Raw genomic sequence first — 46,114 nt, 5'->3', positions numbered from 1 at the left:
CGCACACCACCGCGAGGTGTTCCGGCGGGGCGGCATGTGGCTGACCGCCGGCGAGTGGGGCGGCCCCAAGGACGGGGAGACCGTCGAGAAGCGGCAGATCCGCTACCGCACGGTCGGCGACATGTCCTGCACCGGCGCGGTGGACTCCGAGGCCGACACCCTCGAGCAGGTCATCGCCGAGATCGCCGCCTCCCGGCTCACCGAGCGCGGCGCCACGCGTGCCGACGACAGGCTCTCCGAGGCCGCGATGGAAGACCGCAAGCGCGAGGGGTATTTCTAGACATGACGGTTGACACGCTGCGGTTCGCCACCGCCGGTTCGGTCGACGACGGCAAGTCCACCCTCGTCGGGCGGCTGCTGCACGACTCCAAGTCGGTCCTCGCCGACCAGCTGGAGGCCGTGGCGACCGCCTCCCGCAACCGGGGCAGGGACGCCCCCGACCTGGCCCTCCTCACCGACGGTCTGCGGGCCGAGCGCGAGCAGGGCATCACCATCGACGTGGCGTACCGCTACTTCGCCACGCCCCGCCGCCGGTTCATCCTCGCCGACACACCCGGTCATGTGCAGTACACCCGCAACATGGTCACGGGTGCCTCCACCGCCGAGCTGGCGATCATCCTGGTCGACGCCCGCAACGGCGTCGTCGAGCAGACCCGCCGCCATGCGGCGGTGGCCGCGCTGCTGCGGGTCCCGCAGGTCGTCCTCGCCGTCAACAAGATGGACCTCGTGGGCTACGAGCAGGACGTCTTCGAGCGCATCGTCGAGGAGTTCGCGGGCGACGCCGCCGGGCTGGGCCTGCCCGGCTTCACCCCGATCCCGGTCTCGGCGCTCGCCGGCGACAACGTGGTCGAGCGGTCGGCACGGATGGACTGGTACCCGGGTCCGGCGCTGCTGGGGTTCCTGGAGAGCGTGCCCGTCGGTGTCGGCCCGGCCGACGCGCCCGCCCGTTTCCCCGTCCAGTACGTCATCCGGCACGGCGATGTCCGCCACTACGCGGGCCAGTTGGTGTCGGGGTCGCTGCGTGTCGGCGACCGGGTGACGATCTCCCCGTCCGGCGAGACCGCCGAGATCGCGGCCATCGACGCGCTGGGCGAGGACGTGGAGGTGGCGTACGCGCCGCAGTCGGTCGGGGTGTGCCTGACGGACCGGCGGGACGTCTCGCGCGGCGACATGATCACGGCGGGCGCGGACGCGCCGACGCTCACCCGGGACGTGCGGGCGGCCGTGTGCCATCTGGCCGACCGTCCGCTGCGGGTGGGCGACCGGGTGCTGCTGAAGCACACCACCAGGACCGTCAGGGCGATCGTGCGGGATCTCGGCGGCGCGGACGCGCTGTCGGTGAACGACCTGGGCCGGATCACGCTGCGCACCGCCGAGCCGCTCGCGCTGGACGACTACCGGGTCTCGCGCCGCACCGGCGCGTTCATCCTGATCGACCCGGCGGACGGGGCGACGCTCACCGCCGGCATGGCCGAGGTCAACTCGTGAGGGTCAGGCGCGGTTTGGGGGCGTCCGTGCGCCCCGTGCGCGGGGGCCGGCTGCCCGCCCGGTAGGGGGCGGGCCAGTCGGCCCCCGGGCCGGTGTAGCCCTGTTCGGCCGCCGCGTGCAGGGTCCAGTTCGGGTCGTGGAGATGGGGCCGGCCGAGGGCGCAGAGGTCCGTACGGCCCGCCAGGATCAGCGAGTTGACGTCGTCCCAGGAGGAGATCGCGCCGACGGCGATCACCGGGACGCCGGCCTCGTGGCGGATGCGGTCCGCGAACGGCGTCTGGTACGACCGTCCGAAGTCCGGTGCCTCGTCGGCGACGACCTGCCCGGTCGACACGTCGATCGCGTCGGCGCCGTGCGCGGCGAAGGCGCGGGCGATCTCGACGGCGTCCTCGGCCGAGGTCCCGCCGTCGGCCCAGTCGGTGGCGGAGATCCGCACGGTCATCGGCCGCTCGGCCGGCCACATCGCGCGTACGGCGTCGAAGACCTCCAGGGGGAACCGGAGCCGTTTCGCGAGCGAGCCGCCGTAGGCGTCCGTCCGCCGGTTGGTCAGCGGGGAGAGGAAGCCGGACAGCAGGTAGCCGTGGGCGCAGTGCAGTTCGAGCAGATCGAAGCCGGCCCGGCCGGCCCGCCAGGCCGCGGCGGCGAACTGCTCGCGCAGATCGGTGAGCTGGGCGCGCGACAGTTGGCGCGGGGTCTGGCTGCCGGGCTTGTACGGCAGCGGGGAGGCGGCGACGAGTGGCCAGTTGCCCTCGGGCAGCGGCTCGTCCATGCCCTCCCACATCACCTTCGTCGACCCCTTGCGCCCGGAGTGGCCGAGCTGCACGCCGATCGCGGTGCCCGGTGCCCGGGTGTGCACGAAGTCGGTGACGCGCCGCCAGGCGTCGGTCTGGCGGGCGGTGTAGAGGCCGGTGCAGCCGGGGGTGATGCGCCCCTCGGGGGACACGCACACCATCTCGGTCATGACCAGTGCGGCCCCGCCGAGGGCACGGGCGCCCAGGTGGACCAGGTGGAAGTCGCCGGGGACTCCGTCGGTGGCCGAGTACATGTCCATCGGGGAGACGACGACCCGGTTGCGCAGGGTCAGGCCGCGCAGCCGGAACGGGGTGAACATCGGGGGCGTGCCGGGCGGGCAGCCGAACTCCCGTTCCACCGCCTCGGTGAAGTGCGCATCGCGCAGGCGCAGGTTGTCGTGGGTGACGCGGCGGCTGCGGGTGAGCAGGTTGAAGGCGAACCGGCGGGGCCGCTGGCCGACGTAGAGGCCGACGTTCTCGAACCACTCCAGGCTGGCCCGGGCGGCCCGCTGGGTGGAGGCGACCACGGGCCTGCGCTCCTCCTCGTAGGCGCGCAACGCCGTCGGCAGATCGGGCTGTTCCTCCAGGCAGGCGGCCAGGGCGAGGGCGTCCTCGACCGCGAGCTTGGTGCCGGAGCCGATGGAGAAGTGCGCGGTGTGGGCGGCGTCGCCCAGGAGCACGACATTGCCGTGCGACCAGCGCTCGTTGACGACCGTGCGGAAGGTGGTCCACAGGGAGTTGTTCGACTTCAGGGGGCGTCCGCCGAGCGCGTCCGAGAAGATCTTGGCGCAGCGCTCGACGGATGCGCGGGGGTCGGGTTCGTCGAAGCCGGCCGCCTTCCACACCTCCTCGCGCATCTCGACGATCACCGTGGAGGCGCCGAACCGGTTCTGCGGCCCGGAGTGCCTCGTCGAGGGGTGGTGGTCGGGAGACGGGCGGGCGTACGGGTAGCCGTGCAGTTGCATGACGCCGTGCGCGGTCTCGGCGATCTCGAAGCGGAAGGCGTCGAGGGCGAAGTCGGCGGCGAGCCAGATGTAGCGGCAGCGGTGGGGTGTCAGACGGGGGCGGAAGGCGTCGGCGTACGCCTCTCGGGTCGTGCTGTGCACCCCGTCGGCGGCGACGACCAGGTCGTACGTCTCCGAGAGCAGTGCGGGGTGGGGCGCCTCGGTGCGGAACCGCAGGTCGACGCCGAGGGTGCGGCAGCGGTCGTGCAGGATCTGCAGGAGGCGCTTTCTGCCGAGGGCGGCGAAGCCGTGGCCTCCGGCGGTGTGGCGGACGCCCCGGTGGACGATGTCGATGTCGTTCCAGCGGACGAAGTGCCGGCGGAGGGACTCGTGGACGGCCGGGTCGGCGTGTTCTATGCCGCCCAGCGTCTCGTCGGAGAGGACCACCCCGAAGCCGAAGGTGTCGTCGGGGTCGTTGCGTTCCCAGAGGGTGATGTCGCGGGCGGGGTCGAGGCGTTTGAGCAACGCGGCGGCGTACAGGCCGCCGGGGCCTCCGCCGATGATCGCGACGCGCAGGGGGCGGCTCTCCGGCACGGGCGGCCGCGGGTGTGGGTGTGGGGTCCGGCTCGGCACCCTTACCGCCCCCTCCACTTCGGCGCCCGCTTCTCGGTGAAGGCCGCGTGGAACTCCGCGTAGTCCTCGCCGTTCATCAGCAGCGCCTGGGTCGAGGCGTCCAGTTCCACCGACGCCGCAAGGGGCATGTCCAGCTCGGCCGTGAGCAGGGCCTTCGTCTGCGCGTACGCCAGCGCCGGGCCGTCGGCGAGGCGGCGGGCGAGCTTCTGGGCGGCCTCGTCCGCGCTGCCGTCCTCCGCGAGTTCGCTGATCAGGCCGATCCGCTCCGCCTCGGGGGCGCGCACGGGTTCGCCGAGCATGAGCAGCCGGGTCGCGTGGCCGAGGCCGACGACCCGGGGCAGGAGGTAGGCGGCGCCCATGTCGCCGCCGGACAGGCCGACTCGGGTGAAGAGGAACGCGAAGCGGGCGGTGGGGTCGGCGACCCGGAAGTCCGCGGCGAGGGCGAGAACCGCTCCGGCGCCCGCGGCGACGCCGTGCAAGGCCGCGATCACCGGGAACGGGCACTCCCGTACGGCGCGCACGACCTGGCCGGTCATCCGGTTGAAGTCGAGGAGCTGGGCGGTGTCCAGGGCGAGGGTGGCGCCGATGATCTCGTCGACGTCACCGCCGGAGCAGAAGCCGCGCCCCTCCCCGGCCAGGACCAGGGCGCGGACCGACCGCTCCCGGGACAGTTCGGCGAGCAGGTCGCGCAGGTCGGCGTAGGCGCCGAAGGTGAGGGCGTTGAGTTTCGCGGGGCGGGTGAGCGTGACGGTGGCGACCCCGTCGGTGTGCTCGACACGGAGGTGTTCCCAGCGGGCGGTGCGCTTGGCGGATCCGGTGAAGGGACTCATCAGGGCGGCCTCCTCGACGGTCACCCTCGAAGTTATCACCCTTGCGTGACTGTCGTCACGAGGGCGCGATATCCGGCCGTGGGGCAGGGGCGCGCACAGTGTCACCGGTCGTCGATAACGCCGTAACAACGGGATCCGGGGAGCGAGACGAGCCGTTGTCCGGGGTAAGTCACCCGGCAGCGGGGCCGCAGGCCCCGTACGGCGCCCGACAAGCGCACCCGCCGGGGGCCCCGTACCATTCCTGAAGTTGAAGGCAGGACCGCCTGATGTCGATCACGGGACCCTGCGCCATGAACGGACTCGCCTTGCAAGATCGCCCCGCCGACTCGGCCGCCTCCTGGCGGATCGCACTGCCGCACTCCGCCGCGGCCGTGCCGGTGGCCCGTGCACTGGTCCGTACGGCGCTGACCGAGTTGGAGCACGGAGCGGACAGCGACACGGCGGAACTGCTGACGGCCGAGCTGGTCGCGAACGCCGTGGAGCACACCGCCGCCGGGGACGCCCCGATAGAGCTGGTGGTGGAGCTGCGGCCGACCGGCTGCCAGGTCGAGGTGCACGACCACGACCCGATGCCGCCGGGCGACCTCACCCGGCCGTCCGGCGGGGATCCCGACCCCTGGCAGGAGCACGGGCGCGGTCTGCTGCTGATCCGCGCCCTGAGCTCGTCCTGCGGGCACCGCCCCACCGAGAAGGGCAAGGCGGTGTGGTTCCGGCTGGCCGTGGTCCCGCCCCAGTGGCGGCCGCGTCCGGAGTGACCGGGCCGGCCGGGGACTCAGCCGAGGGTGGCGACCAGGACCGCCTTGATCGTGTGCAGTCGGTTCTCCGCCTCGTCGAAGACGACCGAGTGGGCCGACTCGAAGACCTCGTCCGTCACTTCCAGGGACTCCAGGCCGTGGGTCTCGTGGATCTCGCGGCCCACCTTGGTGCCGAGGTCGTGGAAGGCCGGCAGGCAGTGCAGGAACTTGACGTCCGGGTTACCGGTGGCGCGCAGGACATCCATGGTCACCGCGTAGGGGCCGAGGGCGGCGATCCGCTCGTCCCAGACCTCCTTGGGCTCCCCCATGGAGACCCAGACGTCGGTGGCGACGAAGTCGGCGCCGCGGACACCCTCGGCCAGGGACTCGGTGAGTGTGATCCGGGCGCCGGCGGCCGCGGCGAGTTCGCGGGCGCGGTCGACGATCTCCTGGGCGGGCCAGTAGGTCTTCGGGGCGACGATCCGCACGTCCATGCCGAGCAGGGCGCCGGTGACCAGGTAGGAGTTGCCCATGTTGAAGCGGGCGTCGCCGAGGTAGGCGAAGGAGATGTCCGTCAGGGGCTTGCCGGTGTGCTCGGTCATCGTCAGCACGTCGGCGAGCATCTGGGTGGGGTGCCAGTCGTCGGTGAGACCGTTGTAGACGGGCACGCCGGCGTGGGCGGCCAGCTCCTCCACCTTCTGCTGGCTGTCGCCGCGGTACTCGATGCCGTCGTACATCCGGCCCAGCACGCGCGCCGTGTCCTTCACCGACTCCTTGTGGCCGATCTGCGAGCCCGACGGGTCGAGGTAGGTGGTGGAGGCGCCCTGGTCGGCGGCGGCGACCTCGAACGCGCAGCGGGTGCGCGTCGAGGTCTTCTCGAAGATCAGCGCGATGTTCCTGCCCCGCAGGTACTGGGTCTCCGTCCCGGCCTTCTTGGCCGCCTTCAGTTCGGCGGCCAGCTCGATCAGACCGCGGAACTCCTCCCCGGTGAAGTCCAGTTCCTTGAGGAAGTGGCGGCCGGCGAGGGCGGTCGGGACTGTCGCCATGGGGCGCTCCAAGAGATGCGTGCAGAGGTGCAGTGACAGGGACCCTTGGAAGTCTATACGACACTCGGCATTTCTATACAGACACCTGTGCGAGTCAGACGGCCTCCCGCTCGACCGGACAGCTCATGCAGCGGGGCCCGCCCCTCCCCCGGCCCAGCTCGCTGCCCGGGATCTCGATCACCTCGATGCCCTGCTTGCGCAGATGGGTGTTGGTGGTGGCGTTGCGCTCGTAGGCGATGACGACACCCGGCTCGACGGCCAGGACGTTGCATCCGTCGTCCCACTGCTCCCGTTCGGCCGCGTGCACGTCCTGGGTGGCGGTGAGCACCCGGACCTCGCTGAGGCCGAGGGCGGCGGCGATCGCGCGGTGCATGTGCTCCGGCGGATGGTCGGTGACCTTCAGCTCCTTCTCCGCGGCGCCCGGCTCGATGGTGTACGAGCGGAGCATGCCGAGGCCGGCGTACTGGGTGAAGGTGTCTCCGTCGACCATCGTCATGACGGTGTCGAGATGCATGAAGGCGCGCCGCTTCGGCATGTCCAGGGCCACGATGGTCCGCGCCGACCCCGCCGCGAACAGCTTGTGCGCGAGCAGTTCCACGGCCTGCGGAGTGGTCCGCTCGCTCATGCCGATCAGGACGGCGCCGTTGCCGATGACGAGGACGTCGCCGCCCTCGATGGTGGACGGGTAGTCGGCCTGCCCCTCGGACCAGACGTGGAACGTCTCCCCGCGGAACAGGGGGTGGTGCCGGTAGATCGCCTCGAAGTGCACGGTCTCGCGCTGCCGGGCGGGCCAGCGCATGGCGTTGACGGCGACGCCGTCGTAGATCCAGGCGGAGGTGTCACGGGTGAAGAGGTGGTTGGGCAGGGGGGCGAGGAGGAAGTCGTCGAGTTCCATGACGTGGAAGCGCACGGAGGTCGGCTCGGGGTGCGCCTCCAGGAACTCCCGCTTGGTCATGCCGCCGACGAGACTCTCGGCCAGTTCGGCCGCGGAGAGGTCCTCGAAGACGGCCCGGAGGTGGTCGGTGGCCAGCACCCCGTACTCCTTCTCGTCGAAGACGCGGTCCAGGACGAGCGCGCGGGCCGCCGGGGTCTCCAGGGCCTCGACGAGCAGATCGCCGAAGAGGTGGACCTCGACGCCGCGGTCGCGCAGGACGTCGGCGAACCCGTCGTGCTCGGCGCGCGCCCGGCGCACCCACAGCACGTCGTCGAAGAGGAGCGCGTCCTTGTTGCTGGGGGTGAGCCTTTTGAGCTCGAGATCCGGCCGGTGCAGGATGACGCGGCGCAGCCGCCCGGCCTCGGAGTCGACGTGGAATCCCATGCCTCCATCCTGACCATCGGGACCCGTCTTCACCCTCCGCGAGACCGTTTCGCGTCCCCTTGTTTTCGTCCCCTTGACGACAACCGGCACCTTGATTATCGTCGTACTGACGAAAATCGCGAGGGCGAGGGGGATCACCCATGGCCGACATCACCCGGCGGCTGGGCTGGCGCCATCTGCGCGGCGCCCCGACGGCACACATCCGCCACCACCGCTCGGGCACGCTCGTGCACGACGGGACCGGACTCAGCTTCTGGTTCCGCTCGCTGACCGCCGCCCTCTCCGAAGTTCCAGTCGACGACCGCGAGTTGGCCATGACCTTCCATGCCCGTACGGCCGACTTCCAGGACGTCGCCGTGCAGGCGACGGTCACCTACCGGATCAGTGACCCCGCCGTGGCCGCCGCCCGCCTGGACTTCTCCATCGACCCGGACACCGGGGTCTGGCGCGGCGCGCCCCTGGAGCAGCTCGGCACCCTGCTGACCGAGACGGCCCAGCAGCACGCCCTGGACGTCCTCGCCCGCACGCCGCTGGCGGAGGCGCTGGTCGACGGGGTGACGGCGGTGCGGGAGCGGGTCGCGGCGGGGCTGGCGGCGGAGCCGCGCCTGCCCGCCACGGGCATCGAGGTGGTCGCCGTGCGCGTGGTCGCGCTGCGCCCGGAGCCCGAGGTGGAGCGCGCGCTGCGCACGCCGGCCCGCGAGCAGATCCAGCAGGAGGCCGACCGGGCGACGTACGAACGGCGGGCGGTGGCCGTCGAGCGGGAGCGGACCATCGCCGAGAACGAACTGGCCAGCAAGATCGAACTCGCCCGGCGCGAGGAGCAGTTGGTCGAACAGCGCGGCACCAACACCCGCCGCGAGGCGGAGGAGAGCGCGGCCGCGGACAAGGTGCGGGCGGAGGCCGAGGCGACCCGGACCGTCCGGCTGGCGGAGGCCGAGGCCGCGCGCTCGGTGAAGCTGGCGGAGGCCGAGGCGGCCCGGGCCGTGAAGCTGTCCGAGGCGGAGGCGGCCACACAGGTCCGGCTGGCCGACGCCGAGGCGCTGCGCTCGGAGCGGCTGTCCGAGGCGGAGTCGGCGCGCACGGTCAGGCTCGCGGAGGCGGAGGCCGCCCGTTCCGTACGGCTCGCCCGTGCGGAGGCCGAGGCGGCGCGCGAGGTCGGCGAGGCACGGGCCCAGGCCCAGGCGGCCTGGCTGCGGGTCCACGCGGACGTCGACGTGGCGACCCTGCACGCCCTCACCGGAACCCGTCTCGCGGAGAACCTGCCGCACATCGACAGCGTGACCGTCTCGCCGGACGTGCTGACCGGGCTGCTCGCCAAGCTGGGAGCCCGGGAGTGAGCCTCGCCCCACGGGCCGTGCTGGTCCATCGCACCACGGAGTACGAGGAGTTGGTGGCCCGGCACGGCACGCACGGCCAGGCCGCCTTCTTCCTCTCCTCGCGGGGCAGGGACATCGAGGAGGTCGCGGAACGCCACCGCCGTACGAGGCGGGCCCTGGCGGAGGTGACGGCGGCGATTCCCCTGACCTGGCGTCAGACCCGGGTCGAGCGCGCCGACCTGGACCGCTTCCTCTTCGCGCCGGAGGACGTGGTGATCGTCGTCGGACAGGACGGTCTGGTGGCGAACGTCGCCAAGTACCTCGCCGGACAGCCGGTGGTGGGCATCGACACCGACCCCGGCCGCAACCCGGGCGTCCTGGTCCGTCACCGCCCGGGGGACGCCGGGGCGCTCCTGCCCTCGGTGTTCGCGTCCGCCACCGGCGGGTCCGAACTGACCATGGTCGAAGCCGTCGCCGACGACACGCAGCGGCTGCTGGCCCTGAACGAGATCTACCTCGGCGCCGCCGGTCACCAGACCGCCCGCTACCGCCTGGGCCTCGAGGACGACGGGGGTGTCGTCGAGGCCCAGGCATCCTCCGGGGTACTGGTCGGCACCGGCACGGGGGCCACCGGCTGGATCCGCTCGGTCTGGCAGGAACGCGGCGGCGGCCTCCGGCTGCCGGGGCCCACGGAGGAACGGCTGGTGTGGTTCGTACGCGAGGCGTGGCCGTCACCGGCGACGGGGACGGCGTTCGTGGCGGGCGAGCTGGCCGCCGGGGGCCGGCTGACCCTCACGGTCGAGTCCGAGCGGCTCGTCGCCTTCGGGGACGGCATCGAGAGCGACGCCGTGGAGCTGACGTGGGGGCAGACGGTGCGGGTCGGGGTGTGCGGGGAACGGCTGCGACTGGTGGGGTGAACTGCGGTTCCCGCGTCACCGGGGGGACACGGCCGCTGGTGGCGCGGGAACCGGTGCGCGGGAACCGGTGCGCGGGAACCAGCGACACCGGAACCAGTGCGCGGGAACCGGCGACACCGCAACCAGTGCACGAGGACCGGCGACACCGCAACCAGTGCACGGGAACCGGGGGCGAGCCGGAGGGAGGGGCGGGTCCTCCGGCTCGCGCGGGCCGTCGGCCCGGCCGGGGTCACAGCCTCGGGTCCACCGGCTCCGACTCCAGCGCCAGCACGCCGAACACCGCCTCGTGGACCCGCCACAGCGGCTCGCCCTCGGCCAGCCGGTCCAGGGCCTCCAGACCGAGGACGTACTCGCGGATCGCGAGGGAACGCTTGTGGTTCAGGAAGCGTCCGCGCAGACGGGCGAGGTTGTCCGGGCGCGTGTACTCCGGGCCGTAGATGATCCGGAGGTACTCGCGGCCCCGGCACTTGATGCCGGGCTGGACCAGGCGGCCCTGCCCGTCGCGCACGACCGCGCCGAGCGGCTTGACGACCATGCCCTCGCCGCCCCGGCCGGTCATCTCCAGCCACCAGTCGACGCCGGCCCGCACCGACTCGGGGTCGGCGGTGTCGACGTACAGGCGGCGGGTGGTCTGCAGCAGACCGGTGCTGTCGTGCTCCACCAGGCGGTCCAGCAGGGCCAGCTGTCCGTCGTGGGGCAGGCCCGCCAGGCTGCGGCCCTGGACCGCCAGGATCTGGAACGGTGCCAGGCGCACGCCGTCCAGGCCCTCGGTCGACCAGCAGTAGCGCCGGTACGCCTCCGTGAACGCGGCCGCGTCCGAGGCGCGTTCACGCTGCCGGGTCAGGAGGTCCGCGACGTCGACGCCCCTGGCCGCGGCGCCCTCCAGGGCGGCCAGCGCCCCCGGGAAGACGGCCCCGGAGGCGGCGCCCACCGCCGCGTACTGCGAGCGCAGCAGCCCCGACGCCTTCAGCGACCACGGCATCAACTCGGCGTCCAGCAGCAGCCAGTCCGTGTCGAGCTCCGTCCAGATCCCCGCCTCGTCGACGGCCGTCCGTATGCGGCCGAGGATCTCCTCCGTCACCGACGCGTCGTCGAAGAACGGGCGGCCGGTGCGGGTGTACAGCGATCCCGTCGGCCCGTCCACGCCGAAGCGCCTGCGCGCCGCGTCGGCGTCGCGGCACACCAGGGCCACCGCCCGCGAGCCCATGTGCTTCTCCTCGCACACGACCCGCTCGACACCGTCCGCGGCGTACTGCGCGAACGCCTCCGCCGGGTGCTCCAGATAGCCCTCCACCCGGCTGGTCGCCGTCGGGGCCATGGTCGGCGGCAGGTACGGCAGCAGGCGCGGGTCGACCGCGAAACGGCTCATGACCTCCAGGGCCGCGGCCGCGTTCTCCTCGCGGATCGAGATCCGTGCCTGGCCGTCGTAACGGGTCTCGACGATCCGCCGGCCGTGGACGTCCGCCAGGGACAGCGGACGTCCGTCGTGCCCGCCGGGCGCCTCCGACTTCAGCGGCCGCGCCGGCTCGTACCAGACCCGCTCCGCCGGTACGTCGACCAGCTCGCGCTCCGGCCAGCGCAGCGCGGTCAGCTTGCCGCCGAAGACGGCCCCGGTGTCCAGGCAGATGGTGTTGTTCAGCCAGGTGGCCTCCGGGACGGGCGTGTGGCCGTAGACGACGGCCGCCCGGCCCCGGTAGTCCTCCGCCCACGGGTAGCGCACCGGCAGGCCGAACTCGTCGGTCTCGCCCGTGGTGTCGCCGTACAGCGCGTGCGAGCGGACCCGGCCCGAGGTGCGGCCGTGGTACCGCTCCGGCAGACCGGCGTGGCAGACCACCAGCCGGCCGCCGTCGAGGACGTAGTGGCTGACCAGTCCGTCGATGAACGCCCGGACCTCGGCCCGGAACTCCTCGCTCTCGCCCTCCATCTGCTCGATCGTCTCGGCCAGTCCGTGGGTGTGCTGGACCTTGCGGCCCTTGAGGTGACGGCCGTACTTGTTCTCGTGGTTGCCCGGCACGCACAGGGCGTTGCCCGACTCGACCATCGCCATCACGCGCCGCAGCACACCCGGGCTGTCCGGGCCGCGGTCGACGAGGTCGCCGACGAACACCGCCTGCCGGCCCTCCGGGTGGACGCCGTCGGTGTAGCCCAGCTTGCCCAGCAGCGACTCCAGTTCGGCGGCGCAGCCGTGGATGTCGCCGATGATGTCGAAGGGACCGGTGAGGTGGGTCAGGTCGTTGAACCGCTTCTCGGTGACGACGGTGGCGTTCTCCACGTCCTCCACGCCCCGCAGGACGTGCACCTTGCGGAAGCCCTCCCGCTCCAGGTGGCGCAGCGAACGCCGGAGTTCGCGGGTGTGGCGCTGGATGACCCGGCGGGGCATGTCGGCGCGGTCGGTACGGGCCGCGTTGCGCTCGGCGCACACCTCCTCCGGCACGTCGAGCACGATGGCGATGGGCAGCACGTCGTGCTTCCTGGCCAGGTCGACCAGTTGCCGGCGGGAGTCCTGCTGGACGCTGGTCGCGTCGACGACCGTGCGGCGGCCGGCCGCGAGCCGCTTGCCCGCGATGTAGTGCAGGACGTCGAAGGCGTCCCCCGTCGCGCTCTGGTCGTTCTCGTCGTCGGAGACCAGGCCTCGGCAGAAGTCGGAGGAGATGACCTCGGTGGGCTTGAAGTGCTGTCGCGCGAACGTCGACTTGCCGGATCCGGACGCGCCGATCAGCACGACGAGGGACAGGTCGGTGACGGGAAGCACCCGGCCCCCGGTCCGGTTCTGAGTCTGGGTCCCGGTCTGGGTCTCGGTCTCGGTCATGCCGCCTTCGCCTCCTTCTCGTGCGTGGTGTTCGTGGTGGGCGCGCTCAGTTCGAACACGGCCATCTGGGTGGGCGGCCCCACCTCCGGGTCGTCCGGGCCGACGGGACCGAACCGCACCTCGTAGCCGTGCCGTTCGGCCACCGTGGACGCCCAGGCGCGGAACTCCTCGCGGGTCCACTCGAAGCGGTGGTCGCCGTGCCGGACGTGTCCGGCCGGGAGGCTCTCCCAGCGGACGTTGTACTCGACGTTCGGGGTGGTCACCAGGACCGTGCGCGGGCGGGCCGAGCCGAACACCGCGTACTCCAGGGCCGGCAGCCGGGGCAGGTCGAGGTGCTCGATCACCTCGCTGAGCACGGCGGCGTCGTAGCCCCGCAGGCGGGTGTCGGTGTACGCGAGCGAGCCCTGCAGGAGCCGGACGCGCGACGCCTGCCGCTCGCCCATCCGGTCCAGCTTCAGGCGCCGGGCGGCGATGGTGAGCGCGCGCATCGACACGTCGACGCCGACGATCTCGGTGAACCTCGGGTCCTTCAGCAGCGCCTGCACCAACTCGCCCTGGCCGCAGCCGAGGTCGAGCACGCGCGTGGCGCCGGACGCCGTCAGCGCGGCGATGATCGCGTCCCGCCGCTGCACGGCCAGCGGGGTGGGCTTCTCCTCGGTCTCCGCCTCCGCCCCGACCGCGTTGTCGATGTCCTCGACCTCGCTGTCGTCGGTCTCGGCGAGCCGCACCAGCTCCAGGCGCTCCATCGCCTGCCGGGTCAGCGACCAGCGGCGCGAGAGATAACGGCTGGTGATCAGCTTCTGCTCGGGGTGCTGGGGCAGCCAGCCCTCACCCGCGCGCAGCAGCTTGTCGACCTCGTCGGAGGCGACCCAGTAGTGCTTGGCGTCGTCCAGGACCGGCAGCAGCACGTACAGATGGCGCAGTGCCTCGGCGAGGGTCAGCGTCTCCGACTCCAGGACGAGGCGCACGTACCGCGAGTCGCCCCACTCGGGGAACTCGGTGTCGAGGGCCACCGGGTCGGCGGTCACCGTCCAGCCGAGCGGCTCGAAGAGCCGCCTGACGAGACCGGCGCCGCCCCGGGCGGGCAGCGCGGGCACCTCGACGCGCAACGGCCTGGGCTGAGCGGGGAGTTCGGGCTTGGCGGTGCACACGCCCCGCATCGCGCTGGAGAAGACGGCGCTCAGCGCCACGGCGAGCAGCGAGGAGGCCGCGTACGGGCGGTCGTTGACGTACTGGGCGAGCGCCGCGTCGGGAGCGCCGCCGCGGCCCTTTCCCTTGCCGCGCCTGACCAGCGCCACGGCGTCCACCTCCAGCAGCAGCGCCGCCGTGCACCGCTGGGCGTCGGCCTCGGGATAGAGGACGTGCGCCGTGCCGTAGGAGGTGGAGAACGCCTGCGCTCTGTCGGGATGCTTGTGCAACAGGAAGCCCAGATCGGTGGCGGGGCGTTCGGGGGTGCCGGTGGTGGAGATCGTCAGGAACACAGGTCCGAGTATGGGTGCCACTGGGCCCATGCCGGTACTGGATTAGGACAGCAGAAGACCCCTGCCATGTCGGCAGGGGTCCTATAGGACACCGTGAGGGACTACCTGATGTGCCGGTAGAGCGTGGCGCGGGAGACTCGCAAGAGCCTTGGCACTGGCAGTGATGCTCTCCCCCCTGGCCTTACGCGCCTTGGCCACAGTCAGCACGTCCTCAGTTCTGGTCCCTCCTGCGACGCGGCTGGCTCTCCAACGTCGCCTTCAGTAGCCCCGATCACCTCGTCCAGCGCATCCGACGCGGGCTACGGCACATCCACGGAGAGCAGTGACAAAACTTCCGACTTTGCAAAACCTCCCTTCTCCCCTATCTGGTTACTCGCCTCATGACGGGTAGTGCATGTTCATCACGCGGTATGCCTTGACCACCATCTTAGGCATACGGTACAGCGATAGAATCAGGCACTTGTCTCCCTTCTGGTTAATTGCCGGCTCAATGGCCAGGATTTCCACGGTTTTACCGTTACGCAACTTCAGATGGTCACCCGCCTTCAACTTCTTCGCTTGCTTCGTTGCCGGTCTGTAGATGTCGGTCACCTCCTTTCTTCGACGTACTTCAATCTTCCCACTCACCACCGACAAACGGACATGAGTCATTCCGCTTGCGAAGAAGCCTTGAAGGGACAGATGTCCGCCCCGGGGTGTACGTCGTCCGCACCGCCACCCCCTACGAGCCCCTGAGATCCGTCGCACGCCGGGAGCCGCCCGACATTGATGAAAGGAAGCGAACATCCTCGATCTCAAAGAAGTCCATGTACATGACGATCGAGACCTCGAAGTCGAAATGGTCTCGGCTCTCGCGGAGAGGTCTACACGCATCCACCTGTGGCAACTGCATCTGAAGCCTGACGGACCGTCAAAGTCCGCTTGGCCAGGGTGGATTCGCACGATTGTCCGATCAATCAAAGCCGGTCGTGACACACGCCACAAACACCAGTTTCGATTGGGATTTTCGGTCTTTCATACGTCACGATCCTCTGCACTGCCCAGCAGATTCGCAGGGCGGTCCTGGCGGATGCCGAGTCCTGCCGCCGCCCGGATGCCACCGACACACACATCAAGTCGGCAGGAGTGGGGGACCCGAGCACGACGGGTCGCCGGAACGGTCACGCCATGATCGGGACGAGCAGCCCTTGGGGTGAAGCCGCAGCAGCGGCCGGGCAACTTCGCCAGCCCGAATCCGACAGGTCATCCTTCACAGGCATCTGACGAAGGGTTGCGCATGTCTGCGCTTCATGTCGCCCCGTCCAACCCGCAGAGCCGCACGGCTCTGGCGCGTGTGCGAGACGTGATGTTCGGGATCTCGATCTCGTTCAACGTCGGGTTGGTCGCGGGCATCGTCCACCGGTTGGCGGAGGAAAGGGCCACCTTCTTCGATGCCCTGGGGACGGGGTGTGCGGCTGGAGGTTGGACCGCTGTGTTCGTCGTGGCGGTCCTGGCCTACGTGTGGAATGGACAGTGAGGCCTATGTCCTGATCACACGTTCTTGACTGCCGGTAGAAGTTGGGCGGATGACAACGTCCGCCCGACACTTTCCAAGATGGCCACCAGGGGACCGGTGGCCTCTGAGGAACCTGGGGGGTCTGATGCAAACCGTCAGACCCTCCAAGGTCATCTGTAGCCGAGACTGCGGTGCCGCTCTCGCCGGCCGCCGTTTCTCCTCCTACTACTCCAGCCGTAGACCGTGATCTTCACGGTTTTCGGACTGCTGGTTGCTGGTCGTGACCGGCGCGTGTTCGGTCTGCTGGCATCGCGTCAGCAGTCGGCGGGTCACCCCGTTGTGTCTGCCGGGTGGCCGGACTCGGCGAAGGGTCCCTGGTCGGTCCGCAGTGAGTAGAGCACGTCGTACACCTCGCGGCGGACCTCGACCGCTTCGTACGCGGCAGGGATGGTGCGGGCGAGCTCGGTCCCGCGGAACGCGTCGAGCGCCTCCTGGCTCTCGAAGAAGTAGATGCCGCACACATCGCCGGTTTCACTGTCACGGCCGTAGATCTTCTGCAGCAGACCGGGTACGTCGTGGAAGCGGGGGCGCCGCTCCAGCAGGCGCCGCTCGAACTCCTGCGCATCGAGTCCGGATGTGATCCGGACGAAGAGGATGGCGGGCATGGTGCCACCTCCGTCCCTGAGGCGCCTCTGAGCCCAGTCTATTTGTCGGATGTCTTCGAGACGGGTCCAGTGGTCAGGCTGGATTCGTGATCTTGCTGGTGGCGGCCGGTGCGGGGACTGGTGCGGCCACCGTTGATCATCGTGAGTCGTGTGGACTGACGAAGAGACGGTAGCCGCAGGTCACAGCATAGATCCCGCCCGGTGGCGGGAGGCGTTCGAGGTGGCCATGGGCCGTATTGCGGGCCGGTTCACACGGGTCGAGCCCCGGCTGCGGGCCGGGCGGCTGGTGTGCTGGGTCCGCTGTCGGACCTCCCGCGGAAAAACTGCGAGATCGGCCGGGGTGCACGCGGGAAATTCGCGGCCTCCTCGCCGGCCTCGGTGGTGGTGCGGCGGACCAGGCCGGCCGGGGACGGCGGACTCGCCGGGTCTCACGGTGACCCGGCGCGGCGGGTCGCCGTGGGGGGCGGTGTCATGTGCCGATCCGCCGGAGACGGCCCGCCGGACCGGATCCGGCGGGCGTCCGGCCCTACGGCAGCTGCGACTGCACCTGGGCGGAGATCAGCTCCAGGTGGTCCAGGTCGTGCAGGTCGAGGACTTGGAGGTAGATCCGGCGGGAGCCGGTCTCGGCGTAGCGGCCGATCTTCTCGACGACCTCGCCCGGGGTGCCGGCCAGGCCGTTGGTCTTGAGTTCCTCGACCTCGCGGCCGATCGCGGCGGCGCGGCGGGCGACCTCCCGGTCGTCCTTGCCGACGCAGACGACGAGGGCGTTGGAGAAGGTGATCGCGTCGGCGTCCCGGCCGATCTCCTCGGCCGCGGCCCGCACCCGGCCGAACTGGCGCTCGCTGTCCTCGGGCGAGGAGAAGGGCATGTTGAACTCATCCGCGAACCGGGCAGCGAGCCGGGGCGTGCGGCTCGCGCCGTGGCCGCCGATCAGCACCGGGATCTTCGGCTGGGCCGGCTTGGGCAGCGCGGGCGATTCCTTGAGGTCGTAGTACTCGCCGTGGAAGTCGAAGGTCTTGCCCGGCTGGGTGGCCCACAGGCCGGTGACGATCTCCAGCTGTTCCTCCAGGCGGCCGAACTTCGCCTTGGGGAAGGGAATGCCGTACGCCGTGTGCTCCTCCTCGAACCAGCCCGCGCCCAGGCCGAGTTCGACACGGCCGCCGGACATCTGGTCCACCTGCGCGACCTGGATGGCGAGGACGCCGGGCAGCCGGAAGGTGGCGGCGGTCATGAGCGTGCCGAGGCGTATGCGCCTGGTCTCACGGGCGAGGCCGGCGAGGGTGATCCAGGCGTCCGTGGGGCCCGGGAGGCCGTCGACGTCGCCCATCTTCAGGTAGTGGTCGGAGCGGAAGAAGGCGTCGAAGCCCAGGTCTTCGGTGGCCTTCGCCACCGTGAGGAGGGTGTCGTAGGTGGCGCCCTGCTGGGGTTCGGTGAAGATACGAAGATCCATGCCCTCCATCCTGCCTGGCGGGTGCCCGCGGCGATGACCCGCCCGGGTTCATCTCTCGGGTAAGGCGGCCCCTTCCCTCTCCTCTCTCTCCTCTCTCGCCGCCAGTTTGCGCAGCATCTCCAGGACGCGGTCCCTGGACTCGTCGGCCGCGTCGATGGCCTCCATGCACTGCCAGTACGTGCCCTGGTCGTCCGCCGCGCTGGCGAGGGCGACCAGGGCGATGCCGACCTCGCCGAGCAGGCCGCCCAGGTCGAGCAGGGCCCCGCGGGCGTCCTCCAGGGCGGTGAGCTGGGCGGCCCGCAGATCACCGGGGTCGAGGTCGGGGGCGTCCAGCACTCCGCAGCCCCGGCCCGCCAGCTCCGTCAGCCCCAGCGCCTCGCCCCGCAGTTCGGGCGGGCCCGAGACAGCCAGGCGACTGCCTATCGCCTGGGCCAGGGCCTGTGCCTGCCACACCTCCGTGAGGATCTCCGTCCTGCCGCCGCCGCCCGCGAGCGCACGCCTGCTCGTCAGGATGAGCCGCATCGCTTCCATGCGCAGCCCCCGTCTGTCCAGACGCGCTCCTCGCACGTCCACCCGAACTCCCCTCGCACACAGGGAGTGTTCCACTACCCAGAGTGAGGTCCAGTGGGGCGAAAAGCCAGAGGAAGACGGAAATCTGTGGACAACAAATCGGTTTCGGACCGCTCGGTGACTCCGGAGAGTGAAAGCGGACCGCGGAAATCCAGAGTTGTCCACAGCCGCTCAGGGTGCGGGGAACCTCCGCTCGTTGCGGTCGATCTTCGCGTCGAGGGCGGTGAGCGGGTCGATGCCGAGCACCTCGCACAGTTGCAGCAGGTACGCGAGGACGTCGGCGACCTCGTCCGTCACCCGGTGGGCGGTCTCCGGGTCGTCCATGACGCGCGCCGACTCCTCCGGGGTCAGCCACTGGAAGATCTCGACCAGTTCGGAGGCCTCCACGCTGAGCGCGGCGACGAGGTTCTTGGGGGTGTGGAAGGGCTGCCAGTTCCGCGCGGCGGCGAACTCGGCCAGCCTGCGCTGCAGTGTCGCCACGTCGAGAGGTTCGGGATGTTCGGTCACGGCCCCAGGTGTACCACCGTCACTCCCTCGGTCCGGACGGCGTACGACGGGTCGCTCACCGCGCCGACACAGCGGATGTGCCCGCGGTCGGCCATGCGCACGGCCAGCCGCAGCAGCCCGGTGCGCTGCCGGACGTCCAGGCCCCGGTCGAGGTTGTCGGTGAGCAGGGTGAGCGTCTGCATCGCGGAGGGCACCTCGCCGGCCGTGTCCAGGTCGAGGACGCCGGGGCCGGTGAGCAGGACCAGGGCGAGGGCGAGGTAGCGCAGTTCGCCGTGGCCGAGCCGGGCGAGTTCCGTGGCGGTGCCGTCGCCGCGGTCGAGCAGCGCGCGGACCGTACCGTCGGACAGGAGCTCGGCCCGCAGGTCGGCGACCCGCCCGGCGCACCCGGCCGCCAGGGCCGTGACCAGGTGCGCGTGCCGGTGGGCGCACTCCTCGCGGGTGCGCCAGAGCACGTCGGCGAGGTTGTCGCAGCCGCCGAGGAGCCGCCCGGAGCCGGTGGGCACCGGGGCGCCCATCCACTCCGGCTGCGGGTCGCAGGCGAAGACGGACCGCAGCGCGACGACCATCTGCTCGGCGGCGGCGAGCACCTGCCGCTGCCCGTCGGTCCGGCCGGCCACGCGCAGTGGCAGCAGGGCCGTGCCGAGCCGGTCGTCGGGCAGCGGGGCGCGGGTGACGGGCGCGGATCCGGCGGTGTGCCAGGCGGCCTGAACCGTGCGCCGGCCCGGATCACGCAGGGCGGTCTCCAGGAGCACGAGCCCGTCGGCGCTCAGCCGCTCCCCCACGACGCGCAGTTCGGGTTCGGCCTGGACGGCGACGTCGAGCCGGACCGGGCCCTCGGGGCCGTCGGCGGTGCAGCCGATACGGAACCCGCGGCGCCGCTGGGCGTCGGGCCGCGCCCGCTCCGGCACACAGGCGAGGGGGTCGGGGAAGACGTCGGCGAGCCGGGCTCCGCCGCCGAGCCGTGCCAGCGCCTCGTAGGCCCGCACGGCGGTGCTCTTCCCGCTCCCGCTCGGCCCGGCCAGCACGGTGACCGCCCCCAGCGGGAACCGGGCCCGCCGGTGCCCGGCGAACGCGGAGAGCCGCAACTCGGTGAGACAGGGGCGGACGGGGTGCCGGGGAGCGGGCCCTGGTCCGGGGGCCGGAGCGGCGGACAAGGCGCGTGGCGCGGTCATGTCCGGACCGTAGGACCGCGGGTTTCCGGCGAACCGTTCCGCCCACGGGAGCTTCCTACGATCGGGCGACCACCGACGCTGACGCCGCCGGCCCCGGACCGGCCCCGTCAGACCCCCGGTACCCCCGCCCCCTCCATGATCCCGCTCACCTCGGTGCCCGGTGGGGTGAGGAGGAAGACGTTGCGGTCGACGCGGTGCATGCCGCTGGCGAGGCCGAAGACGACGCCGGTCGAGAAGTCGAGGACGCGCTTGGCGACCTCGGTCTCCGCGCCGGTGAGGTCGAGCAGGACCGGGATGCCGGCCATGAGGGTCTCGGCGACCTCCCGGGCGTCCGCGAAGACATTGACCCGCAGGACGACGAAGCGGCGGCGCGTCTCCGTCTCGGCGTCGGGGAGCGCGCGGTGGTTCACCGCCGACGGCCACGCGTCCCGGCCTCTCAGCGGAACGACCTGGGCGAGCCCTTCCCACTGCTCATCGGTGACGTCGTACCGGTTCACCGGCTCCCCCCGAACTGACTCGCACTCAATGCCTGCACCGGCCAATTCTTACGCCAAGTCACCCGTTCGGCCCAACAGCGACACGGACCGCGACCGCCACAGAGACCCCACGGGGGCTTCTCGCCTCCCGCCCACCGGAACCCTCACGGCCGGGAACAACGCGTTCAACGGACGCAACTCCGTTCCTGCGCCCTGCACTTGACGTCCGGCGCCGCGGTGAGCGGGTTCGCGAGCGGCGAGGGGGGGGCGTGCTGTCGCGAGTCACCGGGGTCGCCGCCACCGTATGAACGTGTCCTTTCTGAGACAGCAGCCGCAACCCCGGGGTCCGGAGTCCGGGGTCCCGGGGTCCCGGGGTCCCGGGGTCCCGGGGTCCCGGGGTCCCGGGGTCCCGGGGTCCCGGGGTCCCGGGGGGCCGGGGGGCCGGGACCCGGGTCCGGGGTTCGGGGAGCGTACGGTCGGGGTGGCGGCGGTCCGGCACGGTTCGCCGGCCGCCCTCACCCTCGATGGAGCGGGCGCGGGCGTGGGGGCGGCGCCGCGTGCCCCTCCGGTGCGCCGGTGACGGGCGCCGCGTCAGGCGGCCGTGGTGCGCGTGAAGCGGAGCGTGGCGGTGACCGCGGTCAGGCCCCGGATCATGCCCAGTTGGTTCCAGCCCAGGCCGAACTCACCCCGGTCGACGGTGAATTCGGTGTCCAGTGTGAGGGCGTCGGCGCTCGCGCCGGTCAGCTTCGCGGTGCAGGAGTGGGGCCTGCTGATGCCCCGCACGGTGAGCCGCCCCGACACCTCGACCGTGCCGCCCGAGCGGAGTTCGGCGGACCGCACGGCATAGGTGATCTCGGGGTGGTGCGCGGCGTCGAAGAAGTCGGCGCCGCGCAGATGCTCGTCGCGCTTGGCGTTCTTCGTGTCGAGGGAGGCCACGTCCAGGGTGAGCGTGCCGGTGGCGGTGCCGTCGGCGGCCACCTCGCCGCCGCCGCTCACGGCGGCGAAGGCGCCCTTGACGGTCACCAGACCCCACATCGTCCTGTGCCTCAGGGCGACGGTGGAGGCGCTGGCGTCGAGCTGCCACAGTCCGGTTTCCACGGCGACGGTCATGGTCTTCCCCTTGCGAGTGGTTCAAATTTGGATGACTCACGCTAGCCGGTTATCCAAAACTGGACAACCCTGTCGTTCAAAAATGGACAACAGGTACACTCGGACCATGGCCGACCTCGATGAGCAAGCCTCCGACCTGCCCGAATGCCCGTCCGCAAAGGGCACGGGACTGCTCCCGCCCGAGCTGCGCGCCTGGATGCTGCTGCTGGCCGCCACAGGAGCGGTGGAGCAGCGGCTGCGGTCGGTGGTCAAGGAGCGGCTCGATGTCTCGCACGACGAGTTCCTGGTCCTGTGCCTGCTGGCGGAACACCCCAGGGAGGGCCTGCGCATGACGCGGGTCGCGGAACTGCTGGGCCGCCCGAAGACCCGGCTCACCTACCAGATCGCCTGCCTCCAGCGGGCCGGCCTGGTCACCCGCAAGGCGGTCTGCGGCGACCGGCGGGGCGTCGAGATCGCCCTCACCGACAAAGCCCGCACCCTGCTGCGGGAGGCGTCCGGCTCCCTCGCCGAGACGGTCGCCGGGGCGCTGACCCACGTCGTGGGGCCGGACCAGTGCGCCGCGGTGCGAGGACTGCTGGATCTGGCGGGAGAGGCCGGTCCGGGGCCGGCCTCCGAGGCCGTCGGCACCCCCGACTGAGCCTGCGACAACAACGCGCGCGGCGCCGCCGCGCAGACGTACGAGGGCACCCGCTTCCGGTGCGGTGGGACGAGCAGCGAGAAGTACGCCGGGATTCGACGTGACCGGGCTCGCGACCGCACCCTTGACGGCACCGGAGGCAGCGCCTGCCGCGTGGCCCCCCGCCCGTACGGCCCGCTCCCCCGGGGCCCGGCGGCCAGGGCACCCGCGCCGGCCGGAGCGGGGCTCGCGGTGGGCGGCGTCGCGGCGCGGGCGGTGCACAAGGGGCTGCGGGAGGGACGGGCGCGAGGGATCTCGGCGCAAGCCGCCGTCGGCCGGCGCCCGAAATGCCTTGCGGGAGCGGCCGTCGGCCGGCGCTCAAAGAGCCTTGCGGGAGCGGCCGTCGGCCGGTGCCCGCCAGTGCCTCGGCGGAGGCGGTCGCCGGAGTGCGCCCGCAGGGCCTTGCGGGAGCACGCGGCGCGCGGCGGGCGGCGCGGCGGAGGCCGGGCGTGAGATGCCCGGCCTCCGTCGGAGTCCCTCGGGGGCTGTTTCTCAGCGGGCGTCCACCGGCTCCTTCGCACGCTCCGTGTCCGCCGGCTCCTGGGGCCCTGCCGTGCCGGAGGCGGCCCTGCGGCCGGGCAGTACGGCGAGGACGATCATCGCGCCCGCGGCCATGATGATCCCGCCGACGAGGCTGGTCTGGGCGACGCTGTGGGCGAAGGCCTCGTGCACGGCGTCGATCAGGGCCTGGGCCTGCTGGGGTCCGCCGGCGGGGTTCTTCGCTATCTGCCCGGCGACCGCGATACCGCCGCCCACCGAGTCCTTGGCCGTGTCCAGCGCGGCAGCCGGAAGGTGACCGCCGACCAGGTCGGACAGCTTGTCGCGGTAGGCGGTGCCCAGCAGCGAGCCGAGGACCGCGATACCGAGGGAGCCGCCCAGTTCCAGCGCGGTGTCGTTCGCGCCGCCGCCGACGCCCAGCTCCGACTCGGGGAAGGAACCCATGATGGTGTCGGTGGCCGGGGAGACGCTCAGGCCGATCGCGAAGCCCAGCATCAGCAGCGACGGCAGGAAGTCGGTGTAGCCGGAGCCCGACTCGATCCGGGTCAGCAGGAACACGCCCGCGCTGCCGATCGCCATGCCGGCCACCACCAGGGGCTTCATGCCCAGCTTCGGGGTCAGCCGGCCGGTGACCGCGGCGCCGGCGAACACGGCTGCGGCCAGCGGCAGCAGCCGTACGCCGGTCTCCAGCGCGTCGTAGCCGAGCACGAACTGCAGGTACTGCGTGGCGTAGTAGATGGAGCCGAAGGTGCCGAAGAAGAAGAACAGCACCGCGAGCATCGACCCGCTGAACGGCCGCCGGGCGAACTTGCGCACGTCCAGCATGGGGTGCGGGTGGCGCAGTTCCCAGGCCACGAAGGCCGACAGACCCACGCCCGCTGCCACGGCCGCGGTGACCGGGCCGGTGCCCCAGCCGAAGTGCGGGCCCTCGATCGTGGCGTAGACGAGGGAGCCGACGGAGACGATCGACAGCAGACCGCCGACGTAGTCGATCCGGCCCATGGCCTCCGCCCTGGACGGCGGGACCAGGGCGAGCGCGCCGACGACGGCGGCGACCGCGATGGGGACGTTGATCAGGAAGGTCGAGCCCCAGGCGTGGTCCTCCAGCAGCCAGCCGGCCACCAGCGGGCCGACGGCGATGGCCAGACCTGAGGTGGCGGTCCAGGCCGTGATGGCCCCGGCCCGCTCCCGCTTGGGGAACATCGCGACGAGCAGCGACAGCGTGGCCGGCATGACGACCGCGGCGCCGACGCCCATGATCGCCCGGGCCGCGATGACGAGGGCCGTCTCGTCCACGAGGCTGCCCATGACCGAGCCGCCCGCGAAGACCAGCAGACCGACGACGAGCGCGCCCCGGCGGCTGTACTTGTCGCCGATCGAGCCCAGCACCAGCATCAACGCGGCGTACGGGACGGTGTAGCCGTCGATGACCCACTGCAGGTCACTGCTGGACAGGCCCAGGTCGGTCGTCATGTCCGGCGCGGCCACGATCAGCGAGGTGTTCGCCATGACCACGATCAGCAGACTCAGGCACAGCACGAGAAGGGCCCACCAGCGCCGCTGATACGGCCCCGTCATCTTCTCCACGGGTGTGGTGGCAAGGAAAGGCATGGGGACTCCTAGCGGCGACGAGATAATTGCCCACTGATGTGCAGAGTAGGTGATTGCTCAGCAGTGTGCAAATAGCGTGGACCGGGGAACGCCGAAGGGGGCCCTCCGGGAGGGCCCCCTTCGTCACGTTCCTTCGCGCCGGACCTGCCGTACGCCCCTCAGTCCGCGCCGCGCGACTCCATGACCGTCACGACCGCCGCCTCCGGCGCGACCTCCTCGACCACGGCCTGCGCCCGGTCGGCCGGCACCCCGGCCGCGATGAGCGTGACGACGGCCGCCCGGGTCCCGTCGTCCTCCAGGGCTCCGGTGTTGACCTGCTCCAGCAGGGCGAAGTGCATGGCCTCCAGGCCCGCGCTCAGCACGGCGGGCGGCAACTGCGCATGGAAGACGCCGGCACGCTGACCCCGCTCCAGGATGGACGTCACCTCGTCACGGGCCGGCGCCAGGATCTCGGCGACGCGCTCCACGCCCAGGTCGCGCCGGGCCAGCGACAGAAGCAGCCGGTAACGGTCGCCGACGGGCCAGATGCAGCGCACGAAGTGCGCGAGCGCCCGCTCGGCCGGTTCCTCCGGCCGTCTGGCGGTCTCCAGCACCCCGCGCAGCGTCTCGGACGCCTCCTCCGCGAGCGCCTCCAGCAGCGCCGCGCGCCCGGGGAAGTGCCCGAAGAGGGTGCGCCGTACGACACCGGAGGCGCGCGCCAGCTCCTCCAGGGTGATGTCCGGGTTCCGGCCGAGCTCCCGGCGGGCCGTGGCGAGGATGCGCGCCCGGTTGGACCGCGAGTTTCGGCGCTGCGGCTCGCGGGCCACGGGCTTGGTCACGGGGGAACCTCGGTGGATCGGTACGTACGTCGGCCCGCCCATTCTGGCACGCCGCCCCCGGTCACACCCCTGACGGGCCCAGCGGCCCACGGCCGCATCCACCCCCTTCCCATATCGGCCACAAAGGGACGAACCAGGTACGATGTGACACGCCAAACTTGGCGCGCTCGCTTTCTTGAATTATTCGTGTTTAGCGAAGTAGGTTGTTCCCCATGACTGCACCCCAGCCCCGAACCGTCGCCGAAGAGCTGCGCGGTGCCGGCCTGCGGGTGACGGCCGCCCGCGTCGCACTGCTCGAGACCGTCCGCAACGGCGATCACCTCGACGTCGAGACCATCGCGTCCGGAGTGCGCGACCGCGTCGGCCACATCTCCGTACAGGCCGTGTACGAGGCGCTGCACGCGCTGACCGCGGCCGGACTCGTGCGCCGCATCGAGCCGCCCGGCAGCCCGGCGCGGTTCGAGGGGCGCGTCGGGGACAACCACCACCATCTCGTGTGCCGGTCGTGCGGTGTCGTCGCCGACGTCGACTGCGCGGTCGGCCACGCCCCCTGTCTCACCGCGACCGACGACCGCGGCTTCGCGATCGACGAGGCCGAGGTCATCTACTGGGGCCTGTGCCCCGCCTGTTCCACCGCCGGTACCGCAGCACCGTGACCCCCAGTCCGGAAGGATTCCCATGTCTGAGAACACCCCCGCCGAAGCGAAGTGCCCGGTCGCGCACGACCGGGCCGCGCACCCGACCCAGGGCGGCGGCAACCGCCAGTGGTGGCCGGAGCGGCTCAACCTGAAGATCCTCGCCAAGAACCCGGCGGTGGCGAACCCCCTCGGTGAGGACTTCGACTACGCGGAGGCGTTCAAGGCCCTCGACCTGGAGGCCGTGAAACAGGACATCGCCGAGGTCCTCACCACCTCGCAGGACTGGTGGCCGGCCGACTTCGGCAACTACGGCCCGCTGATGATCCGCATGGCCTGGCACAGCGCGGGCACCTACCGCATCAGCGACGGCCGCGGCGGCGCCGGCGCCGGCCAGCAGCGCTTCGCCCCGCTGAACAGCTGGCCGGACAACGCCAACCTGGACAAGGCCCGCCGTCTGCTGTGGCCGGTCAAGAAGAAGTACGGCCAGTCCATCTCCTGGGCCGACCTCATGATCCTCACCGGCAACGTCGCGCTGGAGCAGATGGGCTTCGAGACCTTCGGCTTCGGCGGCGGCCGCGAGGACGTCTGGGAGGCCGAGGAGGACGTGTACTGGGGTCCCGAGACCACCTGGCTCGACGACCGGCGCTACAGCGGCGACCGCGAGCTGGAGAACCCGCTCGGCGCGGTCCAGATGGGCCTCATCTACGTCAACCCCGAGGGCCCCAACGGCAACCCGGACCCGCTGGCCGCGGCCCGCGACATCCGTGAGACGTTCCGCCGCATGGCGATGAACGACGAGGAGACCGTCGCGCTGATCGCCGGTGGTCACACCTTCGGCAAGACCCACGGAGCGGGCCCCGCGGACCACGTCGGCGCCGACCCCGAGGCCGCCTCGATCGAGGACCAGGGCCTGGGCTGGAAGAGCACCTACGGCACCGGCAAGGGCGGCGACACCATCACGTCCGGCCTCGAGGTCACCTGGACCGCCACGCCCACCCAGTGGAGCAACGGCTTCTTCAAGAACCTCTTCGAGTACGAGTACGAGCTCACCGAGTCCCCGGCCGGCGCCAAGCAGTGGGTGGCCAAGGACGCCGAGGCGATCGTCCCCGACGCGCACGACCCGTCGAAGAAGCACCTCCCGACGATGCTCACCACCGACCTGTCGCTGCGCTTCGACCCGGTCTACGAGCAGATCTCGCGCCGCTTCTACGAGAACCCCGACCAGTTCGCGGACGCCTTCGCCCGCGCCTGGTACAAGCTGACCCACCGTGACATGGGCCCGAAGTCGCTGTACCTCGGCCCGGAGGTCCCGCAGGAGACGCTGCTGTGGCAGGACCCGCTGCCGCAGGCGGAGGGCGAGGCCATCGACGCCGCCGACGTCGCGGCCCTGAAGGCCAAGCTGCTCGGGTCGGGTCTGACCGTCTCGCAGCTCGTCTCCACCGCGTGGGCGTCGGCCTCGACCTTCCGCGGCAGCGACAAGCGCGGCGGCGCCAACGGTGCCCGTATCCGCCTGGAGCCGCAGCGCGGCTGGGAGGTCAACGACCCCGACCAGCTGCGTCACGTCCTGAGCGTCCTCGAGGGCATCCAGTCGGAGTTCAACTCCGGCGCCAAGAAGGTCTCCCTGGCCGACCTGATCGTCCTCGGCGGTGCCGCCGCGGTCGAGAAGGCCGCCAAGGACGCGGGCTTCGACGTGGAGGTCCCCTTCACGCCGGGCCGCGTGGACGCGACCGAGGAGCACACGGACGCCGAGTCGTTCGCCGCGCTGGAGCCGACCTGGGACGGCTTCCGCAACTACGTCGGCAAGGGCACCCGCCTGCCGGCCGAGTACCTGCTGCTCGACAAGGCCAACCTGCTCACCCTGAGCGCCCCCGAGATGACGGTCCTCGTCGGCGGTCTGCGCGTCCTGGGCGCCAACACCGGCCAGTCCTCGCACGGCGTCTTCACCGACAGGCCGGGCACGCTGACCAACGACTTCTTCGTCAACCTGCTCGACCTGGGCACGACCTGGAAGTCGACCTCGGCGGACCAGCACACCTTCGAGGGCCGCGACACCGCCTCGGGCGAGCTGAAGTGGACCGGCACCCGTGCCGACCTCGTCTTCGGCTCCAACTCCGAGCTGCGCGCCCTGGCTGAGGTCTACGCCGGCGACGACGCGAAGGAGAAGTTCGTGAACGACTTCGTCGCGGCCTGGGTCAAGGTCTCGAACCTGGACCGGTTCGACCTGGTCTGATCCCCACGGGGTCGATCGCGGGACGACGGAGGGCGTCCGGGGTGTCCCGGGCGCCCTTCGGCGCGTCCGCCGCTCCGGGGACGGGCCCCGTCGGCCAGCCGGGGGTGGGCAGTTCCTCGGGCGGGGGCGATGTACGACTCCACGTCCGCGCCGTCGATCCACCCGTGCGGGAACTCGACGGCCAGGCGCCCGGCGTGCCGGCCGCCCAGCTCCCGGCCGGCCCCGGCGGCCGGCCGCTCGGCCTCGGCGTACAGCCGCCTCCCCGTGATGCCGGGGTCGCTCTCGAAGAACCGTCCGCCGGCCGCGAACACCTCGGGCAGATCGTCCCGCAGCCGCCGCTTGACCGGGTCGTCACCGAGGCCGAAGGTCCGGTCGACGTCGGCCTCGTACCCCTCGCGGCAACCGGGGACGTCTCGCCGGACGGGGCCGTCCCGCCGGTTCGCCAACTCCGGCGCCCGTACCTAGGCTGCTGCGGCACCCGGCGTCGGCACCGGGAGCCCGGCGCGCGGAACGCCTTCGACGACACCCGACCGCACCAGGAGGAGCCCCCACGTGACCAGCCGTGTCAGTTTCGTCTCGCCCGCCATGAACTCGTCGGCGCGTCAGGCCCGTTTCGACGACGGGGGCTCGATCGACGCGGGCGGCAGGGCGCGGGCCCGTGCCGCGGCCGGATCCCTGCCCGCCGCCGTACGGGTCGTGGTCTCGCCCAGTGTGCGCTGCCGGGAGACCGCGGCCGCCCTCGGTCTCGACGCGACGCAGGCCCAGGAGCTGGCCGGGCTGGACGTGGGGCGCTGGCGGGGCCTGACCCTCGCGGAGGTCGGCGCGGACGAGCCGGAGGGGGTGGCCCGGTGGCTCACCGATCCGTCCTCCGCGCCGCACGGCGGGGAGTCCGTGGCGGACCTGTGCGCGCGGGTGGGACGCTGGCTGGACGCGGCCCTGGAAACGGACGGCCGTACGCTCGCGGTGGTCGAGCCCGAGGTCGTACGGGCCGTGGCGGCGCAGGTGCTGGGGGCGCCGCCGGCCGCCTTCTGGCGGCTCGACGTGCCGCCTCTGACGGTGACGTCGGTGAGCGGACGCAACGGCCGCTGGAATCTGCGGCTGGGCCACCCGCCGGACTCGCCCGACCCCGAGCCCGCCGGATCCTGAGGTGCCCGACCGTACGCGAGAGGGCCCCCGGATGTTCCGTGGGCCCTCGCGTCGTCCTGGCCGGCCGGTCTACCGCGGGGCGGCCACCGCCGCACCCGCGGACACCGCCGCGGGCTCAGGGCGCAGCAGCCGCTCGGCCAGTTCGCCGAAGACCAGGCCGAAGCCCGTCCACAGCGTGACCTGCATGGCGAGGGTGGAGAGGCGGAACCGCCACAGCAGGGTGGCCGGGAAGTCCGCCGGGACCTCGTTGACGGAGGGCAGGAACGCGTACGCCAGACCGATGACGGCGACGAAGCCGAGCACGGCGACCACGGTGGCGTACCAGTTGCCCAGCGCCGGTGCGAGCCGCCTGCCGACGATCACCGCGGCGACCGAGAGCAGGACGCCGAGCACCATCATCAGGAAGAACAGGGTGGTCCGCTTGGCGATGGTGTCGTGGTCACCGACCGCGGGCGGGTTCGCGGGGTACTTCAGGAACGGCACGACGTACACGGCGAGCAGCGCGGCACCCGAGAGCAGCAGCGCCGTGGCCCGTGGGCCGAAGCGGCCCACCCGGCCGAGGGCGAAGCAGTACGCGAGGGCGGCGATGCCTCCGAAGGCCACCCCGTAGACCAGCACACCGGTGGCCAGACCGGCGGTGGACTGCAGGCTGCGGGAGACGAGTTCGACCTCGTGCTCGTGTCCTGGAGCGTGGGACTCCTCGAAGCCGATGGCGCTGTCGACGTTCGGCTCACCGAGGAAATAGGCGACGATCAGGGCGAGCACGCCGGCACCGAGGCCGGCGAGCATGCCCCGCACGAGAAGGTTTCTCACCGTTGCGGAGTTCATGGGTGTGCGGCGTCCCTCGTCAGTGGCAGGGGAAGCCGAGCAGGTGGCGGGCGTCATGCACCCACTCGTGGACCTCCTCGCCGGAGACGACGGACGTGGCGCCCTGCTCGGCGCCGACGAAGTACAGCAGGACCAGCATCAGAACGCCGAAGAAGACCGCCCAGGGAGCGATGTCCCTCAGCGGCAGCTTGGCGGGTACGACAGGTGCGGTGGTGGTCGGCTGGGCGACATGCTGCGCCATGGCAGGGCCTCCTCTGGGAGTTCGCGTCCCATCTCGGTGGTGCACAGGACGACGGCCCCGGGTCTGACTCGCGAACGCCCCCTCCTGGGGCGACCGTCCACAGTGGCGCGACCGTGCCGGATTCACACCGGCTTCCGTGATGCCGTCGTCGATATCAGAGCGACGGTACCCTGTGCCGCGCCTGTGGCCAATACCGCCCCACCTGGCGTGATCCTGCTCGCCCCCGCGAAGTGGCCCGGATCACCGGCTTCAGCCGAAGTCACAGGCGGTGAAAGCGACACGGACGACCGTGCCGTCCTCCTCCTTCGCCTCGTAGCCGTCCCGCTCCTCGCCCCCGCCCGGGAGAACAGGACGTCGCCCGCCCGGCCTCGGCGTCACGGCCGGCGACGGACGACGGGTCGAACGGGGGGCTGCGCAGAACGGCGTGTCCCTCCACCGGCGCGGGTTCGTGACCGCCGTATCCGTCGCCCCGGTCGGCCGCGACGATCCGGGCCGGATCCGCCAGGGGCATGACGACCATGCAGACCCGGGCGACGGGCGGCCCGCCGTCCCCCCGGTGCCAGTGGAAGCCGGCGTACACGGGGGCCTTGCGCAGACCGGCGGGCAGGTCACCGTGCCACCAGGCACCGCGACTTCAAACCCGCCGACGTCCTGCTGCGCCGCGACGGCAGGGCCGTCCTCACCGACTTCGGCATCGCGGCCCTGGACGACGGCGAGTTCCTCACCAGCACCGGCCAACTGGTCGGCTCCCTGGAGTACATGGCGCCCGAGGGGGTCACCGGAGCACAGACCGGTCCGGTCTGCGGCCCGCCGAGCCGGACGACGGGGGGTACCGCGCCTCTGCGGCGGGGACGGTCCGCCCGGCCGCGACGGGCAGGACAGCTTTCGCCGGGGCGGTCCGGCGGGCGGCCGGAGTGACACGGTACGGGCCGGGCATCCGGTTGTTCGGGCTCGTCCGGCAGCCCGTGACGTTCTGTCTCATGGACCAGTGGGAGATCCGACGTGATACTCGACGGCGTACCGACACCCCCTGCGCGCGACACCGTGGCAGGCTCGCCGGACGCGGCAGGCTCGCGAGACCTGACCGACGCCGCAGCGCGCAAGCAGCGCCTGCGCCGTCGCCTCGAGCGGCTGATCGGCGTGGCCGCCACCGAAGGCAATGAGCTCGTGCCCCTGCGCAACGGTGACGAGATCTTCCCCGCGATGCTCGGGGCGATCCGTTCGGCTCGGCACACCGTCGACATGATGACGTTCGTGTACTGGCGGGGTCAGATCGCCCACGACTTCGCCGCCGCTCTGGCCGACCGCGCCCGCGCGGGAGTGCGGGTGCGTCTGCTGCTGGACGGGTTCGGCGCCAAGGAGATCGAGGGGCGGCTGCTGGACCTCATGAGCGGCGCCGGTGTGCAGGTGGCCTGGTTCCGCAAACCCGTGTGGCTGTCGCCGTTCAAGCAGAATCACCGCTGTCACCGCAAGGCGCTCGTCGTCGACGAGCACACCGCCTTCACCGGCGGCGTCGGCATCGCGGAGGAATGGTGCGGCGATGCCCGCGACCCGGGCGAGTGGAGGGACACCCACGTCCAGGTGCGCGGTCCGGCCGTGGACGGCATCGCGGCGGCCTTCGCGCAGAACTGGGCGGAGTGCCACGACGAACTCTTCGACGACCGCGACCGCTTCACGGCGCACCCGCAGGCCGGCTCGTCGGTGGTACAGGTGGTCCGCGGGTCCGCGAGCATCGGCTGGCAGGACATGCAGACCCTCATCCGGGTCATGCTCACCTCCGCCGAGGAACGCTTCCGGCTGGCCACCGCCTACTTCGCCCCGGACTCCTACTTCATCGACCTGCTGTGCGAAACCGCTCGGCGGGGCGTGCGGGTCGAGATCCTGCTGCCCGGTCCCCACACCGACCAGCGCGCCTGCCAGCTCGCCGGGCAGCACCACTACACACGTCTGCTGCGGGCCGGTGTGCACATCCGTCAGTACCAGCCGACCATGATGCACGCCAAGATCATCACCGTGGACTCGGTGGCCTCCCTCATCGGATCCACCAATTTCAACCGGCGGTCCATGGACCACGACGAAGAGGTGATGCTCGCCGTCCTGGACGAGGAGTTCACCGCCGTGCTCGACCGCGACTACGAGGCGGACCTGAAGCGCAGCGTGGAGATCGGCCTCACCCGGTGGAGACGCCGGGCGATGCTGCAGCGTGCCAAGGAGGCCGCCGTCACCCCGGTCCGGCGCTTCCTGTGAGCCGGCCGGCCCTCCGGCCGCCACCGCGTCCGTCATACGTCCGGGGCCCGGCCGACAGTGTCGGCCGGGCCCCGGCATGAGAACGCGTCAACAGGTCAGGTCACCATCGGTACCAGCGGCCCCGGCCACCACCTGCCGTGGTGGAACGCATGACGAAGCCGAGCAGCCACAGCACCAGGACGACGACGGCGACCCACCAGAGGACCTTGACGGCGAAGCCGGCACCGAAGAGGAGCAGGGCAAGAAGCAGAACAAGAAGCAAGGGAACCATGTTTATCAACCTCCTGGAGACCGGGTTCCCTGCAATTCCTTCGCCATTCCCACGGGACCCTTTGTTTGTGAAGGAAATAAGCCCTCCGCATTCCCCGCCGGAATACGAAAGGGGCCTGCCCGGAGTGATTCCGGGCAGGCCCCTTTCCGGTGGTACGACCGAGGGCCGGGCACGCGGCCGTCAGGTGGTGCTGAGCATGCCTTCGCGCAGGCGGACCAGAAGGCGGGAGAGCAGCCGGGAGACGTGCATCTGGGAGACGCCGAGACGTTCCCCGATCTGGGCCTGGGTGAGTTCCTCGACGAACCGCCAGTGGATGATCTTGCGCTCGCGTTCGTCGAGTTCGGCGATCATCGGGGCCAGGGCGTGGAAGTCCTCGATCAGGCCGAGGGCGGCGTCCTCGTCACCGATGAAGTCCGCCAGCGCGGCCTCGCCGTCCTCACTGCCGTTGATCGCCGCGTCCAGGGACGTGGACTTGTAGCCGTTGGAGGCCAGTTGGGCCTCGACGACCTCGTTCTCCGGAAGGCTCATGAGCTCGGAGAGCTCCTTGGTCGTCGGGGTCCGGCCCAGTCGGCTGCGCAGTTCCTCGTTGGCGCGGGCGAGCTGCACGCGGGCTTCCTGGAGCCGGCGCGGGACGTGCACGGCCCAGGACGTGTCACGGAAGAACCGCTTGATCTCGCCCACGATGTACGGCACGGCGAAGGAGGTGAACTCGACTTCGCGGGACAGCTCGAACCGGTCGATCGCCTTGATGAGTCCGATCATGCCGACCTGGACGATGTCCTCCATCTCCTCCGGCCCCCGGCTGCGGAACCGGCCGGCCGCGTAGCGGACCAGGGACATGTTCATCTCGATCAGCGTGTTGCGCGCGTACTGGTACTCGGGCGTGCCCTCCTCCACCACCGCCAGCTGGTCGAAGAACAGCCTCGACAACTCACGCGCGTCCTTGGGTGCGACCTTGGAAGGGTCCGCGATCTCCGGAACGTCCACCGTCTGCCCAGCGGTCTGCACGGTCGTCGTCATCATGCGTCCCTCCCCATCGATCGGCCTTGTGCCTGCCGGTCCATCGTCCGGCAAGCTCGCGTCTACCCCGCCCGTCCACCTGCATGCCTCGAACGGCTGTCAATCCTGTCCGGGCTCTTGGTGGCTGCGTACGATCTCCTTCACCTTGGCGACCGCGAAGCCCCACCCCTGCTCGACGGTCGGCTTGGCCGGAACGGCGATCTCGTCGGGGTTGGTGAGGACGTCGAGCAGGACCGGGCCCGGACTGCGGAAAGCGCGGCGCACGGCGCCCTCCAGGTCGGCCGGGTCGGTCACGCGGATGCCGGTGATGCCCATGGCCTCGGCGACGGCGGCGAAGTCGGGGTTGTCGAGCACGGTTCCGAACTCGGGCAGTCCGGCCTGCTCCTGTTCGAGTTTCACCATGCCCAGGCGACGGTTGTCGAAGACGACGAGCTTGACGGGAAGACGGTACGTCCTCAGGGTCATGAGGTCGCCGAGCAGCATGCTCAGTCCGCCGTCGCCGCAGAAGGCCACGACCTGGCGCTCGCGGTCCAGGCACTGGGCGCCCAGGGCCTGGGGCATGGCGTTGGCCATCGAGCCGAGGTTGTAGGAGCCGATGAGGCGTCGCTCGCCGCGCATCTCGACGAACCGCGAGAGCCACACCGTGGCCATGCCCGTGTCGGAGGTGAAGACGGCGTCCTCGGCCGCGATCCGGTCGACGGCCGCGGCCAGCGCCTCGGGACGGATGTCGTGCGTCCGGTTGTCCAGAGCGGAGCGGATACGGCCCACGACCCCCCGGTCGTGCGCAGGGTCGGCGAGGCGGGCCTGACCCGAGCGCCACCGGTCGAAGCGTTCACGCGCCCTCTCCAGATGAGAGCGGTCCCGCGCGCCCTCGGAACCGGCGGGCGGGGCGGTGAGGTGCTCCAGGAGGTCCCGTACGGCGGCCCCGGTGTCCCCCACGAGCCCCACGTCCACCGGCACCCGGCGTCCGATGTGGGTGGCCTCGGTGTCCACCTGGATCACGGTCCGGTCCTCGGGATACCAGTCCCGGTAGGGGAAGTCCGTGCCGAGCAGCAGCAGGGTGTCCGCGTCCTGGAGGGCCGCCGCGGCGGCGGGGTTGCCGATCAGCCCCGTCTGGCCGACCTGGTAGGGGTTGCCGTCGCCCTCGAAGCCGGCCTTGGCCTTCAGGGTGAGCACCATCGGTGCGGCCAGGCGGTCGGCCAGGGTGAGGACGTCCTCGCGGGCGGCGCGGGCACCCTCTCCGACGAGCAGGGTGACCCGTTCGGAGCGGTCGAGGAGTTCCGCGGCGCGGCGGACGGCCGGCCCGTCGGGCCGGCTCACCGGAGCGTTCAGGGAGAAGCGGGCCTGCCGGTCGGCGGTCAGTTCCCGCTCACCCAGGTCGCCCGGCACGGTGAGGACGGCGACGCCCTTGCGGCCCAGGGCGTGACGCACGGCCGTCTCCAGCATCTGCGGAAGCTGGCCGGGCGAGGTGATGGTCGCGCGGAAGACGGCCACGTCGCTGAAGAGGGCGTCGTTGTCGACCTCCTGGAAGTAGTCGCTGCCGAGTTCGGCGAGCGGCACCTGACCGGCGATCGCCAGGACCGGAGCATGGCTCTTCGCCGCGTCGTACAGCCCGTTGAGGAGGTGGACGGAACCGGGTCCGACGGTGCCCATGCACACGCCGAGGGTTCCGGTGAGCTGCGACTGGGCGCTCGCGGCGAACGCCGCCGCCTCCTCGTGCCGGCAGCCCACCCACTCCAGGCCCTCGGTGGTGCGGATGGCGTCCGTCAGCGGGTTGAGCGCGTCTCCCACGACGCCGAACACCTGGCGCACGCCGAGCTCGCTCAGCGCGTCCACGATCACTCGGGCAACAGTACGGGCCACTTGAATCCTCCAGGTCACACGGTGAAACGGTCGGGGTCGGCGGCCTCCCAGTCGGCCGCCCAGGAGGCCGGCGGCTCGGCCGCCAACTGCCCTGGCGCGAGCCACTCGTGCAGTTCGTCGTAGGAGCGCTCGGTGTACGGGTCGACGCGCCGGCGGAGCATGCGCGGTCGCAGGTCCGCGGGATCGGTGACGCCCAGCGAGGCCATGAGCTGCAGAGCACTGGCCACGGTCGCTTCCTGGAATCGCCGGACGCGGTCCGTCTTGTCGCGCACGTCGAGGGCGCGGGCCCGGCGGGGGTCCTGGGTCGTGACCCCGGTGGGACAGGTGTTGGTATGGCACCGCTGGGCCTGGATGCAGCCGACGGCGAACATCATCGCCCGCGCGGCGTTGCCGTAGTCGGCGCCCTGCACCATGCGTTTGACCAGGTCGGCGCCCGTGGCGATCTTGCCGCTCGCGCCGACCTTGATCCGGTCGCGCAGGCCGGTGCCCACGAGGGCGTTGTGCACGGTGAGCAGACCCTCGGTGAGCGGGGTGCCGACATGGTCCGCGAACTCCAGCGGCGCCGCACCGGTCCCGCCCTCGGCGCCGTCCACCACGATGAAGTCGGGCGCCGTGCCCTCCTCCAGCATGGCCTTGCAGACGGCCAGGAACTGCCGGCGCGAGCCCACGCACAGCTTGAACCCGGCGGGCTTGCCGCCGGACAACTCGCGCATGCGGGCGACGAAGCGGACGAGTTCCCGTGGGGTGGAGAACACCCGGTGGTACGGCGGGGAGACGACCGTCCGTCCCTCGGGCACGTCCCGCACCCGGGCGATCTCGGCGTTCACCTTGGCTCCCGGCAGCACCCCGCCGATCCCGGGCTTCGCGCCCTGCGACAGTTTCAGGGACACGCACTTGACGTGATCGTGCGCGGCCTTGTCGGCGAACTCGGCCGCGTCGAAGCCACCGTCGCCGGTGCGGCAGCCGAAGTACCCGGTGCCGATCTCCCACACGAGGTCACCGCCCGGGCGGAGGTGATACTCGGACAGCCCGCCCTCACCGGTGTCCTGGGCGAAACCCCCGGCCGCGGCACCCCCGTTGAGCGCGAGGACCGCGTTGGCCGACAGCGAGCCGAAACTCATCGCCGAGACGTTCAGCAGGGCCATGTCGTACGGCCGTCGGCAGTCCGGGCCGCCGATCCTTACGCGCGGCGGGTGCTCCGGCACCGGGCAGGGCGCCATCGACGGGACCAGGTACTCGTGGCCGGGCTGGTACACGTCCCGTTCGGTGCCGAACGGCTCCTCCGCGTCGGTGCCCTTGGCACGCTCGTAGACGATGCTGCGCACGTCCCGGTCGAAGGGACGCCCGTCGTAGTTCCGCTCGATGAAGTACTGCTGCAGTTCCGGGCGTATGCGCTCCAGGAGGAAGCGGGCATGGCCGAGGACGGGATAGTTGCGCAGCACCGAGTGCCGGCGCTGCACCAGGTCCCGGACACCCAGCCCACCCACGAACGTGAGCGGCAGGGCCACGAGCCACCAGGAGGGCGAGACACCGACCGCCGCGGCCGCGGCCCCGAGGGCGGTCACCAGAGTCAGGACGACGATTCCCACACGGATCACACCTGGCGCATTGCCCGGTTGTCGGCCACCATGCGCGCCGACCGGTCACGGATGCTCTCGGTCGCCGGGACCGTCGGCGCCCCCTCCGGCCGCGCTGATCGTCTAAGGCGACCTGGTCTGTCCGCCGATGCGGACGCCGTGGCCCGATCCGACGGCCCCCGGCGCGACGTCCGACCGGTTCATCGCCGCCGTCCTCCGGATCAGGGACGGCAAACCGGCCGGGCACTGGGGCGCGTACGAGAAGAGCGGCCACGACGCCGGGCCGGTGCCGCAGTGGCGCGCGGACAGGACCGTGCAAGCCCCGCGCCCCCGGACACCGGCCCACCGTGGACATCCGCCGTGTTCCACGATCACGTCGGCCCTCGGCCGCGGGTTCACCGCCAGGCGACGGGCAGGGTCCGCACCCCGTGGACCGTGCTCGTCGAGAGGGCGAGGGAGTCGGGACGGGCCGTCAGGCGGAGGGCGGGCAGCCTCCGGAAGAGGGTCGACAGGCCGAGGCGGAGTTCGGCGCGGGCCAGCGACTGGCCGAGGCACTGGTGCGGGCCGTGCCCGAAGGCGACGTGGCCGCCCGCCTCGCGGCGGATGTCGAGGGCGTCGGGGCCGGGGTACGCCGACGGGTCGCGGTTGGCGGCCTGGAGCGCCACGATCACGCCCTCCCCCGCGCCGATACGGACCCCGGACAGCTCGACGTCCTCCGTGGCGATCCGCCGTATCCCCGTATGGATGACGGTCAGATGGCGCAGGAGTTCCTCGACGGCGGACGGCCACAGCGAGTCGTCGGCGCGCAGGGCGTCGAGCTGGGCCGGGTTCTCCAGCAGCGCCACCACGGCCAGCGGGAACATGTTCGCCGTCGTCTCGTGACCCGCCAGGAGCAGCAGCGAGACCATGCCCGTCGCCTCCTCCAGGGTGGCCTCGCCGGTCGCCACCCGCTCGGTCGCGAGCCGGGAGATCAGGTCGTCGGCGGGATCGCCGACGCGTCGTTCGATGAGGGCGCGCAGATAGCCGTGGAGCGCCGTGCGGGCGGCCATCGCCTCGGCCGGATCGCCGGAGACGCTGGTGAGGGCGTCGGACTTCTCGCGGAAGAAGCCGCGGTCCTCGTAGGGGACGCCGAGGAGTTCGCAGATGACGAGGGTCGGGAGGGGCAGTGCGTACGACGCGACCAGGTCCGCCTCCGTCGCGCCGCCGGCCGTCATGGTGTCCAGCAGGTCGTCGCAGATCCCTTGGATCGCACCCTCCAGCCGCTCGATGCGCCGGAAGGCGAAGTCGGGGATCAGCATGCGGCGCAGCCTGCTGTGGTCCGGGGGGTCCATCTGGTGGAAGAGGCCGGGCGCCTGGGGCGGTGCTCCCGGGCGGGTGTGGGGGAAGCCGGGGTGCTGTGCGTCGGCGCTGAAGCGGGGGTCGGCGAGGACGGTGCGGGCGTCCTCGTAGCGGGTGATCACCCAGGGGGTGTGGCCGCCCCAGATCGTCACCCGCCGGATCGGTTCCCCCGACCGCCATGTGGCGTACTCGGGGGCCGGGTCGAGCAGGGGCCGGCTCGTGGGGAGGGGCGGACAAGTGGTCAACGCGCCGTTCCTTCCGTGTCGCGGATCTTCCCGGTGAGGCCCGCCAGGTCCAGCAGCAGGGACTTGACCTCCGTCGCCGCGTACGCCTCCCTCTCCTGTTCCGGCCGCGAACACAGGAGCACGGGGCCGTGGCCGGGGTCTGCGGGAAGGCGGCCGTGGCTGCCGCGGACGCCCGAGGGGTCCAGGGGGACGGTCCGGATGCGGTAGCGCAGGCCGAGCTTCTTGCGGGCGACCTGGCCGACGGCACGCAGCTTCACCGCCGGGACGGTGTCGTCGTAGAGGAGTTCGGCGGGGTCGTAGCCGGGCTTGCGGTGGATCTCGACCTGGCGGGCGAAGTCGGGGGCCCGGTCGTCATTCAGCCAGTAGTAGTACGTGAACCAGGCGTCGGGGCTTGCGATCGCCACCAGCTCGCCGGAGCGCTCGTGGTCCAGGCCGTGGGCCGCCTTGCCTCCGGAGTCCAGCACCTGTTCCACGCCGTCGAGTTCACCGACGAGCTTCGCCACCCGCTCGGTGTCGGCCGGGTCCCGTACGTAGACGTGGGCGATCTGGTGGTCCGCGACCGCGAAGGCGCGGGAGGTCCAGGTGTCGAGGTACTCCATGCCGTCCTGCGTGTGCACCTCGAGCAGTCCGGCCCGGCGCAGGGCGCGGTTGATGTCGACCGGGCGGGAGACGGGGGCGATGCCGTACTCGCTGAGCGCCACGACGGTGGCGCCCTCGCGCAGGAAGTGGTCGAGCAACGGGCGCAGGGCGTCGTCGAGTTGGCGGGCCGCGCGGTGGGTGGCGGGTGAGTCGGGGCCGGAGCGCTGGGGTTCGTAGTCGAGGTGCGGGACGTAGACGAGGGACAGGTCGGGGCGGTGTTCGTCGAAGACCTGGCGGGCGGCGGCCAGGATCCACTGGGTGGAGGGCAGGCCGGCGTTCGGGCCCCAGTAGGTGAACAGGGGGAAGGGGCCGAGCCGGTCGGTGAGTTCGTCGTGCAGGGACGGTGGCCAGGTGTAGCAGTCGGGTTCCTTGCGGCCGTCGGAGTAGTAGACGGGGCGCGGGGTGACCGTCCAGTCGACGTCGGCGCCCATCGCGTACCACCAGCAGATGTTGGCGACCTTGTAGTCGGGGTTCGCCCGGCGTGCGGCGTCCCAGATCTTCTCACCGCCGACGAGGGCGTTGTGCTGCCGCCACAGCAGGACTTCGCCGAGGTCACGGAAGTACCAGCCGTTGGCCACCGCGCCGTGCCCGGAGGGGGGTTCGCCGGTGAGCAGGGTGGACTGGACGGTGCAGGTCACGGCCGGGAGGACGGTGTCGAGGCGGGCCCTGAAGCCGCGCTCGCCGAGGGCGGCCACGGCGGGCATGTGCTCCAGCAGCTTCGGGGTGAGGCCCACGATGTCGAGGACCACGAGGCGGTTCCCGGCGGGAAGGGACGCGGCGGAGCCGCTCGTCACAGAGGTGTCGGCGGGAGACGGGTCGGCGGTCATACGGGGTTCTCCTTGAGGCCGAGGCCGGTCAACCGGTCCCGGGCCCAGACGAGTTCGGCGGCGATACCGGCGGCGAGGTCGACGGGGGGCTCAGGAAGGACGGACCAGGTGTAGGTCTCGACCTCGATGTGGTGGCAGTCGGCCGTGGGTCCCGCGAGCAGCCCGGTGAGAACCTGGGCCAGCTGGTCGGCGGTGGTACGCAGCGGGGGTTCGGGGTCGGTGTGCAGCGGGGCGTGGAAGTGGACGCGCCAGGGGCCACTGCCGTCGGGGAGTCCGCCGTTCAGCGCGTCCGGGAGGTCATCGACACCGAGCACGCCGTCGGCGGTCGTCGTCCGCGTCTGGTGCAGGAACCGGGGTTCGGCGAGCCGGCGCAGCGCCGCGCGGGCGGCGGGGTCGGCCGGATCCCGGGCCTCCACGGCGCAGGACGCCTGGAGTTTCACCACGGGCAGCCCGGCGTCGGCGAGCCGCCTCAGGGCCTCGGCGGGTTCCTCGAACTGGACGGCGAGATGGCAGGCGTCGAGACAGACTCCGAGCCGGTCCGGGTCCAGGCCGCCGAGTTCCCGTACCGCCTGCGCGGTGGTCTCCACGACACAGCCCGGTTCCGGTTCGAAGCCGACGCGGACACGGCGGCCGGTCCGCGATTCGAGCGCCGCGAGGCCGGCGGCCAGCCTGTCCACGGCCCGCCGGGCGTCCTCGGCGCACTCCCGTGGCCAGGGGGTGCGCCAGGCCAGCGGCAGCGTGGAGACGCTCCCGGGGCCGGTGTCGTCCGGGAGGAGGGCGGCGAGGACGCGGGCGCAGTCGAGGGTGTACTCCAGTCGCGCCTCGTCGGCCCAGTCGGGTGCGTAGACGTCCTTCTTGACGACCTCGCGGTGGAACCCGGCGTACGGGAAGGCGTTGAGGGTGACGGTCTCCAGGCCGCGGGCCATCAGCTCGGTCCTGAGCCGGGCCAACGCGTGCTCGTCGTCGACGAGTTCGGTGACGACGCCGCGGGCCAGCCACAACCCGATGCCGAGTCGGTCGACGCCGAGGTGTTCGCGCACGGGTTCGGCGTGGTCGGCGAGCTGGGCGATCACGCCCCGGAGGTCCTCGGCCTGATGGACGTTGCTGCAGTAGCCGAGGTGGACGGTGGTGCCGTCCGGGTGCAGGAGGCGCATGGGAGGTTCACTCTCCCCCGCGGCGGATGGAGTTGCCCTGGAAGGTGGCTTCCTCGCCGGGCTCGGGTCCGTCGGGGGCGGGGTCGAGCTCCAGCCGTCCGCTCCGTCCGTAGAAGGCGACGGGGTTGCGCCACATCACCGCGTCCACCGAGTCCTCGTCGAACCCGGCGGCGAGCATGGCGTCGGCGGTCCTGCGGGTCTTGAGCGGGTCCGAACGACCCCAGTCCGCAGCCGAGTTGACGAGCACACGCTCGGTGCCGGACTTCTTGAGGATCTCGACCGTCCGGTCCTCGCTCATCTTGGTCTTCGGGTAGACCGAGAAGCCGGCCCAGCACCCGCTGTCGAGGACCATGCCGACGGTGAGCTCATTGAGGTGGTCGAGGACGACCAGTTCGGGGGCGATGCCCGACTCCCGTACGACGTCCAGCGTGCGCCGGGTACCGGCCGCCTTGTCGCGGTGCGGGGTGTGGACGAGAGCGGGCAGACCGTGCTCGACGGCGAGGTGGAGCTGGCGGGCGAGCGCCTCGTCCTCCTCGGGGGTCATGGAGTCGTAGCCGATCTCGCCGACGGCGACGACCCGGTCCTTGGCGAGATAGCGGTCGAGTTCGTCGAGGACCGGGGTGCAGCGCGGGTCGTTCGCCTCCTTCGGGTTGAGCGCGATCGTGCAGAAGTGCTGAATGCCGAACTGGGCGGCGCGGTAAGGCTCCCAGCCCAGGAGCGCGTCGAAGTAGTCGTAGAAGCTCTCGGGTGAGGTCCGGGGCTGGCCCAGCCAGAAGGCGGGCTCGACGACGGCACGCACACCGGCCGCGTACATCGCCTCGTAGTCGTCGGTGGTGCGGGAGGTCATGTGGATGTGGGGGTCGAAGATGCGCACGGTCAGATCTCTTCCTTGCGGTCGCGCTCGAGCTGCTTGTCGACGATGGCGAGTTCTCCGGTGACGACGTCCGGGAAGGCGCGGACGACGGGCCGGATGTCCGGCGGCACATCACGTCCCGCGACGATCCGTTCGTGGGCGAAATCGGCCAGCATCCTGGCCAGTTCACGGTCGGCGCGGGCGTGGAGCCCGTGGACGCGGTCGAGCGGGATCTCCAGGAAGACGCACTTCAGTACGGCCTGGCGGTACTCGGCGTCCGGGAGGTGCGTGGCGCCGTACGGGCCGAGGGCGGCCTCGATCAGGGTCGTGTCGTTGCCGCGCAGGGCGTCACGCACGACGGGGAGGGCGAGGTCGCCGAGGTCGAGCAGCGGGAGGGCGCGCAGGACGGCGCGCTGCTCCGCGGGCGCGCCGTGCCGGTGGAGCCGGGTCACCTCGTCGGCGAGCGCCGGACCGGTCCGGGGCAGGGCGGTGAGCAGGACGGCCCGGGCGGCCTCGTCGACGGTCCAGTGCTCGGTGAGACGAGCCTGTCCGCAGCGCCTACGCGCGGCAGGGAAGAGTGTTCGTATCGTGGCGGGTTCGGCGGCGATCGTCGCGGCGGCCTCGTCGAGCCAGACGCGGGCGGGCGTGTCCAGCGCGGCGCGCAGGGCGGTGTGGGGAACGGCCGGGGCGGGGCGGAAGGATTCGGCGACGCTCATGGCAACCTTCGCAGAAGACAGGAGGGGTTCGCTGGGGAGAGGGTCGGCAGTCAGGCCGATGCCGCGCGCAGGAACTCGATCGAACGGCGGGCGACGTCGGGCGCGTCGAGCGACCCGCCCTGGATCTCGACGGACACCAGCCCCTGGTGTCCGAGGTCACGCAGGGCGGCGAGCACGGGCGGGAAGTCGATCTCGCCGGAGCCGAATTCGAGATGCCGGTGGATCCCGCGCCGCATGTCCTCGATCTGCACGTTGCGCAGCCTCGGCGCGGCCTGGCGCACGCAGTCGAGGACGGGCTGTTCCTCGACGCAGTGCGCATGGCCGATGTCCAGGGTGATCCCGAACAGCTCGTGCCCGTCGACGAGTTCGGCGAGGTGCAGGCAGCGTTCCACGGTGTCGACGAACATGTACGGCTCCGGTTCGAGAGCCAGCGCCACGCCGTACGTCTCCGCCGTCGGCAGCAGGGTCTCGATTCCGGTGGCGAGCCGCTTCCACGCGTCCTGCTCGGGCAGCCCGTCCGGTGTCGGCCCGCTGCACCAGTGGACGGTGGGCGAGCCCAGGTCGGCGGCGATGCGCAGGGCGCGGCGCAGCAGGTCGGTCCTCGGCTCGGCGTCGTCCGACATCAGCGTCGGCAGGTGTTTGCCCGAAGGGTCGAGGAAGTAGGGCGCACCGGTCTCCACCGTGATGCCGAGGCCGTGCCGGGCGAGTTGCCCGGCCAGCACGCTCACGCGTCGGGGCAGGTCGTCGGCGTACGGGTCGAGGTGGATGTGGTCGAGGGTGAGGGCGACTCCGTCGTAGCCCAGGTCGGCGAGGACTGCGAGGACGTCGGCCAGCCGGTGCTGGGTGAAGCCGTTGGTGCCGTAGCCGAATCTGAGCGGGGTGGGGGGAGGTCTCATCTGCCGGTTCCTCACAGGGAGATGGTCGGTCTCAGGTGGGGGACATGCGGCGGGCCAGCCGTCGCGCGAGAGGGTGGAGGACGCCGAGCGCCGCGGCGAGGGCGGGCGCCCCGCCCCGTGCGGCCAGTGCCGCCTGCAGAGGCATCAGGGCGAGGACCCCGGCGCCCACGGCCCGCCGTACGTTCTCCCCCGAGGGCTCCTGTACGGCGCGGATCTGGGCGGTTCCGTAGGTGGCGAGGTAGGCGAGGGCACCGGCGGCGGCGAGGCCGGCGCGCGCCTTCGGGTTCGTGGAGCGGGCCTCGGGCGGGAGCGCCGTGGCCAGTGCCATGGCCGTCGAGACGGCGAGCGTCGAGGCCGGCACGATCGACGGGGCACCCGAGATCTCGTGGCGGCTGAGGGCCATCAGCGTGCCGGTGTGGATGCCGACCAGTGCGGCGGGTACGGCGCTGCGGCGCAGCGCCTCGGCGGTCGGTACGGCGCCCGGGCCGGGGACGAGCGCTCCGGCCAGGACGTCCAGGGTGCGGGCTCCCGCCATGGCGACCGCTCCCGCCGGAGTGGACTTGAGCTTCAGGTCGTACGCCCAGACGAGGCCCGCCAAGGGGAGCGCTGCCCGAAGGCTGCGGCGACCGCCCGCGGCGGCGGCGAGGCCGAGGCCCGCGGCAGTGAGTCCGCCGGCCACGGCGAGCGCGGCACGGCGCGGGACGCGCCCCGAAGGCACCGGGCGCTCGGGGCGTTCCACGGCGTCGACGGTGGCGTCGGCGTAGTCGTTGAGGGCCATTCCGGCCCAGTAGAGGCACACGGAGGATCCGATGATTCCGAGCGTGCGGGCGTCGGGCGGGCGTCCGACGGCAGCCCCTCCCGCGATCACATCACCGGGCACACTCAACGCGGCCGGCGCTCTCACGAGCAGCGCGAGGTCGGCGAGGCGCACGGCAGACCGGGATCCGAATCGGAGTACCGCCTTCCGATCTTTCATGACCGCACTCTATCCAGGAAACTTGAACGCTCAAGCAGATACTTCCGGGTGAGCGAAGTGACAAAGAAGACATGGACTTTCCATAGCGTGAAGCGTCAACTCACCTGTATTGAGGGCTAGTTGAGCAACCCTGACGACCCCCTTCGGCACCGCTCCCGCACCGCCTCGTGCACCCAATCGGGTTGAGGGGCTGCCGGTGTCGCGGCCGACGCCCGCGATCCGCCTGTCTACGCAAGGAAGAGGCAAAGCTGCGACCAAGGATCCCCTTCTCAAGGTCGGACACACAGGGCAAGATCAAACAGACCACCCTTTTGTTGCCTTCTGACGGATGTTTAATTTCACCGCCGCTCTGACTTGACCATCAGAGCCGTACAACAGAAAACAAAACGGGAGAAATTGTGCGTAAGCTCGCAGTAGGCGCCCTCGCGGCTGGCCTCTTCGCCATGGGGGCGGGCACGGCATTCGCCGCCTCGTGGCACGACATTCCGACGCTCTCGACCAGCGGTGCGAAGTTCCACCACGGCCAGTACAAGTGGCACCCCGCCGGCGAGAGCCACGGCGCCTTCGAGTGGCAGGGCCAGCTCCAGGACACCGACCACGATGACGATCACAACGTGTACGTGCAGGTGAAGGTCGAGGGCTACGACTGGAGCCGCTACAACGGCAAGCAGAAGAAGACCGTTCCGCTGAACTACCTCAACTGGGCGCCTTCGCAGCAGTACACCGACGACGCGTACATCCGCGTCTGCCGTGACAAGGGCTCGTTCAACCCCGACAACTGCTCGCCCACCAAGCACTACCAGCGGTAAGCGGAAGCACACCGGCACATCCCGGGCCCAGGCTGACCCCCTGGGCCCGGTCGCTTCTTTGGGGGAAGCCATCAGTACGTCAGAAGTTCTTCATGCCGAAGGAGTTGCCCTCTCCTACGGCAAGCAACTGGCCGTCGACGACGTCCGCCTCTCGATCTCCCGAGGGGAGGTCGCGGCCATCACCGGACAGAGCGGTTCGGGAAAATCCTCGCTGCTGTACCTCCTTGCCGGGGTGCTTCCTCCCA

41 protein-coding genes, 3 pseudogenes and 2 riboswitches (1 of these 46 cut by a window edge) are annotated in these 46,114 nt (G+C 71.5%); of the genes and pseudogenes, 14 read left to right on the top strand and 30 right to left on the bottom strand.

Annotated features, from left to right (window positions below; genetic code table 11):
- Positions 1-280 (top strand): annotated as a pseudogene (locus tag ACFY30_RS29945) (sulfate adenylyltransferase small subunit); the annotation flags it as partial.
- A gap of 2 nt (positions 281-282) precedes the next feature.
- The gene (locus ACFY30_RS29940; RefSeq protein ID WP_390848261.1) at positions 283-1,488 is read left to right on the top strand and encodes a sulfate adenylyltransferase subunit 1; all 1,206 of its coding nucleotides are present in this window, start codon (positions 283-285) and stop codon (positions 1,486-1,488) included.
- On the opposite strand, the gene ACFY30_RS29935 is transcribed toward ACFY30_RS29940, so the two are convergent.
- Both ACFY30_RS29935 and ACFY30_RS29930 read right to left on the bottom strand, forming a co-directional pair.
- Entirely contained in the window at positions 1,478-3,817 is a 2,340-nt protein-coding gene (locus tag ACFY30_RS29935; protein WP_390848260.1) for a bifunctional salicylyl-CoA 5-hydroxylase/oxidoreductase, read from the bottom strand. The two genes, ACFY30_RS29940 and ACFY30_RS29935, sit on opposite strands and share 11 nt — an antisense overlap.
- Positions 3,818-3,858: 41 nt before the next feature.
- Positions 3,859-4,686: an enoyl-CoA hydratase family protein gene (locus ACFY30_RS29930; protein ID WP_390848259.1), complete on the bottom strand. Its 828-nt coding sequence runs from the start codon at positions 4,684-4,686 to the stop codon at positions 3,859-3,861.
- A gap of 290 nt (positions 4,687-4,976) precedes the next feature.
- On the opposite strand from ACFY30_RS29930, the gene ACFY30_RS29925 reads away from it, so the two are divergent.
- Positions 4,977-5,441 carry an ATP-binding protein gene (locus ACFY30_RS29925; RefSeq protein WP_390848268.1) on the top strand — a complete coding sequence of 155 codons (465 nt, stop codon included), beginning with the start codon at positions 4,977-4,979 and terminating at the stop codon, positions 5,439-5,441.
- A gap of 17 nt (positions 5,442-5,458) precedes the next feature.
- Here the strand turns inward: ACFY30_RS29925 and argF are convergent, their stop codons facing one another.
- Positions 5,459-6,466: an ornithine carbamoyltransferase gene (argF, locus tag ACFY30_RS29920; RefSeq protein WP_390848258.1), complete on the bottom strand. Its 1,008-nt coding sequence runs from the start codon at positions 6,464-6,466 to the stop codon at positions 5,459-5,461.
- Between the two features lie 94 nt (positions 6,467-6,560).
- Positions 6,561-7,784 (bottom strand): arginine deiminase, encoded by a 1,224-nt coding sequence (locus ACFY30_RS29915; protein WP_390848257.1) that lies wholly within the window; start codon positions 7,782-7,784, stop codon positions 6,561-6,563.
- Between the two features lie 140 nt (positions 7,785-7,924).
- Between ACFY30_RS29915 and ACFY30_RS29910 the strand changes: the two genes are divergently transcribed.
- Together ACFY30_RS29910 and ACFY30_RS29905 are read left to right on the top strand one after the other, a co-directional pair.
- Positions 7,925-9,121, top strand: coding sequence for an SPFH domain-containing protein (locus ACFY30_RS29910; protein WP_390661803.1), 1,197 nt, complete (start codon positions 7,925-7,927; stop codon positions 9,119-9,121).
- Positions 9,118-10,017 (top strand): hypothetical protein, encoded by a 900-nt coding sequence (locus ACFY30_RS29905; protein WP_390848256.1) that lies wholly within the window; start codon positions 9,118-9,120, stop codon positions 10,015-10,017. Before ACFY30_RS29910 ends, ACFY30_RS29905 begins: the two co-directional genes overlap by 4 nt.
- A 229-nt stretch (positions 10,018-10,246) precedes the next feature.
- On the opposite strand, the gene ACFY30_RS29900 is transcribed toward ACFY30_RS29905, so the two are convergent.
- From ACFY30_RS29900 to ACFY30_RS29890, 3 genes are all read right to left on the bottom strand, one after another.
- Entirely contained in the window at positions 10,247-12,826 is a 2,580-nt protein-coding gene (locus ACFY30_RS29900; RefSeq protein WP_390848255.1) for a polynucleotide kinase-phosphatase, read from the bottom strand.
- Entirely contained in the window at positions 12,823-14,307 is a 1,485-nt protein-coding gene (locus tag ACFY30_RS29895; protein WP_390848254.1) for a 3' terminal RNA ribose 2'-O-methyltransferase Hen1, read from the bottom strand. Before ACFY30_RS29895 ends, ACFY30_RS29900 begins: the two co-directional genes overlap by 4 nt.
- Before the next feature lie 378 nt (positions 14,308-14,685).
- Entirely contained in the window at positions 14,686-14,898 is a 213-nt protein-coding gene (locus ACFY30_RS29890) for a hypothetical protein (RefSeq protein ID WP_390848253.1), read from the bottom strand.
- A gap of 479 nt (positions 14,899-15,377) precedes the next feature.
- A riboswitch (cyclic di-AMP (ydaO/yuaA leader) is annotated at positions 15,378-15,580 on the top strand.
- A 3-nt stretch (positions 15,581-15,583) separates the two neighbouring features.
- Between ACFY30_RS29890 and ACFY30_RS29885 the strand changes: the two genes are divergently transcribed.
- Positions 15,584-15,823, top strand: a complete 240-nt coding sequence (locus ACFY30_RS29885) for a hypothetical protein (protein WP_390848252.1) — start codon at positions 15,584-15,586, stop codon at positions 15,821-15,823.
- 308 nt (positions 15,824-16,131) lie between these two features.
- Here the strand turns inward: ACFY30_RS29885 and ACFY30_RS29880 are convergent, their stop codons facing one another.
- The 7 genes from ACFY30_RS29880 to ACFY30_RS29850 form a co-directional block, all read right to left on the bottom strand.
- Positions 16,132-16,467 carry a YdhR family protein gene (locus tag ACFY30_RS29880; protein ID WP_390848251.1) on the bottom strand — a complete coding sequence of 112 codons (336 nt, stop codon included), beginning with the start codon at positions 16,465-16,467 and terminating at the stop codon, positions 16,132-16,134.
- Between the two features lie 526 nt (positions 16,468-16,993).
- Positions 16,994-17,917: an LLM class F420-dependent oxidoreductase gene (locus ACFY30_RS29875; RefSeq protein ID WP_390848250.1), complete on the bottom strand. Its 924-nt coding sequence runs from the start codon at positions 17,915-17,917 to the stop codon at positions 16,994-16,996.
- A gap of 48 nt (positions 17,918-17,965) precedes the next feature.
- Positions 17,966-18,448, bottom strand: a complete 483-nt coding sequence (locus ACFY30_RS29870; RefSeq protein ID WP_390848267.1) for a DUF6099 family protein — start codon at positions 18,446-18,448, stop codon at positions 17,966-17,968.
- Positions 18,449-18,658: 210 nt separating this feature from the next.
- Positions 18,659-18,994, bottom strand: coding sequence for a nucleotide pyrophosphohydrolase (locus ACFY30_RS29865; RefSeq protein WP_390848249.1), 336 nt, complete (start codon positions 18,992-18,994; stop codon positions 18,659-18,661).
- On the bottom strand, positions 18,991-20,166 hold the full coding sequence (locus ACFY30_RS29860) for an ATP-binding protein (RefSeq protein ID WP_390848248.1): 1,176 nt from the start codon (positions 20,164-20,166) through the stop codon (positions 18,991-18,993). The genes ACFY30_RS29865 and ACFY30_RS29860 overlap by 4 nt, the downstream gene beginning before the upstream one ends.
- Positions 20,167-20,273: 107 nt before the next feature.
- Positions 20,274-20,663, bottom strand: coding sequence for a cell division protein SepF (locus ACFY30_RS29855; protein WP_390661810.1), 390 nt, complete (start codon positions 20,661-20,663; stop codon positions 20,274-20,276).
- 570 nt (positions 20,664-21,233) lie between these two features.
- Positions 21,234-21,752 carry a YceI family protein gene (locus tag ACFY30_RS29850; RefSeq protein WP_390848247.1) on the bottom strand — a complete coding sequence of 173 codons (519 nt, stop codon included), beginning with the start codon at positions 21,750-21,752 and terminating at the stop codon, positions 21,234-21,236.
- Positions 21,753-21,858: 106 nt separating this feature from the next.
- Here ACFY30_RS29850 and ACFY30_RS29845 point away from each other — a divergent pair, with 106 nt between their 5' ends.
- Positions 21,859-22,389, top strand: a complete 531-nt coding sequence (locus tag ACFY30_RS29845; RefSeq protein ID WP_390848246.1) for a MarR family winged helix-turn-helix transcriptional regulator — start codon at positions 21,859-21,861, stop codon at positions 22,387-22,389.
- Between the two features lie 531 nt (positions 22,390-22,920).
- Here the strand turns inward: ACFY30_RS29845 and ACFY30_RS29840 are convergent.
- Together ACFY30_RS29840 and ACFY30_RS29835 are read right to left on the bottom strand one after the other, a co-directional pair.
- Positions 22,921-24,537 carry an MFS transporter gene (locus ACFY30_RS29840; RefSeq protein ID WP_390848245.1) on the bottom strand — a complete coding sequence of 539 codons (1,617 nt, stop codon included), beginning with the start codon at positions 24,535-24,537 and terminating at the stop codon, positions 22,921-22,923.
- 158 nt (positions 24,538-24,695) lie between these two features.
- The gene (locus ACFY30_RS29835) at positions 24,696-25,355 is read right to left on the bottom strand and encodes a TetR/AcrR family transcriptional regulator (RefSeq protein ID WP_390848244.1); all 660 of its coding nucleotides are present in this window, start codon (positions 25,353-25,355) and stop codon (positions 24,696-24,698) included.
- 212 nt (positions 25,356-25,567) lie between these two features.
- On the opposite strand from ACFY30_RS29835, the gene ACFY30_RS29830 reads away from it, so the two are divergent.
- Positions 25,568-26,011, top strand: a complete 444-nt coding sequence (locus ACFY30_RS29830; RefSeq protein WP_390848243.1) for a Fur family transcriptional regulator — start codon at positions 25,568-25,570, stop codon at positions 26,009-26,011.
- A gap of 22 nt (positions 26,012-26,033) precedes the next feature.
- Complete coding sequence (gene katG / locus ACFY30_RS29825) at positions 26,034-28,223, top strand: catalase/peroxidase HPI (RefSeq protein WP_390848242.1); 2,190 nt, start codon at positions 26,034-26,036, stop codon at positions 28,221-28,223.
- A 110-nt stretch (positions 28,224-28,333) separates the two neighbouring features.
- Here katG and ACFY30_RS29820 read toward each other — a convergent pair.
- A pseudogene (locus ACFY30_RS29820) lies at positions 28,334-28,618 on the bottom strand (aminopeptidase); the annotation flags it as partial.
- 157 nt (positions 28,619-28,775) lie between these two features.
- On the opposite strand from ACFY30_RS29820, the gene ACFY30_RS29815 reads away from it, so the two are divergent.
- A complete protein-coding gene (locus tag ACFY30_RS29815) occupies positions 28,776-29,369 on the top strand; it encodes a histidine phosphatase family protein (protein ID WP_390848241.1) in 594 nt (197 codons plus the stop codon).
- A gap of 69 nt (positions 29,370-29,438) precedes the next feature.
- Here the strand turns inward: ACFY30_RS29815 and ACFY30_RS29810 are convergent, their stop codons facing one another.
- On the bottom strand, positions 29,439-30,197 hold the full coding sequence (locus ACFY30_RS29810) for a CbtA family protein (protein ID WP_390848240.1): 759 nt from the start codon (positions 30,195-30,197) through the stop codon (positions 29,439-29,441).
- A 19-nt stretch (positions 30,198-30,216) separates the two neighbouring features.
- On the bottom strand, positions 30,217-30,438 hold the full coding sequence (locus tag ACFY30_RS29805) for a CbtB-domain containing protein (protein WP_390848239.1): 222 nt from the start codon (positions 30,436-30,438) through the stop codon (positions 30,217-30,219).
- A gap of 61 nt (positions 30,439-30,499) precedes the next feature.
- A riboswitch (cobalamin riboswitch) is annotated at positions 30,500-30,574 on the bottom strand.
- Between the two features lie 497 nt (positions 30,575-31,071).
- Between ACFY30_RS29805 and ACFY30_RS29800 the strand changes: the two are divergent.
- Together ACFY30_RS29800 and ACFY30_RS29795 are read left to right on the top strand one after the other, a co-directional pair.
- A pseudogene (locus tag ACFY30_RS29800) lies at positions 31,072-31,356 on the top strand (serine/threonine protein kinase); the annotation flags it as partial.
- Positions 31,357-31,482: 126 nt separating this feature from the next.
- Positions 31,483-32,685 carry a phosphatidylserine/phosphatidylglycerophosphate/cardiolipin synthase family protein gene (locus ACFY30_RS29795; RefSeq protein ID WP_390848238.1) on the top strand — a complete coding sequence of 401 codons (1,203 nt, stop codon included), beginning with the start codon at positions 31,483-31,485 and terminating at the stop codon, positions 32,683-32,685.
- 100 nt (positions 32,686-32,785) lie between these two features.
- Here the strand turns inward: ACFY30_RS29795 and ACFY30_RS29790 are convergent, their stop codons facing one another.
- From ACFY30_RS29790 to ACFY30_RS29740, 11 genes are all read right to left on the bottom strand, one after another.
- On the bottom strand, positions 32,786-32,956 hold the full coding sequence (locus ACFY30_RS29790; RefSeq protein WP_390661823.1) for a hydrophobic protein: 171 nt from the start codon (positions 32,954-32,956) through the stop codon (positions 32,786-32,788).
- A gap of 180 nt (positions 32,957-33,136) precedes the next feature.
- Positions 33,137-33,979 carry a SigB/SigF/SigG family RNA polymerase sigma factor gene (locus tag ACFY30_RS29785; RefSeq protein WP_390661824.1) on the bottom strand — a complete coding sequence of 281 codons (843 nt, stop codon included), beginning with the start codon at positions 33,977-33,979 and terminating at the stop codon, positions 33,137-33,139.
- Positions 33,980-34,075: 96 nt separating this feature from the next.
- Positions 34,076-35,839 (bottom strand): thiamine pyrophosphate-dependent enzyme, encoded by a 1,764-nt coding sequence (locus ACFY30_RS29780; RefSeq protein ID WP_390848237.1) that lies wholly within the window; start codon positions 35,837-35,839, stop codon positions 34,076-34,078.
- A gap of 14 nt (positions 35,840-35,853) precedes the next feature.
- A complete protein-coding gene (locus tag ACFY30_RS29775) occupies positions 35,854-37,437 on the bottom strand; it encodes an FMN-binding glutamate synthase family protein (protein WP_390848236.1) in 1,584 nt (527 codons plus the stop codon).
- 374 nt (positions 37,438-37,811) lie between these two features.
- Complete coding sequence (locus ACFY30_RS29770; RefSeq protein WP_390848235.1) at positions 37,812-38,999, bottom strand: cytochrome P450; 1,188 nt, start codon at positions 38,997-38,999, stop codon at positions 37,812-37,814.
- Positions 38,996-40,465, bottom strand: coding sequence for an alkaline phosphatase family protein (locus tag ACFY30_RS29765; protein WP_390848234.1), 1,470 nt, complete (start codon positions 40,463-40,465; stop codon positions 38,996-38,998). Before ACFY30_RS29765 ends, ACFY30_RS29770 begins: the two co-directional genes overlap by 4 nt.
- The gene (gene eboE / locus ACFY30_RS29760; protein WP_390848233.1) at positions 40,462-41,619 is read right to left on the bottom strand and encodes a metabolite traffic protein EboE; all 1,158 of its coding nucleotides are present in this window, start codon (positions 41,617-41,619) and stop codon (positions 40,462-40,464) included. The genes ACFY30_RS29765 and eboE overlap by 4 nt, the downstream gene beginning before the upstream one ends.
- Before the next feature lie 7 nt (positions 41,620-41,626).
- Entirely contained in the window at positions 41,627-42,493 is an 867-nt protein-coding gene (locus tag ACFY30_RS29755; protein WP_390848232.1) for a TatD family hydrolase, read from the bottom strand.
- A gap of 2 nt (positions 42,494-42,495) precedes the next feature.
- Entirely contained in the window at positions 42,496-43,188 is a 693-nt protein-coding gene (locus ACFY30_RS29750; RefSeq protein WP_390848231.1) for an EboA domain-containing protein, read from the bottom strand.
- A 50-nt stretch (positions 43,189-43,238) separates the two neighbouring features.
- Complete coding sequence (locus ACFY30_RS29745; protein WP_390848230.1) at positions 43,239-44,084, bottom strand: sugar phosphate isomerase/epimerase family protein; 846 nt, start codon at positions 44,082-44,084, stop codon at positions 43,239-43,241.
- Positions 44,085-44,115: 31 nt separating this feature from the next.
- Positions 44,116-45,060, bottom strand: a complete 945-nt coding sequence (locus ACFY30_RS29740; protein WP_390848229.1) for an SCO3242 family prenyltransferase — start codon at positions 45,058-45,060, stop codon at positions 44,116-44,118.
- Positions 45,061-45,458: 398 nt separating this feature from the next.
- On the opposite strand from ACFY30_RS29740, the gene ACFY30_RS29735 reads away from it, so the two are divergent.
- Both ACFY30_RS29735 and ACFY30_RS29730 read left to right on the top strand, forming a co-directional pair.
- Positions 45,459-45,869: a hypothetical protein gene (locus ACFY30_RS29735; protein ID WP_390848228.1), complete on the top strand. Its 411-nt coding sequence runs from the start codon at positions 45,459-45,461 to the stop codon at positions 45,867-45,869.
- Between the two features lie 58 nt (positions 45,870-45,927).
- Positions 45,928-46,114, top strand: the start of a protein-coding gene (locus tag ACFY30_RS29730) for an ABC transporter ATP-binding protein (protein WP_390848227.1). It continues 506 nt past the right edge of the window; only the first 187 of its 693 coding nucleotides appear in the window; the start codon lies at positions 45,928-45,930; its stop codon lies beyond the right edge, outside the window.

The organism is Streptomyces sp. NPDC000345, from assembly GCF_042898825.1.
In the GTDB taxonomy this organism is placed as follows: Bacteria; Actinomycetota; Actinomycetes; order Streptomycetales; family Streptomycetaceae; genus Streptomyces.
The sequence above is the reverse complement of the archived record's forward strand: the minus strand, read 5'-3'. Positions and strand labels throughout refer to the sequence as shown.

Excerpts from the sequence above, each read along its gene's own strand:
- ACFY30_RS29930 (WP_390848259.1), bottom strand. The coding sequence starts at position 4,686 with ATGAGTCCCTTCACCGGATCCGCCAAGCGCACCGCCCGCTGGGAACAC.
- ACFY30_RS29910 (WP_390661803.1), top strand. The coding sequence starts at position 7,925 with ATGGCCGACATCACCCGGCGGCTGGGCTGGCGCCATCTGCGCGGCGCC.
- ACFY30_RS29915 (WP_390848257.1), bottom strand. The coding sequence starts at position 7,784 with ATGGGATTCCACGTCGACTCCGAGGCCGGGCGGCTGCGCCGCGTCATC.
- eboE (WP_390848233.1), bottom strand. The coding sequence starts at position 41,619 with ATGCGCCTCCTGCACCCGGACGGCACCACCGTCCACCTCGGCTACTGC.
- ACFY30_RS29810 (WP_390848240.1), bottom strand. The coding sequence starts at position 30,197 with ATGAACTCCGCAACGGTGAGAAACCTTCTCGTGCGGGGCATGCTCGCC.
- ACFY30_RS29790 (WP_390661823.1), bottom strand. The coding sequence starts at position 32,956 with ATGGTTCCCTTGCTTCTTGTTCTGCTTCTTGCCCTGCTCCTCTTCGGT.
- ACFY30_RS29805 (WP_390848239.1), bottom strand. The coding sequence starts at position 30,438 with ATGGCGCAGCATGTCGCCCAGCCGACCACCACCGCACCTGTCGTACCC.
- ACFY30_RS29860 (WP_390848248.1), bottom strand. The coding sequence starts at position 20,166 with ATGACCGCGCCACGCGCCTTGTCCGCCGCTCCGGCCCCCGGACCAGGG.
- ACFY30_RS29745 (WP_390848230.1), bottom strand. The coding sequence starts at position 44,084 with ATGAGACCTCCCCCCACCCCGCTCAGATTCGGCTACGGCACCAACGGC.
- ACFY30_RS29940 (WP_390848261.1), top strand. The coding sequence starts at position 283 with ATGACGGTTGACACGCTGCGGTTCGCCACCGCCGGTTCGGTCGACGAC.
- ACFY30_RS29830 (WP_390848243.1), top strand. The coding sequence starts at position 25,568 with ATGACTGCACCCCAGCCCCGAACCGTCGCCGAAGAGCTGCGCGGTGCC.
- argF (WP_390848258.1), bottom strand. The coding sequence starts at position 6,466 with ATGGCGACAGTCCCGACCGCCCTCGCCGGCCGCCACTTCCTCAAGGAA.
- ACFY30_RS29885 (WP_390848252.1), top strand. The coding sequence starts at position 15,584 with ATGTCTGCGCTTCATGTCGCCCCGTCCAACCCGCAGAGCCGCACGGCT.
- ACFY30_RS29880 (WP_390848251.1), bottom strand. The coding sequence starts at position 16,467 with ATGCCCGCCATCCTCTTCGTCCGGATCACATCCGGACTCGATGCGCAG.
- ACFY30_RS29845 (WP_390848246.1), top strand. The coding sequence starts at position 21,859 with ATGGCCGACCTCGATGAGCAAGCCTCCGACCTGCCCGAATGCCCGTCC.
- ACFY30_RS29850 (WP_390848247.1), bottom strand. The coding sequence starts at position 21,752 with ATGACCGTCGCCGTGGAAACCGGACTGTGGCAGCTCGACGCCAGCGCC.
- katG (WP_390848242.1), top strand. The coding sequence starts at position 26,034 with ATGTCTGAGAACACCCCCGCCGAAGCGAAGTGCCCGGTCGCGCACGAC.
- ACFY30_RS29840 (WP_390848245.1), bottom strand. The coding sequence starts at position 24,537 with ATGCCTTTCCTTGCCACCACACCCGTGGAGAAGATGACGGGGCCGTAT.
- ACFY30_RS29765 (WP_390848234.1), bottom strand. The coding sequence starts at position 40,465 with ATGACCGCCGACCCGTCTCCCGCCGACACCTCTGTGACGAGCGGCTCC.
- ACFY30_RS29925 (WP_390848268.1), top strand. The coding sequence starts at position 4,977 with ATGAACGGACTCGCCTTGCAAGATCGCCCCGCCGACTCGGCCGCCTCC.
- ACFY30_RS29900 (WP_390848255.1), bottom strand. The coding sequence starts at position 12,826 with ATGACCGAGACCGAGACCCAGACCGGGACCCAGACTCAGAACCGGACC.
- ACFY30_RS29785 (WP_390661824.1), bottom strand. The coding sequence starts at position 33,979 with ATGATGACGACGACCGTGCAGACCGCTGGGCAGACGGTGGACGTTCCG.
- ACFY30_RS29750 (WP_390848231.1), bottom strand. The coding sequence starts at position 43,188 with ATGAGCGTCGCCGAATCCTTCCGCCCCGCCCCGGCCGTTCCCCACACC.
- ACFY30_RS29870 (WP_390848267.1), bottom strand. The coding sequence starts at position 18,448 with ATGGAAGCGATGCGGCTCATCCTGACGAGCAGGCGTGCGCTCGCGGGC.
- ACFY30_RS29875 (WP_390848250.1), bottom strand. The coding sequence starts at position 17,917 with ATGGATCTTCGTATCTTCACCGAACCCCAGCAGGGCGCCACCTACGAC.
- ACFY30_RS29740 (WP_390848229.1), bottom strand. The coding sequence starts at position 45,060 with ATGAAAGATCGGAAGGCGGTACTCCGATTCGGATCCCGGTCTGCCGTG.